This is a genomic window from Metamycoplasma equirhinis (assembly GCF_006385185.1).
Classification (GTDB): Bacteria; Bacillota_I; Bacilli_A; order Mycoplasmatales; family Metamycoplasmataceae; genus Metamycoplasma; species Metamycoplasma equirhinis.
In genome coordinates this window covers 1-57,671 of record NZ_VFIX01000005.1, presented here as the reverse complement: position 1 = coordinate 57,671, position 57,671 = coordinate 1, and the positions used below count along the sequence as shown (strand labels likewise).

52 protein-coding genes, 6 tRNA genes and 1 other RNA gene (1 of these 59 running past the window's edge) are annotated in these 57,671 nt (G+C 28.1%); 21 read left to right on the top strand and 38 right to left on the bottom strand.

The genetic code is table 4. From position 1 onward, the window contains the following. The 17 genes from leuS to FJM08_RS07970 form a co-directional block, all read right to left on the bottom strand. Nucleotides 1–533 carry the start of a leucine--tRNA ligase gene (leuS, locus tag FJM08_RS02200; RefSeq protein WP_140031577.1) on the bottom strand. Its footprint begins 1,882 nt before the window's first position, so the window shows 533 of its 2,415 coding nt (coding positions 1–533); its start codon is at nucleotides 531–533; the stop codon falls past the left edge of the window. Between the two features lie 387 nt (nucleotides 534–920). Further along, a tRNA-Gln gene (locus tag FJM08_RS02195) sits at nucleotides 921–995 on the bottom strand. Between the two features lie 4 nt (nucleotides 996–999). Then, nucleotides 1,000–1,083: transfer RNA gene (locus FJM08_RS02190), tRNA-Tyr, on the bottom strand. Between the two features lie 121 nt (nucleotides 1,084–1,204). Continuing rightward, nucleotides 1,205–2,122, bottom strand: a complete 918-nt coding sequence (locus FJM08_RS02185; protein ID WP_140031576.1) for an NAD(P)/FAD-dependent oxidoreductase — start codon at nucleotides 2,120–2,122, stop codon at nucleotides 1,205–1,207. Nucleotides 2,123–2,176: 54 nt separating this feature from the next. Beyond that, nucleotides 2,177–3,082 carry a prolipoprotein diacylglyceryl transferase gene (lgt, locus tag FJM08_RS08010; RefSeq protein ID WP_140031575.1) on the bottom strand — a complete coding sequence of 302 codons (906 nt, stop codon included), beginning with the start codon at nucleotides 3,080–3,082 and terminating at the stop codon, nucleotides 2,177–2,179. A 53-nt stretch (nucleotides 3,083–3,135) separates the two neighbouring features. Then, nucleotides 3,136–5,958 carry an excinuclease ABC subunit UvrA gene (gene uvrA / locus FJM08_RS08005; RefSeq protein ID WP_140031574.1) on the bottom strand — a complete coding sequence of 941 codons (2,823 nt, stop codon included), beginning with the start codon at nucleotides 5,956–5,958 and terminating at the stop codon, nucleotides 3,136–3,138. Nucleotides 5,959–5,979: 21 nt separating this feature from the next. Further along, nucleotides 5,980–7,128: a HipA domain-containing protein gene (locus FJM08_RS08000; protein ID WP_140031573.1), complete on the bottom strand. Its 1,149-nt coding sequence runs from the start codon at nucleotides 7,126–7,128 to the stop codon at nucleotides 5,980–5,982. Nucleotides 7,129–7,137: 9 nt separating this feature from the next. Then, nucleotides 7,138–7,452, bottom strand: coding sequence for a hypothetical protein (locus FJM08_RS02165; RefSeq protein ID WP_140031572.1), 315 nt, complete (start codon nucleotides 7,450–7,452; stop codon nucleotides 7,138–7,140). 17 nt (nucleotides 7,453–7,469) lie between these two features. Beyond that, complete coding sequence (locus FJM08_RS07995) at nucleotides 7,470–8,384, bottom strand: HAD-IIB family hydrolase (RefSeq protein ID WP_140031571.1); 915 nt, start codon at nucleotides 8,382–8,384, stop codon at nucleotides 7,470–7,472. Further along, a complete protein-coding gene (locus tag FJM08_RS07990) occupies nucleotides 8,353–9,087 on the bottom strand; it encodes a hypothetical protein (protein WP_140031570.1) in 735 nt (244 codons plus the stop codon). Before FJM08_RS07990 ends, FJM08_RS07995 begins: the two co-directional genes overlap by 32 nt. Nucleotides 9,088–9,211: 124 nt before the next feature. After that, a complete protein-coding gene (locus FJM08_RS07985; RefSeq protein ID WP_140031569.1) occupies nucleotides 9,212–10,141 on the bottom strand; it encodes a DHH family phosphoesterase in 930 nt (309 codons plus the stop codon). Further along, nucleotides 10,141–12,330: a PhnE/PtxC family ABC transporter permease gene (locus FJM08_RS07980; protein WP_140031568.1), complete on the bottom strand. Its 2,190-nt coding sequence runs from the start codon at nucleotides 12,328–12,330 to the stop codon at nucleotides 10,141–10,143. The genes FJM08_RS07985 and FJM08_RS07980 overlap by 1 nt, the downstream gene beginning before the upstream one ends. After that, nucleotides 12,317–13,225, bottom strand: coding sequence for a phosphonate ABC transporter ATP-binding protein (phnC, locus tag FJM08_RS02140; protein ID WP_140031567.1), 909 nt, complete (start codon nucleotides 13,223–13,225; stop codon nucleotides 12,317–12,319). The genes FJM08_RS07980 and phnC overlap by 14 nt, the downstream gene beginning before the upstream one ends. A 16-nt stretch (nucleotides 13,226–13,241) precedes the next feature. Then, nucleotides 13,242–14,537, bottom strand: a complete 1,296-nt coding sequence (locus FJM08_RS07975; protein WP_140031566.1) for a type 2 periplasmic-binding domain-containing protein — start codon at nucleotides 14,535–14,537, stop codon at nucleotides 13,242–13,244. 914 nt (nucleotides 14,538–15,451) lie between these two features. Beyond that, a complete protein-coding gene (gene tuf, locus FJM08_RS02130) occupies nucleotides 15,452–16,645 on the bottom strand; it encodes an elongation factor Tu (protein WP_140031565.1) in 1,194 nt (397 codons plus the stop codon). Nucleotides 16,646–17,218: 573 nt separating this feature from the next. Further along, nucleotides 17,219–17,806, bottom strand: coding sequence for a diadenylate cyclase (locus tag FJM08_RS02125; protein ID WP_140031564.1), 588 nt, complete (start codon nucleotides 17,804–17,806; stop codon nucleotides 17,219–17,221). A gap of 3 nt (nucleotides 17,807–17,809) precedes the next feature. Beyond that, nucleotides 17,810–18,220: a hypothetical protein gene (locus tag FJM08_RS07970; protein ID WP_140031563.1), complete on the bottom strand. Its 411-nt coding sequence runs from the start codon at nucleotides 18,218–18,220 to the stop codon at nucleotides 17,810–17,812. 174 nt (nucleotides 18,221–18,394) lie between these two features. Here FJM08_RS07970 and FJM08_RS02115 point away from each other — a divergent pair, with 174 nt between their 5' ends. Both FJM08_RS02115 and metK read left to right on the top strand, forming a co-directional pair. Then, nucleotides 18,395–19,588, top strand: coding sequence for a phosphoglycerate kinase (locus FJM08_RS02115; protein WP_140031562.1), 1,194 nt, complete (start codon nucleotides 18,395–18,397; stop codon nucleotides 19,586–19,588). Nucleotides 19,589–19,799: 211 nt separating this feature from the next. After that, nucleotides 19,800–20,945: a methionine adenosyltransferase gene (gene metK, locus FJM08_RS07965; RefSeq protein ID WP_140031561.1), complete on the top strand. Its 1,146-nt coding sequence runs from the start codon at nucleotides 19,800–19,802 to the stop codon at nucleotides 20,943–20,945. Nucleotides 20,946–20,996: 51 nt separating this feature from the next. Here the strand turns inward: metK and FJM08_RS02105 are convergent. Both FJM08_RS02105 and ychF read right to left on the bottom strand, forming a co-directional pair. Further along, nucleotides 20,997–21,070, bottom strand: a tRNA-Trp gene (locus FJM08_RS02105). Nucleotides 21,071–21,102: 32 nt separating this feature from the next. Next, nucleotides 21,103–22,200, bottom strand: a complete 1,098-nt coding sequence (ychF, locus tag FJM08_RS02100; RefSeq protein ID WP_140031560.1) for a redox-regulated ATPase YchF — start codon at nucleotides 22,198–22,200, stop codon at nucleotides 21,103–21,105. 103 nt (nucleotides 22,201–22,303) lie between these two features. On the opposite strand from ychF, the gene FJM08_RS02095 reads away from it, so the two are divergent. Next, the gene (locus tag FJM08_RS02095; RefSeq protein ID WP_140031559.1) at nucleotides 22,304–22,885 is read left to right on the top strand and encodes a thymidine kinase; all 582 of its coding nucleotides are present in this window, start codon (nucleotides 22,304–22,306) and stop codon (nucleotides 22,883–22,885) included. A 52-nt stretch (nucleotides 22,886–22,937) separates the two neighbouring features. On the opposite strand, the gene FJM08_RS02090 is transcribed toward FJM08_RS02095, so the two are convergent. Further along, nucleotides 22,938–23,013: transfer RNA gene (locus FJM08_RS02090), tRNA-His, on the bottom strand. 59 nt (nucleotides 23,014–23,072) lie between these two features. Between FJM08_RS02090 and rnpB the strand changes: the two genes are divergently transcribed. The 5 genes from rnpB (at nucleotide 23,073) to deoC (ending at nucleotide 27,000) form a co-directional block, all read left to right on the top strand. Beyond that, an RNA gene (gene rnpB, locus FJM08_RS02085) (RNase P RNA component class B) lies at nucleotides 23,073–23,370 on the top strand. 105 nt (nucleotides 23,371–23,475) lie between these two features. Then, the gene (locus tag FJM08_RS07960) at nucleotides 23,476–24,222 is read left to right on the top strand and encodes a DNA-processing protein DprA (RefSeq protein WP_140031558.1); all 747 of its coding nucleotides are present in this window, start codon (nucleotides 23,476–23,478) and stop codon (nucleotides 24,220–24,222) included. A 60-nt stretch (nucleotides 24,223–24,282) separates the two neighbouring features. Beyond that, nucleotides 24,283–24,999, top strand: coding sequence for a purine-nucleoside phosphorylase (deoD, locus tag FJM08_RS02075; protein WP_140031557.1), 717 nt, complete (start codon nucleotides 24,283–24,285; stop codon nucleotides 24,997–24,999). Between the two features lies 1 nt (nucleotide 25,000). Beyond that, nucleotides 25,001–26,296: a thymidine phosphorylase gene (locus FJM08_RS07955; protein ID WP_140031556.1), complete on the top strand. Its 1,296-nt coding sequence runs from the start codon at nucleotides 25,001–25,003 to the stop codon at nucleotides 26,294–26,296. Nucleotides 26,297–26,334: 38 nt separating this feature from the next. Continuing rightward, nucleotides 26,335–27,000, top strand: a complete 666-nt coding sequence (deoC, locus tag FJM08_RS02065; protein WP_140031555.1) for a deoxyribose-phosphate aldolase — start codon at nucleotides 26,335–26,337, stop codon at nucleotides 26,998–27,000. Nucleotides 27,001–27,053: 53 nt separating this feature from the next. On the opposite strand, the gene rpsD is transcribed toward deoC, so the two are convergent. From rpsD to FJM08_RS07925, 9 genes are all read right to left on the bottom strand, one after another. Continuing rightward, on the bottom strand, nucleotides 27,054–27,653 hold the full coding sequence (gene rpsD / locus FJM08_RS02060) for a 30S ribosomal protein S4 (RefSeq protein WP_140031554.1): 600 nt from the start codon (nucleotides 27,651–27,653) through the stop codon (nucleotides 27,054–27,056). 245 nt (nucleotides 27,654–27,898) lie between these two features. Further along, a complete protein-coding gene (locus FJM08_RS02055; protein WP_140031553.1) occupies nucleotides 27,899–29,461 on the bottom strand; it encodes an MAG5620 family putative phospho-sugar mutase in 1,563 nt (520 codons plus the stop codon). Further along, nucleotides 29,454–31,082, bottom strand: coding sequence for a hypothetical protein (locus FJM08_RS07950; RefSeq protein ID WP_140031552.1), 1,629 nt, complete (start codon nucleotides 31,080–31,082; stop codon nucleotides 29,454–29,456). Before FJM08_RS07950 ends, FJM08_RS02055 begins: the two co-directional genes overlap by 8 nt. Before the next feature lie 74 nt (nucleotides 31,083–31,156). Further along, the gene (locus FJM08_RS03450) at nucleotides 31,157–31,333 is read right to left on the bottom strand and encodes a hypothetical protein (RefSeq protein WP_170177182.1); all 177 of its coding nucleotides are present in this window, start codon (nucleotides 31,331–31,333) and stop codon (nucleotides 31,157–31,159) included. Nucleotides 31,334–31,337: 4 nt separating this feature from the next. Next, a complete protein-coding gene (locus FJM08_RS08415; protein ID WP_371690278.1) occupies nucleotides 31,338–32,249 on the bottom strand; it encodes a carbohydrate ABC transporter permease in 912 nt (303 codons plus the stop codon). A gap of 10 nt (nucleotides 32,250–32,259) precedes the next feature. Continuing rightward, nucleotides 32,260–33,297 carry a carbohydrate ABC transporter permease gene (locus tag FJM08_RS07940; protein WP_140031550.1) on the bottom strand — a complete coding sequence of 346 codons (1,038 nt, stop codon included), beginning with the start codon at nucleotides 33,295–33,297 and terminating at the stop codon, nucleotides 32,260–32,262. Continuing rightward, entirely contained in the window at nucleotides 33,297–35,288 is a 1,992-nt protein-coding gene (locus tag FJM08_RS07935) for an ATP-binding cassette domain-containing protein (RefSeq protein ID WP_140031549.1), read from the bottom strand. Before FJM08_RS07935 ends, FJM08_RS07940 begins: the two co-directional genes overlap by 1 nt. Before the next feature lie 54 nt (nucleotides 35,289–35,342). Then, nucleotides 35,343–36,569, bottom strand: coding sequence for a thermonuclease family protein (locus FJM08_RS07930; protein ID WP_140031548.1), 1,227 nt, complete (start codon nucleotides 36,567–36,569; stop codon nucleotides 35,343–35,345). An 8-nt stretch (nucleotides 36,570–36,577) separates the two neighbouring features. After that, nucleotides 36,578–38,755, bottom strand: a complete 2,178-nt coding sequence (locus FJM08_RS07925; RefSeq protein ID WP_140031547.1) for a P68 family surface lipoprotein — start codon at nucleotides 38,753–38,755, stop codon at nucleotides 36,578–36,580. A gap of 212 nt (nucleotides 38,756–38,967) precedes the next feature. Here FJM08_RS07925 and rnhB point away from each other — a divergent pair, with 212 nt between their 5' ends. From rnhB to FJM08_RS07910, 5 genes are all read left to right on the top strand, one after another. Beyond that, on the top strand, nucleotides 38,968–39,567 hold the full coding sequence (rnhB, locus tag FJM08_RS02020) for a ribonuclease HII (protein WP_140031546.1): 600 nt from the start codon (nucleotides 38,968–38,970) through the stop codon (nucleotides 39,565–39,567). A 151-nt stretch (nucleotides 39,568–39,718) separates the two neighbouring features. After that, nucleotides 39,719–40,132, top strand: a complete 414-nt coding sequence (locus FJM08_RS02015) for an amino acid--tRNA ligase-related protein (protein WP_140031545.1) — start codon at nucleotides 39,719–39,721, stop codon at nucleotides 40,130–40,132. Next, the gene (locus FJM08_RS07920) at nucleotides 40,113–41,084 is read left to right on the top strand and encodes a hypothetical protein (protein WP_140031544.1); all 972 of its coding nucleotides are present in this window, start codon (nucleotides 40,113–40,115) and stop codon (nucleotides 41,082–41,084) included. Before FJM08_RS02015 ends, FJM08_RS07920 begins: the two co-directional genes overlap by 20 nt. A gap of 15 nt (nucleotides 41,085–41,099) precedes the next feature. Then, nucleotides 41,100–41,774, top strand: a complete 675-nt coding sequence (locus FJM08_RS07915) for a zinc-binding metallopeptidase family protein (protein WP_140031543.1) — start codon at nucleotides 41,100–41,102, stop codon at nucleotides 41,772–41,774. A gap of 12 nt (nucleotides 41,775–41,786) precedes the next feature. After that, nucleotides 41,787–43,025, top strand: coding sequence for an MFS transporter (locus FJM08_RS07910; protein WP_140031542.1), 1,239 nt, complete (start codon nucleotides 41,787–41,789; stop codon nucleotides 43,023–43,025). Between the two features lie 391 nt (nucleotides 43,026–43,416). On the opposite strand, the gene FJM08_RS01995 is transcribed toward FJM08_RS07910, so the two are convergent. Together FJM08_RS01995 and FJM08_RS01990 are read right to left on the bottom strand one after the other, a co-directional pair. Then, entirely contained in the window at nucleotides 43,417–44,223 is an 807-nt protein-coding gene (locus FJM08_RS01995; RefSeq protein WP_140031541.1) for a hypothetical protein, read from the bottom strand. 101 nt (nucleotides 44,224–44,324) lie between these two features. Then, nucleotides 44,325–44,408: transfer RNA gene (locus tag FJM08_RS01990), tRNA-Leu, on the bottom strand. Nucleotides 44,409–44,481: 73 nt separating this feature from the next. Between FJM08_RS01990 and FJM08_RS01985 the strand changes: the two genes are divergently transcribed. Continuing rightward, nucleotides 44,482–44,964: a dUTP diphosphatase gene (locus tag FJM08_RS01985; RefSeq protein ID WP_140031540.1), complete on the top strand. Its 483-nt coding sequence runs from the start codon at nucleotides 44,482–44,484 to the stop codon at nucleotides 44,962–44,964. Nucleotides 44,965–45,026: 62 nt separating this feature from the next. Here FJM08_RS01985 and arcA read toward each other — a convergent pair whose 3' ends face one another. Beyond that, entirely contained in the window at nucleotides 45,027–46,259 is a 1,233-nt protein-coding gene (gene arcA, locus FJM08_RS07905; protein WP_140031539.1) for an arginine deiminase, read from the bottom strand. A gap of 267 nt (nucleotides 46,260–46,526) precedes the next feature. On the opposite strand from arcA, the gene rpoE reads away from it, so the two are divergent. From rpoE to FJM08_RS01965, 3 genes are all read left to right on the top strand, one after another. Further along, complete coding sequence (gene rpoE, locus FJM08_RS07900; protein WP_140031538.1) at nucleotides 46,527–46,784, top strand: DNA-directed RNA polymerase subunit delta; 258 nt, start codon at nucleotides 46,527–46,529, stop codon at nucleotides 46,782–46,784. Nucleotides 46,785–46,833: 49 nt separating this feature from the next. Beyond that, entirely contained in the window at nucleotides 46,834–47,784 is a 951-nt protein-coding gene (locus tag FJM08_RS07895) for a thermonuclease family protein (protein WP_140031537.1), read from the top strand. A 60-nt stretch (nucleotides 47,785–47,844) separates the two neighbouring features. Then, nucleotides 47,845–47,938, top strand: a tRNA-Ser gene (locus FJM08_RS01965). A gap of 39 nt (nucleotides 47,939–47,977) precedes the next feature. Here the strand turns inward: FJM08_RS01965 and FJM08_RS01960 are convergent. Both FJM08_RS01960 and argS read right to left on the bottom strand, forming a co-directional pair. Further along, nucleotides 47,978–48,529 carry a DJ-1/PfpI family protein gene (locus tag FJM08_RS01960; protein ID WP_140031536.1) on the bottom strand — a complete coding sequence of 184 codons (552 nt, stop codon included), beginning with the start codon at nucleotides 48,527–48,529 and terminating at the stop codon, nucleotides 47,978–47,980. A 3-nt stretch (nucleotides 48,530–48,532) separates the two neighbouring features. Next, nucleotides 48,533–50,158 (bottom strand): arginine--tRNA ligase, encoded by a 1,626-nt coding sequence (gene argS / locus FJM08_RS07890; RefSeq protein ID WP_140031535.1) that lies wholly within the window; start codon nucleotides 50,156–50,158, stop codon nucleotides 48,533–48,535. 61 nt (nucleotides 50,159–50,219) lie between these two features. Here argS and cysS point away from each other — a divergent pair, with 61 nt between their 5' ends. Together cysS and rlmB are read left to right on the top strand one after the other, a co-directional pair. Then, nucleotides 50,220–51,431, top strand: a complete 1,212-nt coding sequence (gene cysS, locus FJM08_RS01950; RefSeq protein ID WP_140031534.1) for a cysteine--tRNA ligase — start codon at nucleotides 50,220–50,222, stop codon at nucleotides 51,429–51,431. A gap of 3 nt (nucleotides 51,432–51,434) precedes the next feature. After that, nucleotides 51,435–52,124 (top strand): 23S rRNA (guanosine(2251)-2'-O)-methyltransferase RlmB, encoded by a 690-nt coding sequence (gene rlmB / locus FJM08_RS01945; RefSeq protein WP_140031533.1) that lies wholly within the window; start codon nucleotides 51,435–51,437, stop codon nucleotides 52,122–52,124. 48 nt (nucleotides 52,125–52,172) lie between these two features. Here the strand turns inward: rlmB and arcC are convergent, their stop codons facing one another. From arcC to FJM08_RS01925, 4 genes are all read right to left on the bottom strand, one after another. Beyond that, nucleotides 52,173–53,108: a carbamate kinase gene (arcC, locus tag FJM08_RS01940; protein WP_140031532.1), complete on the bottom strand. Its 936-nt coding sequence runs from the start codon at nucleotides 53,106–53,108 to the stop codon at nucleotides 52,173–52,175. Nucleotides 53,109–53,110: 2 nt separating this feature from the next. Further along, nucleotides 53,111–54,157 (bottom strand): ornithine carbamoyltransferase, encoded by a 1,047-nt coding sequence (gene argF, locus FJM08_RS07885; RefSeq protein ID WP_140031531.1) that lies wholly within the window; start codon nucleotides 54,155–54,157, stop codon nucleotides 53,111–53,113. Between the two features lie 178 nt (nucleotides 54,158–54,335). Further along, complete coding sequence (locus FJM08_RS07880) at nucleotides 54,336–54,815, bottom strand: large conductance mechanosensitive channel protein MscL (RefSeq protein WP_211331339.1); 480 nt, start codon at nucleotides 54,813–54,815, stop codon at nucleotides 54,336–54,338. 93 nt (nucleotides 54,816–54,908) lie between these two features. Next, on the bottom strand, nucleotides 54,909–55,334 hold the full coding sequence (locus tag FJM08_RS01925; protein WP_140031530.1) for a hypothetical protein: 426 nt from the start codon (nucleotides 55,332–55,334) through the stop codon (nucleotides 54,909–54,911). 108 nt (nucleotides 55,335–55,442) lie between these two features. On the opposite strand from FJM08_RS01925, the gene FJM08_RS07875 reads away from it, so the two are divergent. Then, on the top strand, nucleotides 55,443–57,275 hold the full coding sequence (locus FJM08_RS07875; RefSeq protein WP_140031529.1) for a ribonuclease J: 1,833 nt from the start codon (nucleotides 55,443–55,445) through the stop codon (nucleotides 57,273–57,275). A gap of 65 nt (nucleotides 57,276–57,340) precedes the next feature. Next, the coding region (locus tag FJM08_RS01915) for a recombination protein O N-terminal domain-containing protein (protein WP_211331338.1) at nucleotides 57,341–57,671 on the top strand (331 nt) is incomplete at its 3' end.

Genomic DNA, 57,671 nt, shown 5'->3' with positions numbered 1-57,671 from the left:
TCGCTAACTTTAATACCATCTTTTTCAATTATTTCTTCATTTGCTAAAACTGTGCCTAAGCCTTCACATCAATTAACATCAATTTTTTCAATTGTTGCTAGGCCGTGTTTATATAGTTCTTTAAAAATTCATTGTGTCCAAACATAAAAATTGGGATCAGTAGTATTCACCTCTTTATCATAGTCATATGAAAAACCAAGAGATTTTAATTGGCGGCGAAAATTATCGATATTTTTTAATGTAAAAGGTGCAGGATGGTTACCGGTTTTTAAAGCATATTGTTCCGCTGGTAAACCAAAAGCATCCCAACCAATTGGGTGTAAAACATCAAAACCCTTTAAACGCTTAAAGCGACTAATAATATCAGTAGCTGTGTATCCTTCAAGATGTCCAACATGTAATCCCGCGCCAGATGGATAAGGAAACATATCTAGAATATAGGCTTTTTTATTATTTTGCTCGGTGGTTTTAAAGGTTTTATTTTTTTCTCAATATTGTTGTCATTTTTTTTCAACGTCTCTATGATTATACATAATCATAATTTTATATTAATTTAATAAAAAAACTCAAAACAAATGCAAATACAAATTGATATTCTATTGTGAAATACCGTACTTAAAAAGTGTTTTCATTTTTATATAATAAAATTGAAGAAAACTAAACTCTTCAATAATAAACAAATTATATGATTTGAAAAGAATGTTGCTAATTAAATTTACAATGAAAAATTGAACTATTAAAACTTATTAATTGACTTTTAAATTTTTGAACGAAATTACACATTTTTTTGCATTTTCAGTATTTAGATATAAAAAATGTAATGCAATCATTAAGATTATTTTAAATACAAAAATATTTGGTAAACATTAATAATTAAAAATTAAAAAGCAACTTTGATGTTGCTTTTACACAATGTGATATGGCTGCCCTTGTTAGATTCGAACTAACGGATGGCGGTACCAAAAACCGCTGCCTTTCCACTTGGCTAAAGGGCAAAAATGGTGGAGGGGGAGGGATTCGAACCCCCGAACCGTTAGGAAGTGGGTTACAGCCACCCGCGTTTGGCCGCTTCGCTACCCCTCCATTTTGAATTGCATAGATTATTATAATATATTTTGTTAATAATTATGACAAAAATGCATTTTTTATATTATCAAATTTATTTATTATAAATAATAAATATGCAATTTATTTAATCTAGATATTATTTAATAATTCGCATTGAAATTGTTTTAGCTGCGATTGTTCCATCACTAGTAGCGGTGGTTATTTGGCGAATATTTTTTGCAATTACGTCGCCTATGGCAAAAATGTTTTTGATTGATGTTTCCATTTCTTCGTTAACTAAAACAAATTTTTTTTCATTAAGAATATTTGGCAAATCAATGAAATCGGTTGATGGTCTAAAACCAATATAAGGGAAAACACCATTGATTTCAAATTCCTTAGGTTTGCCGTCAATATTTGCAATAATTTTCTCAAGCAATTCATTGCCAATTAGCTTTTCAATTTTTGAGTTTAAAAATATTTCGATATTTTCATGTTTTTTAAGATCTTCGACTAGTTTTTTTTCAGCATGAATGCCATCACGAACAAAAACATAAACCTTTGAAGCGATTGACGATAGATATGAGGCTTCTTCAATAGCGGAATTGCCACCGCCTATAATTGCACAGGGTTTATTTGCAAATAACGTTCCATCGCAAAGCACACAATAAGAAACGCCTTTACCATTAAATTTTTCAATATTTTCAATATCGTTTGGAACCACGTTTTTCATGCCAGTGGCAATTACTAATGTTTTTGCAAAAATTATTTTCTGATCTTCTAAAATAATTTTTTTCTCAAAATCAGAAATGTTAATAATTTGTTTAACATTGCCATAGATGAATTTTGCACCATTTGACCTAGCTTGGTTAAACATCTGCATTGATAGTTCAATGCCACCGATTTTTTCAAATCCTGGATAATTTTCAATTTTGGATTGTTCTGCCATTTTTCCGCCAGGTGTTTTGCCTTCAATAAATGCAACATTTAGATTATTTCTTGACATATATAATGCCGCCGTCAACCCAGCTGGGCCGCCGCCGATTATTATTGAATCATAAATTTCTTTTTCCATAATATTTCTCCTAGTAAAAAATAAATGCTAGCAATTTATTAACTAGCCTTTATTTTAATATGCATGCGATTTTCTTAAATTAGATTGTTTATTTCTTGGTTCGTAAACAATGAAATAAAATATTCCATGAGTTTTTTCATTTTCGAATTGTGGAATTTTGTAAACATTGTAGTTTAATTTGATAATAAATTCAAACAAGATTGTCAATGTTAAACCAACTAAAATATATAGTGCAGAAATAACTTTATAAATAGTATAGTTATCTTCACGCAATGGTTCCATACCAAAACGAATTATGCCGTAGTAAAGAATATATAATCCCCCTGTTGTACCTGGGCGAAGTCAATTTCATTTGTTTAATACTCAAACCAAAATTACATATGCAATTAGGTTTGAAATCGATTCGTATAAAAATAAAGGAAGACGATATTTGCCACCAATAAACATGTGATCACGAATAAACTGTGGCAATATTTTGAAAGCTAGTGATCCTTCTTCCATAATTTTTCCGTAAACTTCATGGTTAGCAAAGTTTCCTCAACGACCTATCGCTTGACCGATTAATACGGCTGGTAAAATAATTGAAAACGCCTTTTTAAGATCAATTTTTTCTTCGGTTTTCGAAAATAAAATATAAAGAATAACACAAGTGGTCGCAGTAATAACACCACCATGAATTGAAAGACCGCCACGTCAAACCGCAAAAGCGTTATATCATGGCCCATCGTTTCAATGACCTTTATGTTCAATTAATTGTTGAATTACAAACACAAATCTAGCACCGATAATAGCTGTTGGCAGTGCAATAAAAACGATGATTGCAAATTTTTCAAATGAATATTTTTCTCTTCGTCAAAAATAATAAACAGTTAAAATGGCCGCAAGCATTCCTAACATCATTGTTAGCGAATAAATGTTTATAAAACCTAATTTTAACTGAACGCCAGCAAAATCTTTCATTTATCCTCCATTTTAATTAATATGTTAAATTATAATAAATTATGACTTTTATTTTATAAACCTAAGATTTTTCGCAAATATTCACCCGTATATGATAATTCTGATTTTGCAACTTGCTCCGGTGTACCGGTAGCAATTATTTTTCCACCACCACTACCGCCATCAGGTCCTAAATCAATGATATGATCTGCACATTTTATAACATCTAAATTATGTTCGATTACGATTACAGTGTCACCGTTGTCGACAATACGATTTAAAACATTCAATAGATTTTGAATATCATATGGATGTAACCCTGTTGTGGGTTCGTCTAAAATGAATATTGATTTGCCAGTAGGTTTCTTTTGCAAGTATGTTGCTAATTTAACTCTTTGAGCTTCACCACCACTTAACGTTGTTGCACTTTGTCCTAATTTAATGTAATTTAAACCGACATCTAAAAGAATTTGTAATTTATCACGCAAATTAGGTTTGTTTATGAAAAAAGTGTGAGCTTGCTCAACTGTCATCTCTAAAATATCGTTAATGTTTTTGCCGTGAGATTTTACTTCCAAAGTTTCAATATTATATCTTTTTCCATCACAGTGGTCACAAGTTACATAAACATCAGGCAAAAAGTGCATTTCTATTTTAATAACCCCATCGCCTTGACATTTATCACACCTTCCGCCTGGGACATTAAATGAAAATCTGGAGCGTGTATAACCGCGCACTTTACTTTCTTCAATATTAGCATAAATATCACGAATATCATCAAATAATCCCGTATATGTGGCAGGATTAGAACGTGGTGTTCTACCAATAGGGTTTTGATCAATTTGAATTAATTTATCTATGTTTAATTGTCCTGATAATTTATCATCCTCACGAATATCATATAATGGATTATTCAAATATTTAGTTAAATTTTTAACTAATTCTTCATTTATCAAACTTGATTTCCCTGAACCACTAACGCCGGTAACAGCAATAAATTTCCCTAATGGAAAAATAGCTGTTAAATCCTTTAAATTATTTGTTTTTGCGTGTTTAAGTTTAAGAACTTTTCCATTACCTGATCTCCTAAAATCTGGTAACTTAATTTCACGTTTTTTAGATAAATATGCACCGGTCAAACTATTTTCACTACGCATTAATTCATTAATATCGCCGGCACAAATAATTTCACCACCATGTTCACCAGCTTTCGGACCTATATCTACAATAAAATCAGCCTGTTTAATTGTATCTTCATCATGTTCAACAACAATTAAACTATTGCCGATATCAACCATTTTACGTAATGAATTTAATAATTTATCATTGTCTTTTTGATGAAGTCCAATAGAAGGTTCATCTAGTACATAAAGAACTCCCGTTAAATTTGAACCGATTTGAGTTGCGAGCCTAATTCTTTGTGCTTCACCACCACTAAGAGTTTCGGCCTTACGATTTAATGTTAAATATTGAAGTCCAACATTAATCAAAAATGCCACACGGTGTTTTAGTTCATTTAAAATTAAGCTACTTATTTCTTTTTCTAAGTCAGACAATGTTAAATTATTTAATATATTTGACAATTCTTCAATTGATTTATTACACATTTCAAAAATATCGAAATCAGCTACTTTAACTGCCAAGGCATGAATATTTAGACGTTTTCCCTTACATTTAGAACAAGGAATATCGGCTAAATATTTACTATAATATGTTCTTGCTTCATTTGAAGAAGTTTCTCAATATCGTCTTTCAATTTTTTCAACAATACCTTCAATATGTCTCTTTCTATCAAAGCGATTTCCATTTTCTGAGGTTACAGAATATTGAATATCTTCTTGCGAACCATATTTAATAATATCTAATTCAAAATCTGTGAATTCACGAATAGGTTTTTTTGTATCAATTTGATAGTAATTAATTAATTTCTCGAACTCTTGCCATTCAAGATTAGTAGTGTACATAAAGTTTTTGTAATACTTTAATGCACCATCATCAATTGAAAGATTATCATTAGGACATATTAAATTAAAATCTGCCTTATGAATCAAGCCAAGTCCCTTGCATTCTTCACACATTCCGTTTGGTGAATTAAATGAAAATAGTCGAGGTTCTATTTTAGGCATATCAAAATCACCAAATTCACAACTATGATTGATTGAATAAGTATTGCATGATTTTCCAACTTCTTCAATAGTAACTAATCCATTTGCTTGCTCTAAAGCTATTTCAATTGCTTCAGCAATTCTTGAGCGCATTTCGGCATTCAAAACAATTCGATCAATGACTAAATCAATATTTCAATGTTCATTTTTGTTTAATGAAATTTCATTATCAAGCGTAAAAATATGGTCATTTATTTTCACTCGTAAAAAACCTTCACGTTTCAATTTTGCAAAAAGTGATTGATGGCTTCCTTTTTGATTAATAACCAAAGGAGCTAAAATATAAATTCTGGCGCCGTTTTCTAGTTTGTAAACATTTTCGATTATATCTCTTGTTTTTTGAGCTGTTATTTCGCTTTTATGCTTTGGACAAAATGGTCTACCAATTCGGGCATAAAGCAATCTTAAATAGTCATATATTTCAGTAACAGTTCCTACAATACTTCTTGGGTTATTGTGCGTTGTTTTTTGTTCTATTGATATTGCAGGGCTCAATCCTTCAATACTTTCAACATCAGGCTTTTTTGTGCCACCTAAAAATTGGCGTGCATAATTAGAAAGACTATCAACATATCTTCGTCTTCCTTCTTCATAAATAGTATTGAAAGCTAGTGAACTTTTTCCAGAACCGCTTAAGCCTGTAAAAACCACAAATTTGTTTCTTGGAATTTCTAAACTGACATTTTTAAGATTATTTTCTTTAGCGCCTTTAATTATTATTTTTTCATTCATAAAGAAAATTATAACAAAATGTTATTCATCGATTTTTTCTTGTTTTGCAATTAAAAAATTTTTTAACTTATTTGCTTGTAACAACAAAATTTTCTTAATAAATTTAAGATATTTTTTATCACAATTAGACTTCGGTAAATTTTTGGCATATTCTTCTATTATTTTGACTCACTTTTGATGACGTGGATTAGCAAATTTAAACAATTGTTCATCTAGAGAATTATAGAAGCAGGATTGGCGCTTACCATAATCTATTAATTGCGCTTGTGTTGATTTTTCAGTATATAGCGGAAAATCAAAAACTAATGATTTATTAAAATCAAAAAGCGGCGCAGGTTTAAATTTTTTAGATTTGTCATTATATAGTAAACCAAAATTTCCTAAATGTCTATCAACATTTAAAGTCAGTGCATCAAAAACCATCATGTCTTCAAAGTTTTTTTTACCGTAAAGTAAATATATTGCTTCTTCTAATTTTTCGCGATCTGAGTATGAGTTTAAAAATAGTTGACCAAAAGAAAAAAATTCATTATTTGTATTTGTGAAATTTGCGCTTTTTGAATAAGTCAAATTGTTAATTTTAATAAGCTCATAATTGATGGAATTTTTAATCAAAATATTAGCTAATTTACTAGTAAAAAATTCAGCATAATTATCATATAAAATTTTGTTAGCTACTTGAAGTGGAGATTTGAGTAAAAATAAATTATTATTTTCCTTTTTTCAAGTTTTTATTGTTTCGCCACATGTAAATCAGTCGGGAGAATTAAAATTGCTAATATCGCTAACAAAAAACCTATGATCAAACATAAAAGTTTCTAATTTGTTTTCAAAATTATTATATTGATTTTTGTTTGCTCATTTTAATGTTGAATTAACTTCACACATTCATAAATTATTATTTAAATTAAAACCTTTAAAATGATCATATAAATCAAAAATTGATGAAACTTTAGCAAATAAATTGTTGTAATTTTGGCGATTTTGAGGAATTAAATTTAATTTAAAAATATACTCGTATCATTCACTATTTTTTAAACTATGAGCATTTTGTGGTAAAAAAGAAAATTTCTTAAGAACTTCAATGTTACTTAAGTTTTTTGTCTCACTATCATAGTAAAATGATAAATAATTATCATCTTTATGTTTTAAATAGTATTTTTTGAGCATAATACTATTTTAATTAATTTCGCCCTCAAAATCATCAGAATTTTCAGTCATCTCTTCTTTACTATCATTTGATTTATTTGAGGTTTCTATTTTATCATCTGATTTAGAATTGTTCATTAACTTTTCAAGCACCTTCAAAACAAATTCTAGTACTTCTTCACTGTTAAAATCTTTTGAAACTCCTAGCGACTCAAAATCTTGAAAAGATTTAACGAAATATTCGCGCATTTCTTCATCAGGAATTCCCATTGATTTTGCGGCTTTATATATTTCTTCAATCATTTTTTCTAGCATTTCTAAAGGGTTTTTCATTTCATTATCCATTTCTATCTCCTATTATATTATTCATTGGAATTATTTCTTTGATTTTGAAATTCATGTAACATATATTTTTTTACAATATTCTTTAAACGATATAAGTAATCCAAAATCGCTTCTCCTAAGCCATTTTGTTCGACAGAACTCGTAAAAAAATGTGCAATATCTAAAATTTTGGCGCTACTATTAGCCATAGCATAAGAATATTGGGTGTGTTGTAGCATCGTAAAATCATTATTACTATCACCGATCGTCATAATATCTTCAATTTTAGTCTCAATATAATTATTTTTCATTAATCATTCAATAGCACTTCATTTTGTAATATTTTTGGCCGAAATTTCCACATTACATGCTGTAGGTACAATAGTTACATTTTCAACATTTTTAATACGCTCATAAATTTCATTAGCGCCAGCTTCAGTTTCATAATTAGTTAATGAATATAATTCAATTTTTACTGGTTCGATATATTCGCCTTGATATAACTTAGGAATCTTTTGAAGCCTTTCAGGTGTTGAAAAATGATACGAGCAAATTATTTTAACGCTTTTTGGATGATCAAATAAGTAAAAGTATTTTTCATTATCCCAAAAAATCATTTGATATTTTTGGCCCTTAACTAAAGCAATAATTTTTTTCAACGAATCAAACGATATCTTTCATGATTTAATAATTTTACCCAAATCTCTATCATATATCTGTGCACCGGATGATCCAATTATAAATTTTGATTTGAGTTGTTTAGCAAGATTGTACATTCTTTCTTCTATAGCGTTTCCCGTGCAAATATTAAAATCTGCGCCATTTTTGACCGCAAAATGAATATCATTTAAAGTTGCATCTAACAAATTAAAATTTTCATATATTGTGCCATCAACATCTGAAAAAATAATTGGTTTCTTATTATTTATCGGCTTTAAAGTTGTTTCACTCATGTTTCCTTCGTTCTACTTTTTGTTTACGCTTTTTAATTGCAATTGCCACACCAATATAAGTTGCTAAGCCTATAACCGCAATAGCTGGCACAACATATGATGCAATTTTGAAAAATCTTCGCGTAGAGCTGTCTTCCGGGGTTTCATATTTAAATTGATTAGGATAAACAAATCTATTAATGGTTGCGTAATATTTAAAGTTGAAATATTCAGAATTAGATTTGGTTTGCATAATTTCAAATTGGTATTTCGGCAATAAAAAGAATTTAAATAATAAAGTTGAATATAAATATTGCGTTCTCAAAATTATTTTAAAATTAATATTAAAAAATGTTTCATAATTCTTTTCCTTTAGAAATTTTAAAAATCCCGAATCATTTTTTAAAAATTCCTTTGTTTTATCAATAGTTTTTGCTTTTTCATAATCATCACTACCAAAAGCTCATGTTTTTGCAAAATTATTAAAATATTCGCTGCCCAGATAATTATCAAAATTATTAGGAAAAATCATATTATCTAAATCTAGAATGCTAAGTTTTTCAAATTGAGTTTTAATTTCTAAATATTTTTGGGTTTCATTTTGTGGTAATGTTAATTCATTTGGATCTTTAGATTTATTTTTACATGCTACTGTAATAGGAATTATACTAGTTAATGCAACTAGCGGAGCAGCTAAATAAAAGGGAGCAAACTTTTTTTTCATGGTTAATTAATATTTTACTAAACCTAAATATAAATTTATTTATTTTACGAAACATTGAGACTACACGTTGCATTAGTCTCAAAAATAAAAATATATATCACGAATTAATGATATACATTCTTATCTATTTTTTGTATTCCTCTTGATTAATATATTGTAAAATTTCTGAAATATTTTGTAAATCTTTTTGGATAAAACCAGAAGAATTAAAATGACCGCCACCGCCAAAATGTGTTGCAATTTTTGATACATTAAAATTTGTTTTTGAACGAATTTCGCAACGGTAATCGCCTTCTTTTCGTTTTAAAAAAGCTAGTAAAACTTCTGTATTTGAAATTTCGACAAATTTTGCAACCAACGGTCTGGCAATATCATTTGTAACTACTTTGTCTACAACAATATATGTGACTATATCATGAGTTTTTTTGTTTTGTATTGCTTCAAATATAAAATTATTTTCTTCGTTAGAGAGTTGCATTTTTTTAAGTAAATTAGCATAATCTAGACCATTTGATAGTAAAAATTTCATGGCCAAAAATGTTTCTGCAGATACATTTCTTTCTTTGAAATTTTCCGTATCAGTTAGAATCGCTACAGCAAGTCCTTCTAAAACATTTTTGTTTACCTTCAATTTTAAGGATCTAATCATATTTGTAAGTAATTGCCCTGTAGCGGGTCACTTGTCACCACCAATTTCAAATAATCATTTGCCTTCGCAAGGATGATGGTCCAATTTTAATGACTCTTGAGGATTAACTCGCGTGTCAAATATTCTTTTCTGTGTTGATGTATCAACTACGATTTTTAGTGATTCACAAAAAAATTTCTCACTTATTAAATCGATTGGTTCGTCAATTAAAAATTTCAAATTTCTAGGAAAATCGCCGCCGGAAATTTTAACATCTTTGTTAGGTTCATTAAGAATAATTAAATGCTTTAATGCAATTGCAGTGCCCAATGTATCTCCATCTGGCTCAACATGAGTAAATAAAGATATTTTTTTAGCTGATTTAATGTATTCTCAAAATTTAACAAATTTTTCTTTTAATTTCATTAGTAGATTCTCACAAACGATTCAAAGTATTTTTCAACAGCATATTTAATAGATTTTCTAACTATTTTATTGCGTTTAAATATTTGCCATTTTTTAATTTGTGTCGAGGCATTTGCGAGTGTTTCGCGGCAAACGTCACTTTTTAATTTTTTGAGATTTTGAGAAATGAGTTTCATATTTTTTTTGATTAAATTTTCTTTATTTCTTACATTATTTTTTAAGTCAATAAGTTGCGCATCTGAAATTGAGGATAAAAGCGGTAAATTATTTAAGGAAAGAAGTGGCAATTTATCAAATTTATGTTTAGCTAATACATATTTAACATAACGTGTTTCATTTAAAAAGATATCATCATTACTATTGCATATCGCTAATGCTTTAATGTACATTTTTTCTCTTATCATACGTTTAAATCAAACGTCTTGAGTAAAGAAATAGCCGGTCATAATTTTTGAACGTAAAATATTTGAGATTTGCTCTAATATTAAAAGTACCACAATTGTGAATATTAAATATGAAGATAATTTATCTCATTCCATAGAATTGCCCGAGTAAGTAAACACTTGGAATCCAAATTCACTAGCACCTACAGCTCCGATTACAACAGTTGATTTAAAATTTATCTCGATTCTATAAAGTAAATTTGATAGTGCTTGAGGTAAAATTGCCTTGACCACACCAAACTTAACTTTTTGAAATCAAGTTGCGCCAATCGAGTCTAAAGATTGGAATATTTTTCTTGGAATTTTTTCAACTGATTCCATAATTAATTTTCCAAGCATACCTATAGAGTGAATACCCAAAGCTAGTACACCAGCAAACATTCTTGACTCTTTTGATAAAATTAAGAATAGTAAAGCAAACGTAAAGGCTGGTATAGCTCTTAAAACAATGATAACAAACTTGAAAATATATGAAAAATACCCGCTAATATTTTTTGCTGCAAATATACCAATTGCAAAAGCAAATATAAAGCCAATTATTGAAGAGGCCAAAGCGATTAATAAAGCTTCAAAACCAAGCGGAATAGGGTTGGTTTTTGAACCAGAAAATTCTCTAAATAAACTTCAATCAGGATTAAAAAGTTTTTGCATTCCGGTTTCAAATTGAATTATTTTAACAGAGTTGCCCAATTTTCATTCAATTTGTAACAGTGTAGCAATGAATATAATTGCAATAAATATAGCAATAATAATTTTAAAAATATAAATTTTAGATTTTTGCCTTTTTAGTTGATTAACTTGTTCTGAAAAAGGTAATTTAGCATCAATATTTGGATGTTTTGGTGTAAATTCTAAAATATATTTCTTAATAACATAATTTAATAATTCAATTAAAATCATTAATGAAATTAAGGTTCATAAAACAATTGATATATGCGAAAATTTGTCTATTGAGGCATAATTATCACTTAATAATTGTCCGATAGTAGGAATGCCGACAATAGATAAAATTGCTGCAAATCTTACAACCATTTCAAATGAATAAAATCCATATGAAACAATTCTTTTACTTAGATATGGAAAAATAGATTTTTTAAAAGCTAGAATTTTACCATTTCCAATTGCTTGCATACCTTGATATGCACTAATGTCGTATGTATCCAAATCTTCATATAATCATTTTGTCATTAAAGAACACACGAAAACTGCAATAGAAAATGTAGCTGCCAATGAATTTGAAAATAAAAATGAAAAAATGAAGGCAAATACAACTGGCGGAACCGCGCGAATAATTGACATAATTATTCGAAACGGAATAAAAATAAATTTATTTTTAATAAAATTTTTAGAACTTAGTAGCGCAAGCGGTACAGAAACCACCATACCCAAAATCGTCCCTAAAACCGAATATGAGACTGTTGTTCATAAAAATTGTAATGATCTTTTAAAAGTGTCAAGTGGGGTGAATTTTGAAATTCCGATTTCAATTACTTTATTTATTTCAAAAAATTTAGCAATTGATTTTCAGAATATTTTTCAATTTTGAAAATCTGGCTTAATTAAAGTAAAAAAGCCAATAAATAATACTATTATTAAAAGTGAAGCTAAAATTTTATCTCATGGAAATTTTTTAACAACTTTTTGATTATTAATATCGGTAAATTTAGGTTGAAAAAAGTTTATCAATTTTTCAAAGCGGCTTTCATTTAGAACTTTTGAAGAAGGAGATTGACTATTTTTTTGCATCAGTTTTTAATAAATTAATTTTATTAATAATTTCTTCTTGAACAATGTGTCTTTTTCTGTGATTTTCAACAAATTGTTCTTTATCAAATTGTTCTAATTTTTCGCCGTAAATTTCTTTCAATTTATCTAAATTAACTTTATCTCATGAATCATCGAAAATTATTTTTCCTTTTTTTACACCAATAATTCGATCCGCATATTGCAAGGCTAAATCGACGTGATGCAAATTAGCAACGATTGTAATTTTATCTAATTTATTAGCTATTAAAAAGCCATCCATAACGCTTTTTGCCATAATTGGATCTAATGCGCCCACAGGTTCATCAGCTAATATTATTTTAGGTTTTTGCGCCAATGTTCTTGCTAGCGCTACACGTTGCATTTGACCACCACTCAAATCTTTTGCTAAATCATATGCGTTTTCTAAAATGTTTACTTTAGCTAGACATTCATATGCCAATGCAATGTCTTTTTTACTATAAATACCAAATAATGCGCGAAATTTATTCATTTGTGGCAATCTTGCAGCTAAAACATTTTGCATAACTGAAATGTTTTCAACTAAATTATAATTTTGAAAAATCATTCCGATTTTGGTTCGAAATTCTCTTAATTTATTACCTTTCAATTTGTTTACATTGTATGGACCAACCGTTAATTCGCCGGAAGTAATGGCGCTAATTTTATTAACAGTTTTAATTAATGTTGTCTTACCAGCTCCGGAAAGACCGATTACAGCAACAAATTCACCCTGTTTAATAGAAAGATTGAGATTAGTCAAACCTTTTGTTCCGTTTGGATAAACTTTTGAGGCATTTTGTCAAACTATATCTCAATCTTGTTTTGAAGTAATATTTGTTGTATCTTTTTTATTTATCTTTTTTATGTTTGTCATTTTATTTATATTTTAATTATTTAAGAAAACTTTCAAATCCTTTAAAGTGTTTTTTGAATCATTGTTCTGGATATGAAAATGAGGCTGCAGATGTTGTTGATGTATATCCATAAATAATTTCATCTTTAACGTCTTTTCATTCTAATTGCCAGTTTGAACCTTGTTCTTTTAATGCTTTAAGCACTAATTGCGCAATTTTTGAGTTTTTGTGGGCATATATATATGAACGGTAGTATCCCACCTTTGGCAATTCTTTATTATCTTTAGTTAATTCATCAATGAAGTTTTTTAGAGTTTCTGGATATCCTTCAGAAGTTTCTTGTGGGTTTTCTGATTTATTTTGATTAATATAAAGTGCTCTCTTATTATCAGCCGCTTTATTAAATTTCTTATAGAAATTAAATGCCTCAACTAATAATTTTTCATCGTCAGCTCCAAACTTAGGTTGTGAACTATTTGTCAAACTTTTATAGGGGTCAATAATTTGCACATCTCTACCAGCTTGTAAAATGAAGTTTGAATCACCTGATAATTTTGCTCAAGTATCAATTGGCAAAAAAGCCACATCAATTGATCCACTTGCTAAAAATTGTGCTGCTGCATTGTAATCAGCAGAAACTGATATATCAATATTTGCGAGTTTTAGATCTTCCTTAAAATATTTTAATAATTTTTGCGTTGCTCTAGTCACTAAAGAGGCGTCAGAAGATGGGATGAATTGTATTTTTAAAGTTTTAGAACTAGCGGCAACTATTTTGCCACCTTCCTCTTTAAAATATTCGTTGCCATCTTGTGGCTTGTTTGTATATGCTTTTTTCTTGTCTCCGGCAATATTGTAGGCAATTTCGGCATCATATCCTACCGCTGAATAACCATCATGGTTATATATTTTAAAAATACTATTTAATTTTCCTTTGTCATCCTTATAAGTTAAATTTCCCTCAGTACCCTTTTTGGCTTCGGCTTCGGCTTTTTTAACTACTTCAATAAAAATTTTTTGAATAATTTCAATATCGCCTTTTTTTAGATCTTTTCTTGATTGAATTCCATCATTTGAAATATATTCTGTTGCGCCAATAGCTAATAAATTGTCAGCTTCTTTGCCTGCGTAAAATCTTGCGTCAGACCAAGCGCCAGCAACAGTAATGCTACCATTTGCTAATTTTGTCATTGAATCAGCATAACCAGCAGTCTTAATTGCCGCAAATTTGTCCGTTTTGCCGCAAGAAGCAGCAACTAGTGAAACAGTTGGCAATAATGTTAATGTTAAAATAGTAGGTAATAAAAACCTTTTTTTACTTGATATTTTCATTTTTTCCTTTTTCCTTTTTTTATATTTAATTTCCGTACAAAAGTATACTAAAAGAAATAAATTAAGTAATAAAAAAAACACCGAAATTAGGCGTTTTTTTAAAAATTTAATGAGCTTTAAAGCGCTTTATTTTTTTTGTCAACTTATTATATACTTTTTTTACTATTAATATTTAAATTTGTTGTTTTTAAAGGCACATGATTTTAAAAATATTATACCTTCAAAGTTATAACTAACATCAATTCCATTCGTGTAAATATTAATTTGTTATAATAACTTTGAGAATATTATTTCTATTTAATGCTTTTTGTTACTAAAATTAAGTCAAAAAGTATTTTAGAAAAGTATATTACTTTCTTATAAATTTTGCTTAAATCAATTACAATATTTAACTCTTTTTTAAAATCAGACTTAACCAAATTCTTGTGTTTTTTGTTTTTTACCCTAAATGAGTGAACAGCATTTTAGTTCAATATATTTTCCAATAATTGATTTTCGAAAAGTTTAGTACGTTTATTTTGCTAATCTTTTCGTCAATAAGATAAGAAATTTGTAAAATCATAAAAATACCTAACTTGTTTTTTAATATTGCAAAATATTAATTTTCTTTTCTTGTTTACACTGCTTTTTGCAATCTCAAATTTTTATACTTTTTTATAATGACAAAAAATGAGAAAATATAATTTTATGAAAAATTATTAACTATTTTTTGATGTTTAATTATGTATTCAATATTCAAGTTTTAATTATTTTCGAATGTAAATTTCCAATTACTAGATTTCATATTATTATGGTGAAAGTTATTTTCACATAATTAATTTACTATATTGATTCGAATGAATGATTTTAGATTTTTCGCCATAAAAACAAAAAACCAAGCATTTATATTGCTTGGCATTATTTGTTTTTTTAAACTATTTAAGAATTTTTGTAACTGAGCCGGCGCCAACTGTTCTTCCACCTTCACGGATTGAGAACTTAGTACCTTCTTCAACAGCAATAGGAGCGATTAATTTAACTGTTAGTTCAACGTTATCGCCAGGCATAACCATTTCACGTCCTGGTTTAAATTCGATTCCACCAGTAACGTCTGTTGTACGGAAGTAGAATTGTGGTTTATAGTTTTGGAAGAATGGAGTGTGACGTCCGCCTTCTTCTTTTTTAAGAACATAAACTGTTGCTTCAAATTCTGTGTGAGGAATAATTGTTTTAGGTTTTGCTAAAACTTGTCCACGTTCAACTTCGCTTCTTTCAATACCACGTAGTAATAAACCAGCGTTATCTCCAGCTTGTGCTTCTTTTAAGTTTTTACGGAACATTTCAATTCCTGTTACAACTGTTTTTTTGGTTGGGTGTAATCCAACAATTTCAACTTCTTCGTTAATTTGTAAAACCCCACGTTCAACTCTACCAGTAGCAACGGTTCCACGACCTGTAATTGTAAATACGTCTTCAACAGCCATTAAAAATGGTTTATCAGTTTCTCTTTTTGGTTCATCAATGTAGTTATCAACTGCATCAATTAGTTCCATAACTTTTTCTTCATATGCTGCATCGCCTTGTAGGGCCTTTAGAGCTGAACCAGCGATAATAGGAGCGTTGTCACCATCGAATCCGTATTCTGATAGTAATCCACGAACATCCATTTCAACTAGTCCAACCATTTCGTCTCTTTCATCTTCTTTAAACATATCAATTTTGTTTAAGAAAACAACGATCTTAGGAAGACCAACTTGTTTTGCTAAAAGAATGTGTTCACGAGTTTGTGGCATAGGGCCATCTGTAGCAGCAACAACAAGGATAGCTCCATCCATTTGTGCGGCACCAGTAATCATGTTTTTAACGTAGTCAGCGTGACCTGGACAGTCAACGTGAGCATAGTGACGTTTTTCACTTTGATATTCAATGTGTGAAGTATTAATAGTAATTCCACGTGCTTTTTCTTCTGGTGCATTATCAATAGCTGCATAGTCTTTAGCTTCTGATAAACCTTTTTTTGACAATACTGTTGCAATAGCAGCGGTTAATGTTGTCTTACCGTGGTCAACGTGTCCGATTGTACCAATGTTTACGTGTGGTTTTGAACGGTCAAAATCTAATTTTGCCATTTTGTTTTTCCTTTCATAATAGATATTTTTAATAATATATTTATATGTAATAAGATTTTTAATCTTGATTAAACGCGTTTAACCTACCAAAGCATAGCCTTACATCTATATCCTGTCCAAAAACGCAGTTTACAACATATTCATAGCAATGTTAATTTTAACAAAAAAAACATTTTTTACGTTATTAAATTTATTTAAATTAAATTATATAGTATTTGTATTATTTTTATTTGGTTAATTAACTTTGAACAATTATTTATTATAAATAATAAAAACAGCGCTTGCACGCTGTCTCACAATTTTTAATTAATAAATAAGTTATTACTACAAATACACAATGTTGAGTTAAACAAACTCAAATAAAAAAGGAAATAGGATGAATATAAAAGTAATAAAAATGACTACATTGGGAAAGTGATAATTATAGAAAAAGGGGAACACTATAAAACACAAAACAAAATAGTAATAACTTTATTAGTGACAAGACAATAAACATGCATAAAATGTAATGCTAATAAATCTTGCGCGAATATTATAACATTAATAATTTAATTTTTTTTAAAATAAAAAACTTTATTCGGTATCTTTGAATAGATCAAATAAAGTTCCTTGTAAATTTTCTAATGATACAGAAGTAAAAAGACCGTTTTTGGCTATCGTTATTCCGCCAGTCTCTTCACTAACAACAATTGTAGTTGCATCGCATAATTCACTAATGCCCATCGCAGCTCTATGTCTTGCGCCATATCTATTATCAATTGATTTTTTAGTAATTTTATAATATGTTGCTGCGTAATAAATTTTATTATTGCGAATAATAATTGCGCCATCATGTAATGGTGTGTGTTTATTGAAAATAGTAATAATTAGCGACGAAGAAATGTTGGCATCAATAATAATTCCGTCGGTTCTTAGTAAATCCAAGTTATCTTTATTTTCGATTGTAATAATTGCGCCGGTTTTTGTTTTAGCTAGATATTCAATAGCTTCTTTTAATTGATAAACAACTCTAATTCGGGTCGATTGGCCAAGTTGTTTTTTAAATGATTTATTAGTTTCTATTTTTTTAATAAAATTATATGCGTAGTTAATAATAATAATTAACGAAACAATAATAAGAATTGCTAATATAAAATACAATAGTTTTGTTTGTAAATTCATACTCTATCACCACTTATTTAATCCCACAATAATTAAAAGCATAATACTAATTAATGCAGCAACAGCAACGATAATTAAAACTCTAGCAGTTTTTGAATATGAATGTGCCCTTTGTGCAATTGGTGACTCAGATCACTTCTTATATTCGATATAACTTTCGTATTTTGCGGATATTTTATATTGACGTTTTTGCGATTCTTGTTTTGCAGTTTGCAATTTTTCATCCATAGTTTTCATTCAACGAATAGCTTGAAATTTTTCAAAAATTTCCATTTCTGAATATTCTTTTAAAAATTTAGCGTTTTTTTTGAAAGCGTAAAATTCATTTATAATCAAAGATAAACTATCCTTTTCAGGGTCGTATGTTAAGGTACGAGTATCTTTTTGCTTTTGAGCATTTAAAATCTTTGCCATTTCTTCTCCATAAAATTATTCAAATTATACCAAATAAATTAAATTGCATATTGAATTATAAATTCAAATGTTTGCTAACCTATTTAGCAATTTATTTTAAAAAGTAAATTATTTTTAATAATTATAATAACATTATTATGTAGAAATAATTACAATAAATTATTAAGGAAAATAATGAAAAAAACGATTGAAAATATTAATTTTGAAAACAAAAAAGTAATTTTGAGAGTTGATTTTAATGTGCCAATTTCAAACGGTCAAATCACTAATATAAAGCGCATTGAAGCTGCATTACCAACTATTAACTATATTTTAAGTAATGGTGCTGCTTTAATTATTTTATCGCACTTAGGCAGAATTAAAAGTATTGAAGATACAAAAACAAAGTCACTAGATATAGTTGCTAAAAAATTAGAACAATTATTAAATAGAAAAATAATTTTTATAAAACAAACAAGGGGAAAAGAAGTTGAAGATATTTGCCGAAATTTAAAGGCAGGTGAAATTGTAATGCTTCAAAATACTCGCTTTGAAGATTTGAATGATAAAGCTGAATCTTCAAATAATGATGAATTAGCTAAATATTGAGCAAATTTAGGTGACATATATGTAAATGATGCCTTCGGCGCAGCACACCGTGCACATGCATCTACTCATGGCATTGCCAAATATTCAAAAGAATCGGCGCTTGGATTTTTAATGAACAAAGAAGTTGAAAATCTAGAGAAATTACTACACGATTTTAAAAGACCATTTATCGCTATAATTGGTGGAGCGAAAATAAGTGATAAAATCGGAGTTTTAGAAAAACTATTTAACATCGCCGATAAAGTTTTGATTGTTGGCGGAATGGCTTACACTTTTAGAAAAGCAATGGGATATGAAATTGGTAATTCAATTTTTGAAGAAGATAAAATTACAATTGCAAAAAAATATTTAAACACATACAAAAGTAAAATTATTTTGCCAATTGATAATGCATACACAAATGAATTTGCAAATAACTTACCTAAATATACAAATGAAAAAAATATGGATATTCCCGCCGGAATGATGGGGCTTGATATAGGGCCAAAAAGTGTTGAACTTTTCGCAAATGAAATTAAAGATGCAAAAACTATTTTTTGAAACGGTCCGGCCGGTGTCACTGAATTTAGCAATTTTGAAGCTGGGACTCGCGGAATTGCAATTGCAATCGCAAAAAATTCTAATTGTTTTTCAGTTGTTGGTGGTGGCGACTCAGTTACAGCAATTGCAAAATTAGGATACGAAGATAAGTTTAGTTTTATTTCAACCGGCGGAGGCGCTTCGATTGAATTTGTTCAAGGTAAAAAATTGCCTGGACTAGAAATTATTCAAGACAAATAATAAAGTTTAAAAAAATAATTTAAAATGATTAAAACGAGACAAATTATCTATATAATAGATATATCAAAATACATAGAGAGTTGCTCAGCGTTACTGCAATGAGGCATGCCAACCTACTTTAAGCAAGGTGGACTGTAAGGGATTTTATCTAACATGTATATAACTTGTTTTAAAACCTTTCTGCTCTTTATTGAATAGAAAGGTTTTTATTATGAAAAGATTTTTAACTTCAGAGAGTGTCGGCGCAGGGCATACTGATAAAATTTGCGATCAAATTTCAGATGCAATATTAGATGCTTTGTTAAAAAAAGATCCTTATGCAAGAGTTGCTTGTGATGTTCTTGCAAATAACGATGTTATTTATATCGGTGGACAAATAACCACTTTAGCATATGTTGACACCATTAAAGAAACATGAAAAATTCTAAAGCCATTAGGTTATAAGGAAAGCGATTTTACAATTATAAATAAAATCTATCCACAAAGCCCAGACATTGCTATGGGTGTAAACGAAAATGAAAATCATGAACTAGGAGCAGGAGATCAAGGAATTCTATTCGGATTTGCTTGTGATGAAAATGAATATTTTATGCCTTGAGCAATAGTTTTAAGTCACGAACTTGTCAAACGTGCCGAAACTTTAAGACGAATTAAAAAATTCAAATGAGCTAAAAGCGACATGAAAAGTCAAGTGACAATTGAATATGATGATGCAAAAAATACAATTAAAATTCAAAAAGTATTAATGTCAATTCAACACGAAGCAAACTATAACGAAAAAGATTTCAAGAAATTTATTAAAGAAAAAATTATTGATTTTGTAATGAGACAACATAATTTTAATTTGGATTATGAAATATTAATTAATCCAACTGGTAGATTTGTAATTGGTGGTCCTGTAAGTGATACAGGTTTAACAGGCCGAAAAATTATTGTTGACACATACGGCGGATTTGCTCATCATGGCGGAGGTGCTTTTTCAGGAAAAGATGCTACAAAAATCGATCGCTCGGCTGCTTATATGGCAAGATATATCGCAAAAAATATTGTTGCTGCTAAAATTGCTAAAAAATGTGAAATTCAACTTTCATATGCAATTGGCTTACCACGTCCACAATCAATATATGTTGATACATTTGGCACTTCAGAATATAATGAAGAGACAATTCAAAAATTAGTTAATGATTTATTTGATCTTTCTGTTGCAGCAATCATTAAGAAATTAGACTTACGCCGGCCAATATATCTTCAAACCGCAACGTTCGGACATTTTGGCAGAAATGACCTTGATTTGCCATGAGAAAAGCTAGATATGGTAGATAAAATAAATAAATATATTAAAGAATTAAAAAAATAGATTTTTGCTGTCTTCGCTAAATCTATTTTTTTAATTGTACTTATAAAGATATGGCGGGGGTTAAAGGAATCGAACCCTTACAAACAGTTTTGGAGACTGCAGTACTACCATTATACTAAACCCCCATAAATACTTCCTTTTAAGGAAATAACAAATTTTATTTGGCAACTTTGAAATAGCAAACATCGCCATCTTGCATCAAATAATTTTTACCTTCAAGATTAATTTTGCCGGCTTCACGGCAACCTTTTTCACCTTGGTATTTAATATAATCGCTATATTTAATAACTTCAGCTTTAACAAATTTTTTTTCGAAATCGCTGTGAATAATACCAGCGCATTCAGATGCTGACATTCCATTTTTAAAAATTCAGGCACGAGCTTCAATTTCACCAGCAGTAAAATATGTTGATTGATTTAATAAATAAAAGCTATTTTTGATTATTGAATCTATTCCTGATTCTTCAATACCATATTCTGATAAAAACATTTGCTTTTCATCTTCTTCAAATTTGCAAACTTCATATTCAATTTTAATGCAAATAGGAATTAAAATCTCATTTGCAAGACGTGATTTTAGATTTTGAAAATGTGGTGAAGTATTCAAATTTTTATAACTATTGGAATCTAAATTTGCAACGTAAATAGTCGGTTTAGAAGTCAATAGTTGATATGATTTGATAATTTGCTTTTCTTCATTAGTTAAATCAAGATCTTTAACCATTTTTTCATTTTGAAGCGCTTCACGAATCTTAAGAACAAGTGAATATTCAAATTTTAATTCTTTATCATTTCCGCTTTGAGCTTTTTTAGCAATTCGATTTACAATATTTTCAATAGTTTGTAAATCCGCGAGTATCAATTCTAAATTAATAGTATTTAAATCGTTGATCGGATCAATTTTATTTTTAACATGCACAATATCATTATTTTCAAAACAACGAATTACGTGCACAATCGCGTCAACTTCACGAATATTTGATAAAAATTTATTGCCCAAACCTTCTCCCTTAGAAGCGCCTTCCACAAGTCCAGCAATATCAACAAATTGAAATGTAGCGGGAACTATTTTTTTAGTGTTAACAATCTTTGCTAATTCATCAAGTCTTTTATCTTTTAAATTAACGATTGCAACATTGGGCTCAATAGTTGTAAAAGCATAATTTGCCGACTCTGCTTCATTTAAAGTTAAAGCTGAAAATAATGTACTTTTGCCAACATTGGGTAGCCCTACAATTCCTGCCTTTAGTCCCATATCAAAACCTCCAATTAATTTTAATAAATTATAATAATTAATTAATAACTTATGATTTATTATATTCCAAATTTAGTAAAATACTTTTGTAAGGGGAAATGATATGTATAAAAATTTTAATGAGGGGATGATTGAGGTTATAACCGGGCCAATGTTTAGTGGCAAAAGTGAAGAACTTTTAAGAAGAATTAGAACGCTAGAATATGCCAAATTGAAACCACTAGTAATAAAACCAAAATTCGATATTAGATTTTCGGATAATGAAATTGTTAGTCGTAGCGGATCTAGGCACAAAACAATTGTTTTGCAAAATATTAGTGAAGTTTATGAACTTTTAAAAAATAGTGAATATAAAGCTATTGCAATAGATGAGGCAAATTTTTTTGGTGCCGAATTAATTGAGGTAGCCAAAAATTTGGCTAATTCAGGTTATTTGGTGATTATATCTGGCTTAGACCAAGATTATTTGCAACGCCCTTTTTCGCCAATACCAGAATTACTTGCCATGGCTGAAAGAATAACTAAATTGCAAGCTGTGTGTATAATTTGCCAACATGCAGCTTCAACAAGTTTTCGCAAAGTAAAAAATAATGAAACCAACCTTTTAGGCGACGTAAATGAATATGAGGCAAGATGCAGAAAATGCCACAATTTAGGATTAAAATCACAAAAAAATACAAAATAAATCAAATATATATTTTGTAATTTTTTTATCATTAAAAAATGAAATAAAAAAATGGGGCGTTTGATGGGGATCGAACCCACGTATGCCGGAGCCACAACCCGGAGCGTTAACCACTTCGCCACAAACGCCATTTTCTAAATTGCTATCTTATTTTATCATAATACAATTTAATTATTATAAAATTATTACACACGGCTAACTGCTATATTTTTATAGAGGAAAATCCGCTCTAGCACTTGCTGCGACGCAAGTAGTGATCATGCTAGACCAAATAAGTCTAGGCAATCATTTAGATTGACGACTAGTGCAACAGAGACGAGCTTATTAATTTAAGATGCAACGATGTAAACTCCATGAGTTAGAAACCCAAATTTAGGTAGGGGAACCGAATTAAGGGAATTGAACTAAGATTCGGAAACTATTAACTTAGTTTAGATAAATAGTTAGCGCTATATTTTGTATAGTACAGAAAGCGGTTTATAGTGTAGGGCGGCATATGCCGTTCTTTTTTTCGCTATTTTTTCACTAAAATAAAACGCCCTCGCTAAATTGAATTTTAATATAAATATAAAAACAAAAAGGAAAAAAATATGAATGAATTTTTAATATATTTTAGTTATAAATATCTTGGTGACTGAGATGCAATTTATGAAGCAATTAGAACAAAAGAAAAAATTGATTCTAAGCAATTTGATGATTATCTTAAATATGAAAATATAAAGACCAAAAAATATATAACAATATTAGACTCCAACTTTCCAAAAGAGTTCAATTCTGTTATTAAACCGCCTTTTGCTATTTATTATCATGGAAATTTAGATATTCTTAGCAATGAATGCGAGAGGATTTGCTTAACCGGAAATTATGAAACTAATGAAAGTCTAAAAATATTGGCGAATATTGATTTTAAAACAAGCGAATTTATCTTTGTTACTGAATCTTGAAGCGGCTTTGATAGTAAAATTGTTGACAAATTACTTGCCAATAATCAAAAAATTATAATTGTTTTAAGCAGTGGAATTGATTGAGCAAAACAATATCTAGATTCCAAATATTTAGAAAATGACAATGTTTTGATTTTGTCTGAATATCCACATTTTTATCATCCAATTAAAAAATCAATTTTCGCTAGAAATAGAATCGTAGCTGCATTAGCTAACAAATTGATACTAATTTCAAGTACAAAATTTAAAATTATGCCACTTGTAAATGCGTTTTTAGAAAATGGAAAGAATGTATTTTGCTTTAGTGACAACACACAAAATAATGATAATATCGCTTTAATTAACGATGGAGCACAATTAATCACTTCAATTAATGATATTGTCACCTCTTAATCGTTTTCTTTTGTTAAATTTATTATAAAATAATAAATATAAACATATAAAGGAGAATATATGACACCACATATTAACGCTAAAAAAGGTGCATTTGCAAAATTGGTGTTAATGCCTGGGGATCCTCTTCGCGCAAAATACATTGCTGATAATTATTTAGAAAATGTTGAACTTGTTTCTAATGTTAGAAATGTATTAATGTACACTGGATACTACCAAGGTAACAAAGTTTCAATTTGCGCTTCAGGAATGGGCGTACCATCAATCGGAATTTATTCTTATGAATTATTTAATGAATACGGTGTTGAAGCAATAATACGTATTGGTTCAGCGGGTTCACTAAAAGCTGAAATTAAAAATTATGAAATGATATTAGCTAAAGATGCATATAGTACGAACACCACATTTAGAGCCAATATTATTAAAAACAACTTTGAAAATACTGCTAAACCAAATGATGATTTGAATAAATTAATATTAAAAAATGCCAAACTTTTAGGAATGAAAATTCACGAAGAACGTGTTTTATCTGAAGATGCATTTTATTCTTGTTCCTCAATTGAGGAAAGAATAGAAAAGTCAGAAGGTGCTGTTTGTGTTGAAATGGAAGCATACGGTTTATTTACCGTTGCAGAAAAATTAAATAAAAAAGCAGCAACAATTTTAACAATATCTGACAATTTGATTACAAAAGAATATACAACAAGTGAAGAAAGACAAAATTCATTTAATGAAATGATGAAATTAGCATTATCATTAGCAAAGGAATTTCAATAAAATGCGTTTTATAGATATCATTAATAAAAAGGTTGAAAACCAAAAACTATTAAAAGAAGAAATTGAATTTTTTGTAAATAACTATGTGAACGGTAGCATTCCTGACTACCAAACATCAGCTTTTTTAATGGCAATACGAATAAACGGTTTAAGTGATGAAGAAACTGCTATTCTAACTAATGCTATGATGCTTTCGGGTGATGTGCTTGATTGAAATTTTTTAAATAAGACTATTGTTGATAAACACTCAACTGGTGGTGTAGGTGATAAAGTAAGTATTGCACTATGTCCAATATTAGCTTCACTAGGTTTAACAATTGCAAAAATGTCAGGTCGCGGATTAGGACACACTGGCGGAACACTTGATAAATTGGAATCTATTGACGGGTATAACATTATGCTAAGTGATGAAGAATTTAAAAATGTTGTTCAAAAGCATGGGATTGCCATAGTGGGACAAAATACAAAACTGGTGCCAGCCGATAAAAAAATTTATGCTTTGCGTGATGTAACAGGAACGGTTCAATCAATACCACTTATTGCCTCATCAATTATGTCTAAAAAATTAGCCACTGGATCTAATTGCATTTTGCTTGATGTTAAGTGCGGCGATGGCGCATTTATGAAAAATATTGAAGAAGCAAAAAAATTAGGCAAGTTAATGATTCAAATTGGTAAAAAATTAAATAGAAAAATTGCTGTTGAAATTACAAATATGGAACAGCCGCTAGGAAAAGCGATTGGTAATAAAATAGAAGTTTTAGAAGCAGCGCAAACATTGAAGGGCAATGGTCCTAAAGATTTTACCGAAATCATCTACTCTTCAGCAAAAACGTTACTTATTCTATCTGATTGCGCAAAAGATGAAGCTGAAGCTAAACAAATGATAGATAAAGCGATTATTTCAGGTAAGGCTTATGAGAAATTTATTGAATGAATCAGCGCACAAGGCGGAAATGCTAAATTAATCGAAGATAAAAATTGATTTAAACCAAAATATAAATTTGAAATTTTTGCAAAGCAAAATGGTTATTTAAAAATTAAATCTGCAATTTCATTTGGTCTAGTTGCTATGAAATTAGGCGCAGGGAGAAGTAAAAAAGAAGATTCAATTGATTATGACGCAGGAATCTATTTAAACAAATCATCTAATGATTATGTAAATGAAGGTGAATTATTATTTACTCTATATTCATCTAAACCAATTAATAATGAATTGGAAGATGAATTAATAAAAGCTATTGAATTCAATGATAAAAAATATAACATTAAGTCAGTATTTGAAAAAATGTATTAATTTAAAATTAAAGTTTAAAATTTTTAATAGGAGAAATTATGGAATTAAACAAATATATCGACCATACAAATTTAGCACCATCTGCTACATTCAAAGATATTGATAAATTAATTGAAGAGGCAAAAAAATACAATTTTAAATCAGTATGCATTGCTCCATCATTTATAAAATACGCAAAAGAAGCTTTAAAGGAAACTGATGTTTTAGTTTGTACAGTAATAGGCTTTCCATTAGGATATAACGCAACTAGTGTTAAGGTTTATGAGACAAAAATTGCAGTAGAACATGGCGCTGACGAAATTGACATGGTTATAAATATTGGCCGCTTTAAAGATCAACAATATGAATATGTTTTAAATGAAATTAAAGCTATCAAAGAGGCATGCAACGGAAAATTATTAAAAGTTATTATTGAAACGGCACTTTTAACAACCGCAGAAATTGCTAAAGCAACAGAAATCGTTATGCAGTCAGGTGCTGAATACATTAAAACTTCAACAGGTTTTTCATATCGTGGAGCATCATTTGATGATGTCAAAACCATGAAGTCAGTTTGTGGCGACAAATTATTAATTAAGGCTGCTGGCGGAATCAAATCAAAAGAAGACGCAGAAGAAATGATTAAATTGGGCGCAAGTCGACTAGGAACTTCAAAATCAATCTTAATTATTGAAGGTAAAAAATCTGATAATTCTTCATATTAATTATCAAATTAAAAAAATAAAAATGTCGCTTTTAAGTAAGCCGACATTTTTTATTAACGGTTGTAGTATTCAACGATCAATGATTCGTTAATTTCTTTAGCAAATTCGTTACGTTCTGGCAATCTAGTGAAAGTAACTTTGAAATCAGATTTAGTTAATCATGGAGCTACTGACATAACTTCAATTGCTTCTTTAACAGAAACATTGTTTTGTAGACTTTGTTTCATTTCAATAACTGAGCCGAGTTTGATAATCATTGAAGGAATATTAGCCTTGTGACCATCAACCAAGAAATGACCATGGTTTACGAATTGTCTTGCTTGTGCTCTTGTACGTGCTCAACCAGCTCTGAAAACCAAGTTATCCAATCTTGACTCAACTAGTTGTAATAAGTTAACCCCAGTAACACCTGATTTTTTTGAAGCTAATGTAAATAATGTTTTAAATTGACGTTCGTTAATTCCATACATGTATCTAACTTTTTGTTTTTCATACATGTGTAATTGATAATCAGATGGTTTTGATTTTTTGGCTCCGTGTTGTCCTGGAGCAGTTGTACGTTTTTTACCCTTTGTAAATTCTTTATTATTTTCTAGCAGTGAAATTCCATATCTTCTACTTTTTTTGAAAATTGATCCTGTAAATCTTGACATATTATTTTCCTTTCGAATATGCAAAGACTATTTAATAATTCTTATGTGATGTTTTTATTCTAATGATTTCAGAACTACAGCTTGCTTACTTTCAAATTTATTAACAAAACAAAAGCAATTTACATAATATTATTATGCTGAGTCAATGCAACTACTATTTTACACTATTTTTTTATATAAAGTTTTCTTTTTTAAATGACAATTAAAATTGTGGCAATTAGTTAAAAACTTATGCCACAAAGGTTTTAGATATTTGGTATTAGTGGATTTGAATAATTTGCTAAAAACTTTACAAAATATTTTTTAAATTTAAGATAAATGTTGCCAGGTTTTCTTTTCTCTTTGCAGATAAAAATTATTGCTTGTAATTCATAAGAGTATTTAACAAAAAGTGATTCAGTTTCATTTGTGAAAGTAATTTTTGCAATATATCTTTCTTTTTCGTTTGTAGCATAGTTACGAATATCTTGCAATTCTTTAATTTCAATTTGATTAATAAAAGTTTGCGAAAATAATTTAGTTTCAAATGATTCAATATTATCAAAATGGCATGGAATAGAAAACATAGAAACAATAGAATCCTCAATTTGTGTTAAATTTTGAATTTCAATTTCTTTAAATTTAAAATGTTGGGTTTCATAGTAATTTAACATATCTGCGATTACTGAAAGTGATAAAAAGGCGTCGCTATTTCTACCGTCCAAAAAACCAAAATTCATTTCAAAATTCTCATTTATTTTAAGAGATTTTTTCTCTATTAATTGATTATTTAAATCAATAGAAAACTTTAAATCATATTTTTTAGCAATACGTTCAAAAAGTTCAATATTATTTGCAATTGAACATAAAATTTTGTCAATTTTAATAGACTTTTCATTCGTTTTTGCAACGTTGTTGACAAATAAAATGTAATTTGCAGCCAAACTATTAATATCTATAAGCGAATATTCAAAGCTATTTCTTCTTGCGTATACATATATTTTTTTGAAATCATATGAAAATTTAATTAAGTAATTAATATTTTTCAATTTATGTAATTGATATAGTTTAATGCGAATTTTCATTGGACAATCTTCGGTCAATGTAAATTTAAGATTTTTGTAACCAAAATCGTTCTTGCCCATTATTTTTTTAATAAATAATTTATTTAGATTGTTATCAATTATTCCTAATCTAATAATTTTGTTATCACTTTTAGTATGATTGAATTCAATTATTTCAGAAGTGTATTCATTCAATAATTTTTCTAGATTTAAATATAAGGGTTCATCTAAAAATTCTTTTACATTATATAAAGATGAATTAATCATATTGTTTGATATTTTTTCAATTGTTTCGTTATTAATGGAATCGCAATTTTTATTATAAATTGACAAAGAAATAAAATTGTTAAATGAATATTGAGATAAATAAATAATAAAATCAAATTCTTTAATTTTACTTGTAGAATATTTTAAAAAAGAATACGAAACAGGCGCGTTTTTAAAAAATAAATAAGATGATATTTTATTAGCTTTAAATACATAATTAATGTTTTTTAAATATGATATAAATTCATTATTAGAACCATCATGAGCAAGTAAGATTTTTGCTTTTTTATTTGCTAAGGTGTCGCAAAATGATTGTGCAAAAAGCTTTATCGTCGCGTCATTAAATTTTGCACAAGAAATTCCCTTTTCGCCAATAAATGAATTATTTAAATGTGGTAATTTCTCATTAAATTTTTTTTCATCTATTTGTTCTATTTTTTTTAGAATTTTTTTATTATTGTTTTTATAATAATCTAAATATTCGTTATATTTATTCATAATTAAGTGTCAAACCTTTCTTTAATTTTTCTAAAAATTCATCAAATGTAATTTTTTCTTTATATTTAATTGAATTATACATGTATTCATTGATTGCTCATTCAATGTTCTTACGAAACCTATTGCTATTTATATCAACGGGCTCTTGAAATCCAACTAATTTTTTATTTTCAAGTAAATTTAAAAAAGATTTGATTGCTAAATTTTGTTCATCCTTTTTACCAAAATTTTCAGCAAAGTTATGACTAGGAAAAATATAACCCATAACATATGAAATATATTCAACTGGAGTTAATGCTACTTTTTTTCCATCTATTTTTCAATTTTTAATATTATTTTTATCATAAATTCAGTTTACAAAATTCATTACCGATTTATTTTCAAGATCAGTCTTCTTGATTGCAATTATATTATTGCCTTGAATTAAAAATGATCCCTTTTCTTGCGAATTAGCAATTAAATTTTTAGTTGGCGCTGAAAAAAGTGAATATTCTGTTGGGCGTTCAATAATTTTATCTTTTAAAGTGTGAAAAATTCGACCAGATACAAGCATAAACATTTTATTTCTAAAATTATAAGTTTCAGTGGCGTTTATTTTACTATTTAAAACAGACAAAGAATTATTTTGCATATGTTTATATAAAAATTCGTAAAGTTTTTTTATGGATTTTTGTTTATCGAAAGTATCAAAGTCATAATTTAAAAAACTTGAAGCTTTATTTCTTTTTAAGAAATATTCAGCCATATTATCATGTGCATCATGAAAAAGTAACGAATATGCATAATTGGCAGAATGTCTCACAAATAAAACACTTACAGAATTATCACGTTTTTGGTTAGATACTGAATATGAAATATAATTTGAAATTGACATTAATCCAGTATTTGAACAAAATAAATCATCTGAAAAAGTGAAATTACTATTTGATTTTAAAAAATTAACATCAAATTCTAATTGCCTTGTTTTTCAACGTTCATTTAATTCCATTTTTTCATTGTTAGATAATGAATTGTAAATATTTATCGCCTTATCAAATATTTTATGTTTTTTGTCTTTTTTAAACAATTTAAAATTTAAATTATTTTTTTTAATAAATTCTTTTAACTTATTAAGATACAAACCTAGTAATCAATTATTAATTATAAAATTATCACTAATTGATCCAAATGGAAGAAAATGAACATTATTTTGATTTTCAATTCCAAACGATTCGTCTGACATTAAAAAACGTTTATCAATGTCGGAATTTTGCGCAATTTCACGTAGATTGAGTGTTCGATCATAGCTAGCTGCAATATTTGCTAGTGAGGGATAATGTAAAAAAAGATTAGGGATTTCTTTGTTATTTGTTATTAAATCAAGTGATGCTTTGGTAAACAAATTATTTCTATCAGGCGTGAATTGCAAATTAACAGGCATATAAGATTTTGTTTTTGCAATTTCATTATTGTATTTATTAATTAATTCACTAAAAAAACGTGAGTCAAATGAATTTTTTTGAAAAGGTATTTTTCAAATTATTGCATTTGTTGTTTGTTTAGAACAAGCGTGCAAAGGTAATAGTATAAATGGTGCAACTAATAAAGTTGACGTATAAATTGCTTTCTTAATTTTTAACATGGTATGTATTATATAAAAAAAAGACCATAGAGCAACATTTATGGTCTTATTTTTAATAGATATAAATATAGAATTTAACTATAATTTGCAGGAAATGAGATTAATCCATATAGTGCTAATATTGCAACAATTAATCCTGCAATCGCTGATACAATAATTCCAGTTAGTCCAACGGTTTTTAAAACTTTAGAAATTTTTTGCCTTTTTTGAAATTTTCTTTTGTCAAAATTTGAGAATTTTTTATCTTCCATAATTTTACCCCTTGGTTGCATTGCCTTGTCTTGAAATTGCAGCCATAATTCTTCTACGTAACGCAAAGTATGCAATGAACATTGGCAAAATTGCTAATATAGTTGCAGCCATACGTATACTTATGAATACGAAATCACGTTCAGCGCTGGCATCTTTTCCTGTGCTAAATACTCATAAGTTCATAGGGCGTCATAATGAATTTGTATCCGAAATTAATAGTGAAGGCCATGTATATGAGTTTCATGATGCAAATGCTGTTAAAATGGCTACTGTTCATGTTGTTGATTTAACCATTGGTAAAGCAATATTAATAAAGTATCTAAAACTACTTGCGCCATCAAGCATTGCTGATTCTTTAACTGAATTAGGAATAGCTTCAAAGGCGTTTTTGTACATAAATGAAAAGAATATTGAAGCAGCGAATGGAATTATTAATGATAAAACAAGTCAACTTTTAGTTTGTCAGCCCAGAGTTACGATAACTTTATATTGACCCGAAAGTAATGCTATTTCTGGCAAAATCATCAATGCTAGAAATATAGTGAAAAATGTTTTCTTGCCTTTTCAATTTTTAATTGAAAGAGCATATCCTAGTGTCATTGAAAAGAATAATCTAACTAAAATTGACACTAGTGTTACTCCTGAGGTAAATAATAAGGATTGTAGATATCCTTCCTCCAAAGCTTTTCTTATGTTTTCAAAATGGAATATTTTGTCTTTTAGATCAAATCTGCGTGGAAACAAAATGGTAACATCTGGTCTACTAGATTGTCATTGTATTGAAGTCAACGATTGACTTATCATAAAATAAAATGGAAATATTATTAATAATGAGAAAAGGCCTAATACAGCTACCTTAAATATCATTGAGAGAATTTTGGGAGCCAAACTCGTTGATGAGTATGGTTTCGACATCAATTCTTGTTTAGAATTCAAATAGTGCTTTTCTCGTCAATGACGAATTTTCAATCCGGTTAATAACACTTTTTTCTCCTAACTTGTTTCCTAAACGGAACAATGTAAATACAATTTTTCTCAATCCAAATGAAATAATAATTCCCAATACAAATAACACAACAGATGAAGCTCCAGCTCTACCAAAATCACTTCCTTTGGTAAAGTGGAAAATATATAGCATTAAAGATTGTCCATTATATTGCATGGCATTATCTGATGAGTTATTGAATAGAGCCAATGGGAATGTTTTAATTCCGCCGATTATTCCCATTGTAAATAAAAATGTAATAGTTTTACTAATTGCTGGCAAAGTAATTGTAAAAAATTGTTTTGTTGGCGAAGCCCCATCAATTGATGCTGATTTGTATAAATCTTGATTAACTGACAACATGGCGGTTGTTAATATTAATATTTGAAATGCCAAGCTTCCCCAAATACCTCTTATTAAAATTATTCAAAATGAGTTTCAACTTCCGTTGCTAGTGTCATCTAAAAATCTAATTGGACGTGAAACTAATTTTAACCTTAATAAAATGTCATTTATCATACCACCTTGGGTTTTGAAAATATATGCAAACGCCATTGATACAGCAATAGCTGAAGTTACATATGGTAAGAAGAAAACGGTTTGTCAAAATCCTCTAGCTCATTTTTTAATAACTTGACTAATTGCACTACTGATTAGTAATGAAATAACTAAACTTATTGGCAATGATAATATTGCATATACAAGTGAGTTTCTTATTGCTATTTTAAATTGTTCATCATGAAAAATAGATTTGTAATGATCTATTCCAAATTTAATATCATTTGCATGGAACCCTACACGTGGAGTTATTGATGTATAAATAACTAAGATAAATGGAATTACCGTTAACAATAAAATTGTTAAAATCGATGGTAGCATTAGCAAAAATGGTTTTCAAAATTTTGTTCTAGTATTTAAAACGCTTAGAGACGAACCTGTGTTAACAATACGATACTTTTTTCAAAAATATATTTTCATTAGATTCGTTCTTTTGTATCTATATCAAATAAATGATATAGATTCTTATTTTTGATATTTAATTTTACAATTTCACCAATATCATAATGGGTTTTAGCGCCTAAAAATACGTTTGCGATTTTATTAATTTCTTTAATAAAAATTTGTGCCTGAATTTCTTTACCTAAATATTCGACAATGCGAATTTCACCTTCAAATACACCGTCTTTTGCTTCAATTAACGATTCACCTCTAAAACCTATATCAATACTTGATTTTTTATAATTTGTTGGTATTTTAATTAAAGGCATTCCGGCGTAAACAACGTTCTCGCCTTCAATTCTAGCCTCAAAAATTGTCATTTCAGGCATACCCAAGAATCTAGCCACAAATTCGTTTTTAGGTTTTAGATATAGTTCCATAGGACTACCAATTTGTTGAACTTGTGCAGTCGACATACATACAATTTTGTCACTAATTGACATAGCCTCTTCTTGATCATGGGTAACAAATACTGTTGTTATACCTAATTCTTGTTGAATAGAGCGTATTCACTTTCTAGTTGAAATACGTAATTTAGCATCAAGGTTAGAAAGTGGTTCATCTAATAGTAATATTTTTGGTTTTTTAACAATTGCCCTAGCAATTGCAACACGTTGTTGTTGCCCACCAGATAATTGTGTGGGGCGCTTTGCTAGATTTTTTGTTATTTCTACACGTTCCGCTACTTCTAGAACGTCGCGAACAATAGCTTCTTGTATTGTTAAGACATCTTTTGATAGTTCATTTATTTTTACAAGTTCTTTTTCTGGCATCATTTTTAACAAGCTATTACATTTGCTTTTAAATGTACCATTCAAAAGTTTTTTGCTTTCAAAAAGTGGTGTAAATAAATCTAAAATTACTTTTTTATAATTATTTTCTGTTTCTTTAACTGTCAAATTGTAACGTTGTTTAATTGCAGCGATTTCTTTGCGCAATTCAGATTTTGCTTGAAGTTGCTTTTTAGCAATTAATTCTTTATACGCTTGATTTATTAAAAGAGTGTTGTTTTGTTTTGCGGCCGAATATTTTTCTTGATATTCAGTAACTAAAGGTTTAGTAGTAAATTTCTTGCGTGCAACAGAATATTCATTTTTAATTGTAGTAGCATTTTGTGAGTAATCTTTGTTTAAGCGCTTAATAGCTTCCGCATTTGCTTGTTTATTTAACTGTAGTTTTGCTAATTCATCATCATAAGATTTTTTTAATGATGATAGTTTAAAATTGCGAGATAATTTTAACTCTGCAATCTTTATCTTGGCATTTTCCTTATAGTTTTTAATATCTTCGATTACTTTTTTAGTTAAATTTGTCAACTCTGCAATTTTCTTTGTTTTTAAAAAGTTGTAGCGATTTAACTCATCGTCAATGATATTGTTATATTCAGAAACCAAATCGCTTAAATATTTATTAGTTTCTTTTGGATTATCAATAGTAAAATAACAAGATTTTTCAATTGTTTTAATTTTTTCGTCAAGCTCGCTGCTATTAGCATAAAAATACTTCAACATAACTTTATAAATATCAAGTTGCGCTAGTTTAGATTTTTCTAATGTTTCAGCTTTTCAGTGCTTGTCATTGTAAAGAGGAAATGCAATATTTTCATAAACTGACATATGTGGATACAATGCATAGTTTTGAAATACAAGTCCAAGTTCTCTTTGTTGAGGAGAAAATCTAGTTACATCTAGGCCTGCGAAAAATATTTTTCCGCTTGTTGGTCTAAGCAAACCCGAAATTGCATTTAGCGTTGTGGTTTTACCTGATCCCGATGGACCCAATAATGTTACTAGTTCGCCTCTTTCAATGTTAAATGATGCGTTATCTACCGCAAGGGATTCGCCAAAATCTATTACTAGATTTTTGATTTCAATTGCTGGTAGATTTTTTTTCATTTCATATCTTTGAGTAGAGAAACTATGAATTTTTTCTTGTGATAACATTTCGGTTGTTTTAGGATTTGTTTTCATAGTATTCCTTTAAATAAATGGTTATTTTTCTAAAGAGATATTTATTTAAGGTCTTTAGTTTTTTGTTTTAGCTAATGTTAAATGTTTTTGTAATTCAGAAATTTCTAATTTAATTTCCTCAAAGTCTTTATAAATTGAATTTAATGTTTCAAAAATTTCAACTTTGGTTTGTAAATTATATAAATGATATTTTTGCTTTTCAGAACCGATAGTTGATTCATCATATTTTTTAATGTGATCTTTTAAGATTTCAATGGCGTCTAGAATTATTTTTTTAGTTGCATTTATTCGAAATTCTTGTGTGTTAATTGAATTTACACGTTTTGAATTTTCTTTATTGTATTTATCAACAAATTTGTATATGTTATTTTCTGCATCTGATTTTACACCTCTTCATAATTTGGGGTGCATTATAAATCTAGAGGTAGAAATAATTTCCTCACCGTGTTCAAGATATTCTTTAGCAAAATCATAAGGCCCATTGAATTGTTCTTTTTTACCAGATAATTCAAATTCGCCATAAAATCCACGTTTATTAATTATTGCATCATTCATCGCATATGCAGCATATGGCAATAAATATGAATATAGATTTTTATCATTGTCAAATGGATCTCTATAAGAATATGTAAAATCATTAATTGCTTCTTCAGGAATTCTAGCTAAAGTGTATCCTGCAGCAAGCATTTCAATTGCAAAATTTTTCTCATACTTTTCGCCAAAGAAGATACTTCCGACATGACGATTATACGTTTTGTTGGTTCAATTTTCAGAGACAACTCTAACTTTTGTACCCACTGGTAAAAGTTTTCTAGCATAATTGCTATCAATATGTGCTAATGATTTTTCACGTTCCTTTACCCCTGAAGTATGTTCTTCCAAGGTATCAATCATTGGAATTCTAATTTTAATTTCGGAAGGAATACTAATTTCCTTGCCGTTGTATGAAATTCTAGGTGGTTGCGTAACTTCTAAACTAATAGTATCGCCATCAACTACATTTTTAATTTTGGCTTCAATATAGTTGAATTTTTCTCATAGTGTACGCTTTATTTTAACAATGTCCCCAAATTTGTCTTTTATTTCATTTTCGACATTTTGATATAAAATTCTGCCGACATTGTGATAATCGTTAGCCTTTAGACTTGCATAATTTTCTTCTAAATTTTGTTCAATATCTGTTTGAACTAATTTCTTATTGCAAGAAGAAGCAACAGCTAACGGCAAAATAGCAGTTGTTGCAATTGTTAAAAATAATAATCTTTGTTTTAATTGTTTCATTTTTAAAATTAATCTAATTTAAACGATTTTTCAATATTTTTAACGAATTTTTTGAAGTCTGTGATTGTATTTGATTGTGCATCAGCTGTTGCTGAATCTGCAGCAGATGTAATAGCACTTCTTAATGCATCTGATTCTGAAGCTGCAATATCATCTGAAGTTATATATTTTAGATCCATAGCAACTTTTTTAAAGTTTTCAAAGGCTATTTTCATTGCTTCATTAAATTTCAATGAAGGATCGTTCACTTCTTTTTTAAAGAATTCATCTGTAGGAGATATATAGCTTGCAACCTGATTAAATGCATCTAGTGGAGAAATATTTTGAATTTTTTGTTCTGTTTCGTGACCCTTTTTTCCGATCTTAAATGTTATTTCATCTAGCTTAGTTTTATACAATCATTCAATAAACATTTTTGTTGCAACGTCTTCTTTTTCATTAGCATGAATTCCAATTAAAGATGGGCCTTGAGTAAATACGCCTTTTTTTTCATTAGATAAGTCGTATGATAATGGTGCTGAAATTCAAGTAGCATCTTCTTTGTTTACCAAGTTACTTGCATCTTGTTTTTCTGATACAACTTGATCTTTTTTCAAAAATAGGTATTCTTTATCATCATTTTTAAAGAATTTACCAAGTACTTTTCCAGAAAGTTCCTTTGTTTTTGTTTCTGAACCAGATTTATAATTAAGAACAATCTTTTCACCATCAATTTTAAAGGCTCCGGTTTTTTCAATAATAAAACCTTCAGCGCCTTTATAACCGGTCGCATCTTTTTCAGAAAGTGAAATAGCTATTTGATCCGCTTCTGTATTAGCTAATTGTTTGTTGTAGTTTCCGACTTTGCTTGATTCTGCAGTACTTAGGAAAATTGAGTTTGAATATTTTCCTGATTTAAAGTAAAGTACTTTGTCGTTTGTAAAATCTTTTGAAGTTTTAATTGATTCTAATGGTTCAATAAGTTGGTAATTTGTATCTTTTATTTTATGTTTAAATATATCGTCTCCAGAACCAGTAACATATGTGTGACTAAATCCCGCTGTTGAGCCGATACTCATTGCTAAGTTATATCCGGTCAATAATGAAGAACCATATTTTCCGGCTCCTCCAACTCAAACAGCGCCTTCGTTTATACCTTTTAATAATAAATCAATAATTTTCTTGAAAAGTTTATATTGTTTGCTGTTTTCGTCTCTTAAAAATGAGCGGAAATCTCAACCACCAGTTTTTACCAAAGCTGGATTAGGGGTTATATATCCATCTTCTAATTTTCCACCTGAGATTGCTGAAGCCATAACATTGATTGCATTTGGGAGCGAGTCAAATCCTAAAACATAATTAGAGATATTGTGTGGATACATTGATTTTGCAGCAATTGCTAAATTAATAATTCCTTCATATGAAGTAAATAATTCATCGTTTAATTTGCCCTTAACGTGTTCTTTTATCTTAGCGATCACTTTTTCTTTATCTTCAGTTTTATATTTGCCGCCATCTCAAACATTATCTATTCCACTTTTTTCCTGATTATCATCCTCATATGATTTAATATATTCATTAATTTTTGTAGCGTTATCTGGATCAACTTCCAAACTTGCTAATTCTTTTAATTCTTTTAGCAATTTGCCTAACAATTTTTTTGCAACTGCATTCATTTCTGAAGATCTTGAAAATGGAATTGCTCATTTTTCGTTATTTGAATTACCAGCAATTGTTTTGTTTAAATCCTTGAATGCTTTTGCAATTCCAAAGCTTTCATATTTAGCTTCGTCAATTGCGATATTCATTTTGTAACGTGCTAATAATGAGGCTGCAGCTGGATAGTTAATAATAATGTTGTAAAATTCTTTTTTGTCTTTTGATGTTAATTTTAAACTTAAATCACCAGTATTATATCCTTTAGCTGATGTCTTAATTTCAGCTGGCAAGTAACCTTCGGCTTTTTTATTTGTTGAAGATCACGCTTTTGAACCAGCGTCATAGCCAATTCATTTGTTATAAGCGTTAACAATTCCTTGTAATCCTTGTCCTTGAACGTTGGTTGATGAAAAACCTGCTGAGATTTGGATTATTCCATCAAATTCCTGTTCAAATCTTGGACTGTTGCATCTAGAAGCTAATGGAGCCGTTGCTAATATTGCTGTTGCAGGAACAACCGCCAATAAAACCTTATTAATTTTTTTCATTTAATTTCCTTTCTATTTTATTTTTTAAATTTATATTGTCATTTTAAAAATAAAAACTAAAATAACACCAATGTGCTATTTTGGTTAATTGTTGCTCGTGAAATAAATTAAAAATTCTATATTTTTCACATTATTATTCTATTATACTTCGCTATCTTTTTAATGAAAAACCCAAATATTTATTATAATAAATATAAATTTAGAGAATAACTATGAAAAATCTTGATTTTGAGAACAGCATTAACGACTATAAATCACTAATTATTGCCGGAACTGATGAAGCAGGAAGAGGTTGTTGCGCTGGGCCTTTATTTGTGGCCGCAGTTATTTTGCCAACAAATTATCAAAATAGTGAAATTAATGATTCGAAGTTATTAAGTGAAGCAAATAGAAATAAACTCTATGACGAGATTGTTAAAAATGCCTTAGCATATTCAATAGTGGAAATTCCTGCATCTGATATTGACAAATATAATCCAAAACAAGCTTCAAAAATAGGTATGAAACTTGCGATTCAAAAATTAAAAATTAGGCCTTCGCTTGTGATTACTGACTATGAAGAAATTGATATCAATATTAAACAAATAAATTTAGTACACGGTGATTCGCTTAGTGTAAATGTAGCAGCGGCATCCATTTTAGCTAAAGTGAGTCGTGATAGAAAAATGTATGAATTAGCTAAAAAATATCCGCAATATCATTTCGAAAAAAACAAAGGTTATTGTACAAAAAGCCACACTCAAGCTTTGCGTAATTTTGGGGCTTGTCCTGAACATAGAGTAAGTTATAAAAACGTAAAAGTAGTTTTGTAACTTATTTTTTAAAGACATAAATTTCCTTACTATTAAAATTATAATCTTTGTAATTGTTTTATTGCTATAACTATTTTGTTTTAAAAAACTATTGTAATCAAAAAAGTATAAAAGTATAATTATATTAACAACAAAATAACGAAAGGCAGATATGATAATAACTGATCCAAATATATATGAAGAGGCAAAAAAGGAAAAATACTTAATTAAAAAATTTAATAATAGTGGTATTTTTTTAAATAATTTTCCAGCAAAATTAGTACCTTTTTATCAAAAAAATGTTTCTAATAGAGCAATAAATTCTGATTTCTTAATAGGAATAGGTGAAACCATTGGAATGGGTCAAAAATGTGAAACATATGAAGAAACAATAAATTCCATTAGATTACATAATAATAATCCTAATGAATATAATTGATACTTTAAAATGAAAAAAGAAAAACCTATGCAAACTTCTGGATTTGGTGTTGGAATAGAAAGATTAATATTATTTTTAATAAATGAAGATGATATAAGAAATGTTGTTGTTTTACCAAGGGATACAAATGAAAATATTGAACTATAAAAATGAATTATTTGAATTATTGAATAATTCATTAATAGAATACAATAAAAAAAACACAACTAATTTATCTTTAATTATTACTGGTTCTTATGCTTTATCAGAATATAAATTAACTAATAGAAAACCAAATGATATAGACTTATCATTTGTAGGTAACACAAATTTTTATGTTGAAAAAGATTTTGTTTATTTTTTGAATTCAAAAATTAATTCTTTTATAGAAAGAGAAGATGATAATTTAATTACGCTAAATTCAACTAAATTTGGAAAAATTGAATTTGTTTTATTTAATCATATAGATAAAAGCTGAATAAAACCTATAAATGAATTTTTATATATTGTTGATTCAATTTTTTTAATATTAGGAAAAATAACAATGTTAAATTACATTATGTCTGATTATTATTTACATAATGATAAATATGAAAAAATTACAAATACTTTGAATGACATTATTTTTATAGATAATAAAATAAATTTTTTCGAAAATGTAAATTATGAAGAAATAAAACCATACTTATTCGCAATAATAAATAATTCTTGTTTAATTTTCATTTATTATAAATACGATAAATTTTTATGGTGACAAAAATATAATTATTTTATTGAACAAAATAAAATTTTTATGCCTATATTTTTGAAAATAAATGATTTTTTTGAAAATATAAAAAAAATAAAAAATATAACTAATTTCATTTCCTTTAATGAAATTTTAGTAAAAAATTTTCATGATGGATTTATGGAGAAAATAATAAATGATTATGATTTTATTTCGCCTTCAGGAAATGAAGATATATTTATAAACAAAATTTTTAATAATGTAAAAAAAATAAATGGTGGTTATATCTTAAATGAAAATGAAACTTCAAATCTACTATTCATATCGCATTCAGATGAAGCTACTGGTATTTTAGTAAATGATCAAATTTATAATTTAGGTACTATAAATTAAAAACCAACAAATAATTTGGACTTATATGATATAAAGGGTAATAAAATTTATCAAAACATAAAATTTAAAATAAATGATAACTATATTTTTTCATCTGAAAAAAATATAAAAATAAATAGACCTAAAATTGAATTTTTAAATAAAAATGAAATTAAATTAAATAATAAACAACCATATTTTATAGTTTCTAATGAAAAATCAAAAATAAAAAATTTTAACTTTTCTAATAGAAATAATGATAATAAAATAAATGTATTTTTATTAAAATGAGTAATTCAGAATTTTACAAAAATACCTAATATTTTATTAACTAAAAGTGAAGAAGTTGGACTTTCAGGAATAAAATCATTGAAAAAAAATATAAAAAGCAATATGTGCGTTAATTTTGAAGTATCAGAACAAGACAATTGAGAAAAACATGGAATTTTAATAAGAATAGCTGATTTTTTTACTCCATTAAAAATTGATTTTTTTGACAAAATAAGTAATTTATTAAATATATACTCAATACCATATGATATTTATTATGGTTCGGGTTCTACAGATATAACTGAATTAAATGATATAGATAATTCTATTACAATAGCAATACCATCTAATTCAATACATTCAATGTCTTCAATGATTAACATAATAAATATTATTTATTTATTAAAATCAATTTGAATATTAAATGAAAACTTAAATTAATAAGGAATATATATGCAAGCTAAAAATAAAACTAAATATTCAAGTTCTTTAATTTTATCAATGATAGGTTCAGAAGCATTTAAATTAGGAACAGCAGTATATATCTATAGATTTACTAATAGTTTTTGATTAGTTTCAATTTTATATTTACTTATTCAAATACCTACTTTCATTTCTTACTTATTAAACTATAAAATAACTAAAAAAGGAAATTTAAAACATATTCTTTTAGGAACTGATTTGGCAAGTTTTATAGTCCTTTCTACAATATTAGTTGGTTATTTTATAATTATTAAAACTAATAATTTATTTGGTTTTTCTATCTTTTTATTAGTAATAAATTCTCTTTTGAGTATTATTCATTCTTTTAGATTTATAGCTTTAAAAACTATCATTTATTATGTTTCTGATAATGAAAAAGATATAAAAACTTATAACATCTTAACAACTATTTCAACTTCCATAGCACTTTTATTAGCACCGATATTTTCTTTAATTTTGTTTAGTAAATTACCTTTTTGAACTCTTATATTATTAAATATGGTTACTTATTTTATTTCTGGATTTTTATATTTTTCATTTAAATTAAATGAAAATTCACTTGAATTAGTTAAAGAACAAAAAGAAGATAATCCTAACCAAAATATTAAACAAAATAATATTTTAAAATGAATTTATACTTTCTTTGCTAGTTTTATTATAGGCATATTTTTATTCCCAAAACAATCTGGAATGTCACAATTTTTTAAAATTATAGATTTTGATCCAAATAAATGATCTTTCTTTTTAACCATTATTTTTGCTATTTTTGGTTTAATAGGTAGTTTATTATCTTTAATTATAAGAAATAAAAATATTAAGTTAATTTGAGTTTTAATACCAATGAATTTAATCTTCTTAATAATTATTCCTATTTTATTTGTAAATATAGATAATAAATTTAAAAATATAGCATATTTAATCACTATTGGATTTCAACAAATGCTTTATTCATTCTTCATTACTATTTTTTATACTAACTCTTACTTTTTATTTAGTAAAGACAAATTTAAAAATAACACAATCTATACATTAATTTTTAGAATTATAAGTTCATCAATAATTATTATTTTATTAACTTTAATAACTAATAAATTTAACTATTTCATTAGTTTTGCGATATTTGCTTCACTAATAACTATTAGTAGCATAATAATTGTTATTAGTGAAAATTTAATAATGAAAAAACAAAAAAATAACAAGCAAAATTAAGCTTGTTATTTTTTAAATCCTATATTTCTAGGCAAATACAGTATGTTTTGTAAATCATTGTAACATTCTAACCGGCAAAAAGAAAATTCCATAAATACCAAATGTTACTAATGTTAAAAGTCATCATTTAATATAAGAGCCAAATTATTGTATTCCTGTTCCATTAAATTTTAATCTTTTTCCATTTATAACAGTATGCGAATAGGTCATCTATTAAAAAATACAATAACTCATGGTAAAGCTAAAAATAATGTAGCGGCAGATAAAATTACTAATAATACAAATAATAATCTCATTCCAAACATACCCATAATTGATCTGTTCATTGTAATTCTGATTTGTAAACTTGATTTTCCATAATTTTCCTTAATTTATTTAAATTTAATAAATATTATTTTTTTATTAATGAGGAATTTAAATATTTATAGTCATAATTATTGAAGGAAAGTAAATAAAAATTATTAAATGATTCGTAATTTTTTACTGATGAAAGAATATAAATTTCATATATAAATATTGAAAATCCAACACCGGTTGAAGCCACCATAATTATTATTAAAAATCTAATAATGGCACTAAGTTGTTCATCTTGATTTAAAAATTGAACGATGGCGAAAATAATAATAGCATTAATTGCTAATGGAAGCAAAATATTAAAAAATATTGATCGAAAAATTGCTTTACGTTTTTGTCTTCTATAATTTGGTTCAAGAAAACTATGTTTCGCAAAATCGGTATTAATTTCGTTTACTAAATTTCCATATTCAATCGAAGAAGTAGAATAGTTAAGCAATTTTGCCACAAACGCAATAAATTGAGTTTTTGTCATTGCTTCTTTTAAATCAAAAATTTTGGCAATTCTTTTTTCTTTAAAAATAAAGTGCTTTTGTTGTGTACGAAGCGAATTTAAATATGCGTAATATTCAAAATAGTCATGAATTCGACTACGCTTGAATAAATCAAGAAAAATAAATGATGCTAGAATTAAAATAGCTGCTGAAAGTAATCCAACAAAGCAGCTGATTACAACATCATTTGCTGTTTGCAATCTTGTTTCATATTTGTTTTGAAAAACAACGCTAATATAAACAGTAAGTAATCATGCTAGTGCAATAATAGTTGTAATTAACGCTCAATATCATATTGAATGAACTTCTAAGGTCTTTAATTTTTTAAGTTCTAATTTTCGATTATTCATATTAAATTTATTCCCCTTTAAATATTACTGTTAACTTTCTAATTATAAAATAAAATGCAACTTATGTTAATAAGTTACATCATAGTTGGTAAATAAATATATGGTGCTCCAGACTGGACTTGAACCAGCACGACCTTCATCGGTTGATTTTGAGTCAACTGCGTCTACCATTCCGCCACTAGAGCTAATGCATTAATTATTATATAAGTTTTTTAAAAATTCTTAGCAATTTGCTAACAAAGTTTTATAATAAAACTTATGAATTTAGATTTTATATTTCAAACGCAAATTAAACTTGACGAGGAAATACTTAAGTCAGTTGACAAAGATGAAAAAGATCTTGAATATAAGAAAATTATTGCTCTTCTAGTCGAATTGGGTGAATTTGCAAATGAAGTTAAGACTTTTAAATACTGAAAAAAGCATCGCGATATTAATTATGAAGCAATGTTGGAAGAATATGCTGATGGCATTCATTTTTTAACGAGCATAGCATATCATAATGATGTAAATAGCGACATTAAAATAATAGTTAAAGATAATGATTTTAATCGCCAGTTAGGTTTTGCATATATTGCATTTGCAAAATTGTTTAAAAAAAGAAATAAAAAAAATATTCAAAATGCTTTTGGAATATATTTGGGTCTTGGGCAGTTAGTGAATATTTCATATGATGATATACTATCTTCATATATGAAAAAAAACAAGAAAAACTATTTGCGCATTAAAAATAATTACTAAAATATTAAAACTTGCCACTTAATTGTGACAAGTTTTTTAACTATATAGATTTAATGATTAAATTATCATTTAACATCTTTACGTGATAGGGGCATTGACATGCAACGCGCATTTCCCATACCAAGTGATAATTGGTTACCTTTAAATGGCAATACTTTAATTCCAGCTTTTTCAAGAGCAGCATTTGTTTTTTCATTACGTGCGTATCCGATAACAACACCTGGTTTAATTGCTAGATAGTTTGTTCCATCAAAGTGTGTTTCTCTTTCAATATCAATTTGTGAAGCGCAATCTCCAGCAATAGGAATTAAAATAGGTTTCTTATTGATAATTGATTCTAATAATTTGTCTAGTGGTAAACCATTTACTTTTGGTTGAGGTTCTGCTCCGCCGTTTACTAAATCATAATCTCAAAATTTAAATACGTCATTTGCAATTGGTGAGTATAAGAATTTATCTTTGTCTAACATTGTTAGTCATGTGTCTAGGTGCATTAAATTTGTTCATTTTGGAACGTTAATTGCTACGATACGTTTGAATTCAACTTCTTTGTTTGCTTTAATGTTTTTAGCTAATAAAGTGATTGTTTCAAGGTCAGTTCTTTCTGAAACACCAACTACTAATGTATCATTGTTGTAAATAAATACGTCTCCACCTTCAATTGACATTTTCATAGCAGGGTCATAGTATCATGGAGTTTTAACTAGTTTAGGGTGATTTGAGAAAACGAATCTTGAGAATAAGGTTTCACGTTGTCTAACTTTGTAACGCATGTAGTGAATTGTTACACCATTTCCAACTGATGCAAATGGATCACGTGTAAAGTATAAGTTAGGCATTGGGTCAACAATTAAGTCGTGTTCTGCTTCAATTCCTAAATCATATTTTGTAATACCCGACATCATGATTTCAATTAATTTTCTTGAATCCTTGATGCCTTTTAAGAATTTTCTTACTAAATCCTTGTGTTCTTTTGATAGAACTGGTTCTGAGTCTTCTAAAAATTCTTCAATTAATTTATCTTTAACTTCTTGTGATACTAAATCATATGTTTCTGCAACTAGATCTGTTAATTCAACAACATTGATTTTGTTTTCTTTCAATGTTGCAACAAATTCTTTATGTTCCTTTCTTGCATCATGGCTTTCTAGAATAGCTGAGAATAATAATTCGTCTAAACGAGCAGGTGTAATATAGTCGATTTCACGTCCTGGTTCATGAACTAAAACTGATTCTAATTCACCAATTTCTGAGTAAACATGAATACCATTAAATTTACTGTCAAATACAGACATTTTGTTCCTTTCAAATATATATGTTATAAATTAGGTGTATAAACGTAACTAATTTTTTATTATGCTATAATTATTCATTGCGATTTTTGAATAACTATTAAAGTATGAATTAATTCATTTATACGCTTAAATTATACTATTTTTATGTTTTTTTAGAAATGAGAAAAAGATAGAAAAATGCGATTTTTATTTTTTCTTAAATTTTTCTTAGTTTACAATACAAAAATATTATCTAATATATAATAATGTAAAATAAGGAGTTTATTTATGGGATACAAAACATTAGTTGACGTTGCCAAAGAAATTTTAGACACAAAAGAAGCAATGAATTTTCAAGACATTTTTGCGAATGTTAAATCGCAATTATTTGACCGTTGAAGAGCTGAAACTTCCAATAATGTTTCAGATGATGAATTGTTAGAAAAAAAACGTGGCGAATTATATCGCTTATTAACCATTGATGGCAGATTTTTTCATAAAGAAAATGGAGAATGAACTTCAATTAGACCCGATAAACTAAGCTAATTTTCATAATTAGCTTTTTTATTTTTTAAAAAATGGAGAAAAATAAAAAATGAAACAATATACTAAATTATTATCATTATCTACATTAACATTGCCGGCCATTTTTATTCCAGTTGTTTCAACGTCGTGTAAAAATTCAGTTGAGGACTACAATGAAATTATTTTGACCTTAAGAGATAAAATTAAACAAATAAATTCACTTCTAGAAAACAATAAATTAAAAGTTGACAAATATAAAAATGAAACAGATGAATTAATAAAATTCTTAAAATTGGCAAATGCATATTTAAGTGAACTAAAAAATTCATATCTCGAAATAAAAAGATTAATTGAGCGAATTGATGACACACTAAAAAAAATAAAAGAAGAATTATCTAAAGAAAAAAATCCAAATGGCGATCAAAACTTAGTTGGTTTTTCTTCAGCTGAATTTAATTATGAAACAAGCGATTTCTTCTCTACAAACAAAGCAACAAAAATAGATGTTCAAAATGTTGCTGATGGTGATACTTTAAAAGTCAATAATAACGCTAGAATTAGATTTGCGGGAGTTGATACACCAGAAACGCATTGATATGATAAAAAAAGTAATAAATTCGATGACACTGATGGCGCACAATACAAATACGGAAAAATTGCCGAAAATTACACGCGTCATTATTTGGAAAACGCAAAGGCAATATTTTTAGTTCCACAAAAAACAAAATCAGACAAAAATTTTGGTGAGAAAAATTATTTTGATTTCCACGGTAGAATTGTTGGAATAATTTACTATAGACATTCTATTGATAACCAAATATACTGTTTAAATACACAGCTTTTATTTTTTGGTATTGGACGAATGCAATATATTTCATTGGACACCAAAAGTTATTTTTATACTGAAAATACAAAATTTTATTATGAATTAGAAAAAGCGACAAATCACGCACGATTAAATAGTTTAGGTATTTTTGATAGTAGCAAGGTTTCTTATTCAGAAATTTTTCCTAAGGGATAGAAAAATTGTTTTTTAAATATAAATTCGTTTTTGTATATAATTTTTTATGCTTATATATTAGGGTAAGTACTCAAGTGGTCGAAGAGGCGGTCCTGCTAAGACTGTAGGGGTGTATAAAGCACCCGCGGAGGTTCAAATCCTCTCTTACCCGCCATTTTTTTATTTCTTTTTTTATAAAATTAAAAAGCTACTTCTAAAAAGCAGCTTTTATTAGTTTTTCGTAATTGTTTACTTTTTTATTATCGAATAGTTTATAAAGAATAGAAATAGCAAAATCAAACGTGGCAGCAGGGCAGCGACCGGTTATAATTTTGTCGTGTACTGTAACATTGTTTTCATTTCTTAATTTGCCTTTTTGCATATTTTCACCCAAAGGATAAGAACTGTAATTAATTTGATCATCTATTATTTGATTTTCATATAGAACATTTGGTGCATCGCAAATTGCAAAAATATATTTATTATTGTCTTTAAATCGCCTGATTATATTTAATGAGACATTATCTTCTCTTAAAATTTTAGCTCCAGACCCACCAGGGATAAATATTGCATCATATTCGTTTAAATTAACGTTATGTTCTATTTGTAAATTTAAAACATTGCCTTGTCCCAAAACTTCAGTTAAATTTTTATTAGGATTAAAAATTGTAATTTTTTCAAAGTCACCAAAAGTATTGAAAATATAGTATGCCGTTCCTAATTCAATATCATTAAAGTTGTTATGAACTAAAATTAGTAATTTCATATTTTACATTCTTTCAGGAATGTCTAAATCCATCAAATTCATGCCATTGGCTAAAACTGTTTTAGCAGCTTTAATTAAAGCAATTAATGATTCTTCGTTTTGACTACCTAAAATTTTTGTATTTGAGTAAAACGAGTTAAAAGCTCCTGCCAATTTTAGTAAATATGGTGGTAGCAAATTAACTTTATATGTTTTTGCCATTGTTGCTATTAAATCCGGATATTCTTTTAATTCGTTAACTAGTTTTTGTGCAAATTCATCAGTAATTTCCGAAGCAATAGGATTTTTATTAAAAGCTGATTTCTCTAGTAATTGTGTTGCACGAGCATGGGCATATTTAATTATATACATAGGATTAGATTCATCAGCATTGTTAACTTTATTAATATCAAAATCAATCTTTGAGTTATATGATCTTTCAATTAAGAAAAATCTAATAGCATCTTTGCCCACTAAGTCAAGTAATTCTCTTAGCGTAAGCGAAGTTCCTAAACGCTTTGACATTTTAACTTCTTTGCCATCTTTCATTACTCTTATTAGTTGAAATAGCAAAATTTCTAGTTGGTCTCTTCTCCAACCCAAATCTTCAAATGAAAATTTAACACGTTCTACATATCCAGAATGATCCGCACCTCATACGTCAATGATTACACCTTTTTCTGGATCGTTTAATTGTACAAATTTTTGTTCATGATAGGCAATATCAGCACATAAATAGGTTGAGTCACCATTACTTTTAATAATAACTCTATCTTTATCATCTTTACCACCTGACGTAGTTTTTAGTCATGTGGCTCCATCTTTTTCATATGTAGTTTTTAATCTTTTGATTGTCGGTCAAACTAGATTTTTACGATATTGTTCTGATTCCGAAGTATATAAATCAAATCAAACTCCGAATCTTTTTAGATCTTTTTCAATATTTTTAAGTGCAAACTCACGACCAAATGCTCTAAATAGCATTCGCATTTCTTCTGTGTATTCTACGCCTTTGTATTTATCTTTATTTTGATTATAAAATTCTTGTGCAAATTCAATGATGTCTCCACCGCGATATGAATCTTCTGGCATTGGATAATCTTTATTAAATATTTGTTGGTATCTACTAAAAATAGATGCTGCTAAATTATTCATTTGATTACCATAGTCATTAACTAAATATTCTCGAACAACGCGGTGACCCGCTTTTTCTAAAATATTACACAATGTTGCACCAATTGCTGCATTTCTAGCATGGCCAATGTGTAGATAACCGGTTGGATTAGCTGAGACAAACTCAACATTAATGGCGCCTTTATTTCCGGTCATATCTCCATAATGTTCACCTAGTTTGTTTATTGTATTTATTGCATCTGCAAATACAGTATTTGAAACTCAAAAATTAATAAAACCTGGTTCGGCTACTTGAATTTCACTAATTTGAACATATTTTTTTAAATCAATATTTTTAACTATTTCTTGTGCAATATCAATTGCTTTTTTACCTAGCTCCTTTTGTAATGTTAAGGCAATATTTGTTGAATAATCGCCATAGTTTTTAGCTTCAGTTAAAATTATAGGTTTATTAATGTTCATTTTTTTTAAAGCTTCTTCAATTGAAGCAATGATTATATTTTTAGTAGTATTCATAATTATTATTTTATAATATATTAGGATTTTTTTATTATATTAAAATATAATTCTAAAAGATATGGAAACAATAAAATACTATTTATGTGGGCCAACAGTTTATAATTATCCACACATCGGAAATTTACGTCCAGCTATGACATTTGATATTTTAGTTAGGACAAAAAAATACCTTGGAAATAATGTAATTTTTCTAGAAAACATTACTGATATTGATGACAAAATAATCAAAAAGGCTGTCGAAGAAAATAAAAGCGAAAAAGAAATTGCAATGTTTTATGAAAAATACTTTCTAGAACAATATATTGCGTTTAATATGGAACTTCCTAGCAAATTAATTCGTGTAACTGATTCTTTAAATGATATGTATGAATATATACAAAATTTAATCAATGTTGGTGCAGCTTATGAAAGCCAAGGCAATATTTTTTTTGATGTAAACAAATATAAAAATGTATACGGAAAAATTAGTGGGCAAAAAATTGAAAATTTGTTGCATGATGACGAAAATATTTTTGGCAAAAAAAGTTCACTTGATTTTGCATTATGAAAATCAACATCAGAGGGCATTAAATTTGATAGTCCTTTTGGCAAGGGCAGGCCGGGATGACATACTGAATGTAGTTGCTTTATAAACAAATATTTTGAAGGTAAACAAATTGATATTCATGGCGGCGGAATTGATTTAGTTTTTCCTCATCACGAAAATGAAAATATTCAACATTTTGCATTACACAATGAAAATATTGCAAAAGGATGACTTCACTTTGGAACACTAAACTATAAAAATCAAAAAATGTCAAAATCGTTGGGAAATATAATTTATCCTCATACATTTTTAGAGAAATATGATGCCGATACATATAGACTATTAATTTTGAGCACAAATTACAGTAAACCTATTAATGTGAGTGATGAATTATTTGAATCGCTACAATCGCAAATAAATAAATTTAGCTTAATACATAATAAATTTCAATTAGAAAATTATGAAAATAATATAAATAAAAATATTGTTAATGAAATTGTTAATTTGTTTGCCAATTTAGATTTTTCAAATGCCTTAAGTCACTTAATTAAACTAACTAAAACTAGCAAAGATTATGCAACATTTTTATATATTGCTAAAATTTTAGGTTTCAATTTTCCTAACATTAAAATTTCAAAAGATGATTTGAAAAAATATAATAATTGAAGAGAATATGTAAAAAATAAGGAATATGAAAAAGCTGACATTTTACGTAATGAATTAAAAGAAAAGGGAATCATCTAACATATGAAAACGTATATATTTGGTAAAAATTCCGTAATGGAGGCACTGAATAATAATTTTCCAATTACAAAACTTTATTTACAAAAAGGTTTAATAAATAAAAATATAAAATTTAAAAATATTCAATTTTTAGAAACTGGTGAAATGAATAAACTTGTAAAAGGAAATCACCAAGGTTATATTGCTGAAATAAGCAATTTTAATTACAATGATATAGGCAGTGTTTTTAAAGATAAACCTGAGACTATTTTAATGCTAGATCACATTCAAGATCCTCAAAATTTTGGTGCAATCATTCGTTCTGCTAATGTATTTGGTATCAAACATATTATTATTCCAAAAAACCGAGCATGTGATATTACACCAACGGTTTTAAAAACTTCTTCTGGCGGATTTCAAAATATTAAATTCATTAAAGTTGCTTCTTTATTTGAAGCAATAAAGCAACTCAAAAAAAATGGATTTTGAATTTACGCAAGTGCAATTAATGAAAATGCCTCATGTTTAAGTAAAATTAAATTCGCATCACCAACTTGTTTAATTGTTGGAAACGAAGGCACAGGAATTTCAAATACTTTAATAAAACACGCAGATGAGACTATTTACATTGAACAAAGTGAAAATTCCGTTCAATCACTTAATGTTTCTGTTGCTACAGGAATACTGTTGTATGAAATACTCAAAAATAAATAAAAAACCGGAACAATATGTTCCGGAATTTTTAATATATAAGGGGTTTAATTAGTTTAAAGTAACTTTTGTTCCTATTTTTTCAGCAAGAATTGCTTCAAGGTCTTTTAAATCACCGATAAATGCGGCTTTTCCGCCTTCTTCAACAAACTTAATTGCTGCTTGAACTTTTGGAAGCATACTTCCAGGTGCGAATTGCTTTTCCTCGATGTATTTTTCTAATTCGGCCTTAGTTGCATGTTTTAGATCTTTTTGATCTGGTTTACCGTAATTTACTTTTACATAATCAACAGCTGTTAAAACAATAAAGTAATCAGCATTTGCTAATGCTGCCATTTTTGCTAAAGCAAAATCTTTGTCGATAACACCATCAACTCCGTTAATAAATCCGTTTTCATCTTTAATGGTTGGAATACCACCACCACCACCAACTATAACTGTTGCACCAGATTCAATTGCATTTTTAATTTGATTAATTCCGATGAAATTAATTGGTTTTGGCGATGCAACAACTTTTCTATACCCACGTCCTGCGTCTTCTACGATAACACTATTTGGATTTGCAGCTTCCGCTTCTTCTCTTGAAGCAAAAAATGGACCAATTGGTTTTGTAGGATTTTTGAAGGCAGGGTCTTTTGGATCAACTAATGTTTGGGTTAGGATATATAGAACTTCTTTTTCTGTTAATCCCTCATTAGTAAATGAGTTAGTAATAGCATTAACCATGTGATAGCCAATGTATCCTTGGCTCATTGCGCCAGCTTCTGGCAATGGAACTAATGGTGATTTAGTGTTAACTGAGTGAGCACTAACAAATCCATTAAAAATCATCCCAACTTGAGGACCGTTTCCGTGTCCTACAATAACTTCGTGTCCTGCTTTCACTAATTCAGCAATTTTTTTAGCAGGAACTTTAACTAATTCTTTTTGTTCTTCAGGATTATTTCCTAAAGCGTTTCCACCTAAGGCAATAACAATTCTACTCATAATTAGTATCCTAAGGTAGCTAGAATAACAGCTTTAATTGAGTGCATACGGTTTCCAGCTTGTTGAATTGATTTGTTGTATTTTGATAAAAATACTTCATCTGTAACTTCCATAGCACCTGTTGAAACAACTGGGTATTTGGCTCCAAATTTTTCTTTAATTTCAGCTGAGAATAAGGTTTGATCGTCGTGGAATGCTGGTAAGCAGTGTAGGAAAATAACATCTTCTTTAGCTGCTTTAATCATAGCCATATCAACTTGGAATGCACCTAATTCTTGAATACGTGGTTCAAATAGTGAGAAGTCTTCTCCTAATGATACTCAAACGTCTGTATAAATTACATCAGCGTTTTTAGCTGCTTCTAATTTATTATCTGAAAATGAAACTGATCCGCCGTTACGTTTGAATAATTCTTGAACTGCATTGTAAACTGCTTTGTGTTCAGGACCATTTTTAACAATTTCTCATTGTGATTTAGGGCCACATAAAACAATGTCCATACCAACAAATGCCGCACCAATCATTAATGAACGAGCAACGTTGTTTTTAATATCTCCGGCAAAAACAATTTTTTTACCTTTTAAGTCTGTTCCTTTGAATTCCATAACTGTCATGTAGTCAGCTAACATTTGTGTTGGGTGTTCAGCGTCGGTTAAACCGTTTCATACTGGAACACCTGAGTATTTAACTAAAGCGTCAACATCACTTTGTTTAAATCCACGGAATTCAATACCGTCATAAATTTCACCTAAAACTTTGGCGGTATCTTCAACTGATTCCTTTTTACCAAAGTTTGAACCTGATGGTCCGATGTATGTACAGCTTGCACCTAAGTCAGCAGCAGCAACTTCAAATGAACAACGAGTTCTAGTTGAGTCTTTTTGGAACATAATAACAATATTTTTTCCTGTTAAAGGGCGGTTGTTAACATGTAGTCCTTGTTGTTTAGATTTTTTTAAATCTAATGATAAATTTAATAAGTAAGTAATTTCTTCTGTTGTGAAGTTTAGAGCTGAATCTAAACTACGACCTTTTAAATTTAATGGCATTTAAGCTCTCCTTTTAATTTTTAATTTAATGTGTTTTATTTATTTATTTTTTTTCTTGCTTGATATATTTAAACACGTAAAAATTATACAATAATTTAATTTCTATAAACTTATATTTATTTAAAATAAAATAAGTCAAAATAAAAATAGCAAACCGCTTAAAATTTGCTATTTTTTGCTATTTTTTAGAATCCAATTTGGAAATTTGTTCATTTAATCTTTTTAGTTCTTTTAGCATCAATTCTTCGTTTGTTGGTTGAGGTTCTAGTTCGGGTTCAATTGGCATTTTTTTTGCTTTTGAGTAATCAATTGCGTTTTTAACTAAAAATACAATTAATAAACCAAGGAAAATGAATGTTGAAACAATTATGAAGTTTAATAATGCTGATAAAAATTTACCGATGTAAATTCCACCAACAAGATTAGCTCCATCGTATTTAGGTCATATTACTCACGCATCAACTTTTAATGAGAATGAACGGGTTATTGCTGCCATAATAACATCATTTGCTAATGAAGTTACTAGCGCGCCAAATGCAGCTCCTAATAAAAGACCAATCGCCAACATGAACATGTTGCCACGTAAAACTACTTTTTTAGCATCTAAAAACGACTTTTTACAAATTTTTGACTTTTCGTTTAATTCTTTTTGTGTCATATTAAAATTATATATTTTTGTTATTACTCGTGATTAAAAAAATGTAAAAGAAAATTTACTTTTTAATTTTTCATAAATGAAACTCTTTTATACTTAATTAATTTTTTTTCGAGCCAAAATTATCAAGAAAAAACCGACGCTGGGTAATAATGGTACAATAAAGAAAATTGTTGAAATTAATAAAATTAATTTTCCGGCAAACTGGCCTTTTCAAGAACTAAAAGCTAAAACAATTATTGCTAAAATATGTGCTATTCCAAAAATACCAATCGCAATACATAGCATAATTAAACTTGGCAAGCCCTCAACAGTTAATTTATTTAAAACTACCTCGATAGATCTAATTACCTTATCTAGATCTGAAAATTCAATAATTTGTTTTATTTCTGGTTTAATTGCGGATATAATGCCTGAAATAAGCCAAAACGAAATTCCAATTAAAATTATGCCACCTATTCTCAATATTAACCCTAGAATTGATAGGATACGTTCTATCCCAAATTTTTGTGTTTGTTGCATGCTAAAATTATATAAAAATTGCCGGTGCATAAAAAATATTTGTTAAAATAGTAACAATTAAAACCACAATTATCTGTTTAATAATAATTAAAAAACATTGGAGGAATGATGAAACCAACAAAAATTTTTGGTCTAGGTGGAATGCAAGAGATTGGTAAAAGTACATTAATAATAGAATATGATCAGCACATTTTTATAATTGATACTGGTATAAAATTTTGTGATTCATTTGTAACTGGCGTTAATGGATCAATACCTGATTTTACATATTTAGCCGAAAATCAAGACCGAATCGCTGGACTATTTATTACGCATGGCCACGAAGATCACATTGGTGGCGTGCCTTATCTTGTACAACAAGTTGATATTAAAAGAATATATGCGCCTAGAATTGCTATTCAATATTTAAAATTAAAATTTGATGATATGAAAATAAAACGTCAAATTGAATTTTTTGAAGTTGAAAAGGATTCAGTTTGAGATTTTGGCGATTGCCAAGTTGATTATTGAACGGCACAACACTCAATTCCCGACGCCTTTGGTGTTAGAGTTAAAACTCCAAATGGTGCATTAATGATGACTGGAGATTTTAGATTTGACTATACACCAATTGGGAATTTAACTGATTTTAATAAGTTAAAAATTATTGGTGATGAAGGCCTTGATGTTTTGTTTTCAGATTCAACAAATGCAATGCGACCAAATCACTCACCATCTGAGAGCGATATTTTAAAAGATATTAAAAAATACATGCTAGAAGCTGAAAGAAAAATTATAGTTACAGCGTTTGCATCAAATTTAACAAGAATTAAGGCAATTATTGAATTAGGTGTTGAACTCAAGAAAAAAGTTATTGCCTTTGGACGTTCAATGGTTGATAATATTGATATTGGCCGTAGATTAGGTTATATAAACGCACCTGACGAAGTATTTATTGACAAAAAAAGCATGTCAAAATACAATGATAGTGAATTATTGATTTTAACAACGGGTTCGCAAGGTGAAGAACTTGCTGGGCTTGCTAAAATGTCATTTGGAAAACATCCTAATGTCACAATTAAGCAAAAAGACACAGTAATTTTTTCATCAAGTCCTATCCCGGGAAATAGATCAAAAATTGAATTATTAGTTAATAGACTTTATAAACTTGGAGCTATAATTCGTGAAAATGGTGTTGACGGCTATTTACATACTTCTGGCCATGCCTATAAAGATGAACATATTAAAATATTTAATTTAACTAGACCTAAATATTTTATGCCATATCATGGTGAATATCGTATGAGCGTGGTACATGGATATACCGCATCGGAATGTGGCGTTGCACCTGAAAATGTTGTTGTTGCTAACTTAGGCGATGTATATTATTTAGAAAATCACAAAATGCGCCTAGCTGATGAAAAAGTTTACTTCGGTCCTGTCTTTATTGATGGGAATATTCTTTCTAAAACTAACGCACAAATAATGAAGGAAAGAATGGAATTAGGACAGAATGGCTTTCTAAATGTTATTGTGGCCTTAAATAAGGAAAAAAACTTAATATTAGGAAAGCCTAGGGTCGTATCAAGAGGAGCCTTTTTCGTTAAAAATTCTCTACATTTAATTGAGGAAGTTAAGCGAATTGTTCACGGCGCCGTCTTATATACGATTAAAAATTCAAATGATTGAACCGTTCCACAATTGAAACAATTAATTATTGACAGACTAGCACCGTTTTTCTACAAACAAAAAAGAAGAAACGTTGTTATTATTCCGACTTTTTTATTCGCAGATAGAATTCAAGCTGTAGATGAAGAAAAAATAAAATCTGCAGAAAATAAGAAAGTAAAAACAAGGGAAAAATCGGCCGCTTTGTCGAAAAGCAAAAAAGCAACTCTTGCACGAAATAAAAGAAAAAGTGTAATTATCAATAAGAAAAATGATTTGTTAGATAATGATTAAAATATTAATTTGCCATTAATTAAAAATTGGTGAATTTTTTATTTGTCTACATTAAAATTTATATTATGGAATATGAACTAGAAGGCATTATTATAAAAAAACAAAATATTAATGATTTTGATCAAATTGTTACGGTTGTTTCAAATCGGGGAAAGTTTTCTTTTTTTGCGCCTAGTGTGAAAAAGGAAAATTCTAAAAATGGCTTAAATTTGAATACTTTGTCATTAGTTAACTTTGAAATAATTGAAAGCCAAAAGAGAGCAAATTTATTGCCTAGATTAAAAAGAGCAAATACAATTATTTCATTTCCAATAAATGTAATGCTAAAACAAGAATATATTGACCTAGAATTTTTCCTAAACAAAATCAATTCTATAAAATGACAAAATTTTATTG